This is a genomic window from Dulcicalothrix desertica PCC 7102 (genome assembly GCF_003991905.1).
In the GTDB taxonomy this organism is placed as follows: Bacteria; Cyanobacteriota; Cyanobacteriia; order Cyanobacteriales; family Nostocaceae; genus Dulcicalothrix; species Dulcicalothrix desertica.
The window spans coordinates 57,672-115,342 of the sequence record NZ_RSCL01000014.1 but is presented as its reverse complement, the minus strand read 5'-3'; the positions used below and the strand labels follow the sequence as shown (position 1 = coordinate 115,342).

Sequence of the window (57,671 nt, the reverse complement as noted above, 5' to 3'; positions counted from 1 at the left end):
AACTTAATAAGTAATTATGCAAATGGAGGTAAAAAATGAAACTACTTACCGAAGTTCTGGCAGAGGAACTATTAGAACTACTACCAACTCAAGAAGATATTGCTTTTTACGAAGAACACGGTTGGTATATCTCTAAGAAGGTTATTCCCGATGAAATTATCGACGAAGCAATTCTTGCTAGCGAAAAGTTTTATCAGGGAGAGCGAGATGCAGAACTTCCTATTACCATCGGTTACAGCAACTGGAAAAAAGAAGATGGGTATGATATTATTCGTAATAATGAGTTTGTTTCTTTACAAAGTAACAAACTACGTACTTTGGCTTTACAACCAATTATTGGCGCCATTGCGGCCCGATTAGCTAGAACCAATCGAATTCGTTTATTAGACGACCAACTAGTTTACAAACCACCTCAAGATCAAACTGGTAAAAGTGCTGTTGGTTGGCACGCAGATCGAGCTTACTGGGCAACTTGCAGTTCGCACAAATTACTCACCGCTTGGATTCCTTTCCACGACTGCGACGAAACTCGTGGTCCTTTAGTTGTGCTAGATAAAAGTCATAAGTGGTCAGGTACCCAAGACACTCGCTTTTTTAATAACTATAACTTAGAGGAGATGGAAAAAACATTTCAACAGGGTGGGCGCCAAGTTGTCAAAATACCCATGTCTTTAAAGAAGGGTCAAGTTAGCTTTCATCACTGCTGGACAATTCATGGCAGCTTACCCAACTACAGCAAGTCATTCCGCTTGGCATTAGCTGTACACCTGCAAGACGCTGACAACCATTATCAACCTTTTTGGAATAAAGAAGGGAAAGAGATTCACATTATTGATGAATCCTTATGTCGGAAATTACCCAACGGCAATCCCGATTTTAGCGACCCAGCAGCATTTCCAGTTTTATGGTCTGAATAAAAAGTTTTAGCAATTCAAAATTAAAAATAAAATAATTTACCCCTATCCTTTGAACGGAGCTAAAATTATGAAAGCTGAAATTATTGATATCTCAAATATTTTATGGCAGGATGTATTACAGCAAGTACGTCATGATATTTATCAATTACCTGAATATTTAGCATTAGAAGCAAAAAGAACTAAAACGATACCAGAAGCACTCTTGATAACTGAGGGAGATAAAATATTCTTCGTACCATACTTGTTACGTAATTGTAATGATGTCGAAGAAGAATTTACACTCAGTGATATTTTTGATATTTACTCTCCATATGGTTATCCAGGCATTTTGGTTAATCAAGAAGCAATAACATCAGATTTTTTAAATACTGCCTTCAAAAATTTCCAAGATGTTTTAAAGTCTAGAGGCATTTGCTCTGTTTTTCTCAGAATGCATCCTATCTTGAACGAACAGTTATTAGAGACTTCTTTGTCGAGCAACTTTACTTTGAATGGTGAAACAGTATCAATAAATTTAACACTTTCTGAACCAGAAATTTGGGCGCACACACGAAAAGGACACCAGAGTACAATCAATAAATGTAAAAGACTTGGCTTTACAGCAAGAACTGTTTCTTTTTCCGAATATTATACAGAATTTACCGCAATTTATGAAGAAACAATGAATCGTGTCAAGGCAAATCAATCATATTATTTTGACGATGATTACTTTAATCAATTATTAAGTTTACAAGATAAACTCCACTTATGTATTGTCGAATTTGAGGGAGAAGTTATCTGTACCAGCCTATTTTTTGAATCCTGTGGTGTAGTTCAAGCTCATCTAGGGGGAACAAAAAATGACTTTTTAAGCCAATCTCCTTTTAATTTATTATTACATCATGCTCGATTGTGGGCAAAAGAACGCGGTAACGAATATTTACATATAGGAGGTGGAATTGGAGGGTCTACCACAGATAGTTTACATACTTTCAAATCTGGTTTCTCAAGACAGAGACATCAATTTTCTACATTGAGATTAGTCACAGATGAAGAAAAATTTATTCATCTTGTTGAATTGCGAGCAAAGGCTTTAGAAAATCAACCAGAAACCTTACTTAAATCGGGGTTTTTCCCTGCTTATCGTTATACAGGAAATTAACTCGATAGCAAAAATAGTTTTTCTATCAACTAGTTAAAAATGAATACTCAGATACTTGAAGCTCAAAATTCAACTTGGATAGAAATTCTACAACTCATACGTCACGATATTTATCATTTGCCTGAATATGCCATTTTAGAATCCCAAAGAACTAATAGCATTCCAGAGGCAATTCTGATAATTGAAGGAGAGAAAATATTTTTTCTACCCTACTTACTGCGAAGATGTGATGAATTATTTGATACTCAATTTGAACCAGAAATATTTGATGTGACATCACCTTATGGCTACCCAGGTATATTGTTAAACCAAGCAGCAAGCAATTCATCAGAGTTTATTAACTCTGCAATTGCCAGCATGAAGACTGTGTTTAGGCATAAAAATGTATGTTCTGCTTTTTTCCGTTTGCATCCAATATTAAATCATGATTTTGATAAACTCTTAGTTTCCAATACCTGTAAAGTACATGGGGAAACTGTTTCTGTAAATTTGGAGATAACGAATGCAGAAATATGGCAACAAACACGAGATAACCACCGAAGAAAAATTAACTGGTGCAAGCGTGCAGGGATGGTAGCCAAAATGGTTCCCTTCCAAGCTCATATTGATGAATTCATTGAAATTTATGAAGAAACAATGAACCGTGTTGCTGCAAGTAGTTCATACTACTTTGACTACAATTACTTCTTAAAACTTGCCTCATTAGGAGATAAGCTGCACTTATGTATCGTCGAGTGGGAAGGGCAAATCACCTGCGCGGGTTTATTTATTGAATGCTGCGGTATTGTTCAGTTTCATTTATCAGGAACTAGAAATAAGTTCTTGAAGCAGGCGCCGAGTAAGCTGATGCATGACTATGTTAGATACTGGGCAAAAGAGCGTGGTAATAAAGTATATCATTTAGGAGGTGGTGTTGGAAGTGCCAAAGATAGTCTCTACGAATTCAAAGCAGGTTTTTCTAAAATAACCCATAACTTCATGACTTTCTCACTGATTACAAATGAAGAGAAGTATGATGATTTGGTTAAGTTGAGAGCTAAATTTTTAAATTTAGACCCAAGTCAGCTTTTCAACTCTAATTTTTTTCCAGCGTATCGTAGCAATATTTAGTTCAAATTTCATGATTTTAAGGATCCATTATGTTAATCACCAATAAAGAAGTTTACAGAACTCGCGAGTATGAACCTTGGGCATATGGACAAGGTTTAATATTAGAAGAAAAGTTTTTGTTAGAGCATTATCTTCAGCATCACAAAAAAACACTTGAGGCTGGTACTGGTGGGGGTAGAATTTTGTTAGAAATTAAGAAGATGGGCTTTAATAATTTGTTTGGCTATGACTACTTACCGGAGTTTATTCAAGAGGCTAAAAACAAAGATACTAGTGGTAGTATTTCGTTTGAAGTTCATGATGCAACTGATTTAAATGCTTATGAAGATAATGCTTTTGAACAGATAATATATTTGCAACAAATTCTGAGCATGATGGAAGATGACAATAGTAGATTAAAGGCTTTTAAACAGGCTTACCGAATACTCGATAAAGGTGGAACAGCGCTCTTTTCTTTCCTCTGCTTTGAGGGCAAAATTCAAACTACAAAACTATACGCTATTTATGTAGCTTATTTGCAGATTTTAAGGAAAATCTTAGCCAAAAAAATTTCCATTCAATCGATACCTTGGGTAAAGAATAATGAAAAAATTCAATTTTTAACAGCACTGTTAGATAAAGGCCCGAATGTGTACTGGTATAGAGTGTCAGAGGTCGAGCAGCTGCTAAAGAAAGTTGGGTTTAAAATAATTGCTGTTGGTGGCAACACTCAACTTCAGCAAGGAATAATATACGATGATTTTGAGTCACTACAAAATCAGCCACTTTCTGAGATGCTATATGTCGTTTGTACAAAATAAGAAAAATAATTTATTTGAAAAAAATGAGCAAACCGATTCTTCTATCTACTCCTCACATGGGAGATCGTGAGCAAGAGTTTGTTAAAGAAGCTTTTGATACAAACTGGATTGCTCCTGTTGGTCCCCATGTAGATGCATTTGAGCAAGAATTTTGTCAAGTAACAGGCGCCGCTCATGCTGCTGCTGTCAGTTCTGGTACGGCAGCTTTACATCTAGCATTACAATTAATAGGCGTTGGCTACGGCTCGGAGGTTATTTGCTCGACTCTCACATTTGCTGCTAGCGCCAACCCTATTACTTATCTTGGGGCAAAACCAGTATTCATCGATAGTGATCGCATCTCTTGGAACATGAATCCAGACTTGCTACAGGAAGCATTAGAACAGCGTGATCGTATCGGCAAATTACCTAAAGCAGTAGTACTAGTGCATTTATATGGTCAAAGTGCTGACATTGAACCTATCTTGAAAGTTTGCAATCAATATGGTATTCCTTTAATTGAAGACGCAGCTGAAGCTTTGGGTGCAACTTATAAAGGACGTACACCTGGAACTTTCGGAAACATTGGTATCTATTCATTTAATGGTAATAAAATTATAACTACATCCGGGGGCGGAATGTTAGTTTCTGATGACCGAGACTTGGTAGCAAAAGCCAGATTTTTAGCAACCCAAGCGCGTGACCCGGCGCCTCATTACCAACACTCTGAAATTGGATATAATTATCGTCTCAGTAATGTTTTAGCAGGTATTGGTCGGGGTCAATTGCAGGTGTTAAATGACCGAGTAGCAGCTAGAAGACGTAACTATGAAGTTTACTCGTCTGCTTTAGGCAACCTACCAGGGATAGAATTCATGCCAGAAGCAAGTTTTGGGAACTCCAGTCGCTGGTTAACCTGCCTCACAATAGACCCTGAAACCTTTGGTGCAAATACTGAGCAAATTAGAATTGCATTAGCCAAGCAGCAAATAGAAACTCGTCCTGTGTGGAAACCATTACATCTACAACCTGTATTTGCTGAGTGTGAATGTATTGGTGGTGAAGTTGCTGAAGACTTATTTGCGCGGGGTCTTTGCTTACCTTCCGGTTCTAACCTTACAGATACAGACTTAAAACGAGTTATTGACGCTATATTGAGCGTTTACTCGTTAGTTAGTTGAATTGCTTATATGGAATTCATGAATAATTCACTTTATCAATATAACTTTAGTTTCCAAGAATAATTTACTTAGATTTAAACAGTTTTGTATAAAAGTTGGGTAATAGTGTTATGGAAGAGAAATCATCATCTTTTGACTTGACCAAGTATTGGCTAATACTAAAACGACGTTGGCTTCCTGGTGTCGCTGTATATCCACCAATTTTTATGCTCGTATTCTTAGCCCTTATGTCAAAAAAACCTATTTATGTAGCCGAGGGGTCGCTAAGATTTCAAAAAATTAATACTACTTCCTCTTTAACAGGTCTAGGTAAAGAAATAGGAGATTTAACACCTCTAGCAGAAAAAACAAATCCTTTAAGTACAGAGGCAGAAGTTGTCCGCTCTCACGAGGTTGTAGAAACAGCCATAAATAGACTTCAGCTTAAAAACGATGAAGGCAATCTTTTAAAACCAAAAGAATTTATAGCAAATTTAACTGTTAATGAAATTCAAAAAACTGACATATTAAAAATTTCTTATAAGGATATTAATCCTAAAATTGCCTCACAGGTTGTAAATACACTATTAGCAGTTTATTTAGAAAACAATGTATCTGCTCACAAAGCAGCGGCTTCAGCAGCTAGCAAATTTCTAGAAAAACAATTACCCAAAGCTGAACAGCTAGTTCGCAAATTAGAAGTAGAAATGCGCGAGTTTAAAGAAAAGAATAAAGTAGTTGAACTCAAAGACGAAGCCAGTAAAGCAGTAGAAGTAATTGCTGATTTGCAGAAACAAATTAATGATAAAAAATCTAATTTAGCTAATATCACTGCTCTGTCAAAAGCTATCCGGCAGCGATTAGGTATGTCATCCGAACAAGCGGTATTAATGACATCTCTCGGTCAGTCGGCAGGAGTACAAGATATTATTAAGGAAATTCAGCAGGTAGAGTCTCTACTTGCAGACAGAAGTACTATACTAATGGACACCCATCCAGAAATTATAAAACTTTCGAGTAAGTTACAATCTTTGCAAGCTATATTACAACAGAGAGTCCAAGAGGTTTCTGGGAATATTCAAGTCAAGTTAGATAGCAAATTGCAGATGGGCCAGTTGCAACAAGACCTTTCGACAGAGCTAGTGAGATTAGAGTCACAGCGTTTGGGATTAGCAAGCGAATTATTTACTTTAATAAACTCAGAAAATAGTTATAGAGAAAGAATAAAAAATTTGCCCAAATTAGAGCAACGACAACGTGAATTAGAACGTAAATTACAAGCTGCTCAATCTACTTACTCCCTTCTATTACAAAGACTGCAAGAAAGCAAAATTGCAGAAAATCAAAGTATAGGTAATGTTAGGATTATATCCAAAGCTCAAGAACCTGAAGCACCTGCTGTTTCTAGTAGTAATTCCTATTATGCCGCAGGTTTAGTCGCTCTAATTGCTTCTTTCGCGAGTATGTATCTTTTAGAAGCAAGAGATAAATCAATTAAGACTGTAGATGAAGCTAAAGAATTACTAGGATTAACATTACTAGGAGTTATTCCCTCCTTAAGCAAGCCGAAAATATCTCTTCGCAACAATCAAGAGGCAGAATCATCCATCCCTAAACTTGTTGTTAGAGATAACCCTCGTGCATCGATTAGCGAAGCTTACCGAATGCTGCGTGCTAATCTTAATTTTGTAAGTGCCGATAAAGAATTGAAAGTTATTCTTGTTACTAGTTCTGTTCCTCAAGAAGGTAAATCTACAGTTGCAGCTAATCTCGCTTTAGCAATGGCTCAAATGGAGCGTAAAGTCTTGCTAGTAGATGGAGACTTACACCGTCCAGTTCAACATCAAATTTGGGAGTTACCTAATAAATACGGTCTTAGTAATGTTATAGTTGGACAAACTGAAATTATGGCTGCGGTTGAGAAAGTTATGGATAATTTAGACATTTTGCCTTCTGGAGTTGTTCCCCCTTCTCCAGCTTCACTTCTCGATTCTAAACGCATGGCCAGCCTAATTCAAAGTTTTGCTTCTTACTACGATTTTGTTATTATTGACGCTCCTTCATTAAATGTAGCTGCTGATGCTGCAATTCTCGGTCAAATGGCTGACGGCGTGTTGTTAGTAGTACGTCCTGGGGTCGTTGATTCTGTTAATGCTACTGTTGCTCGCGAACTTTTAGAGAAATCGGGTCAAAATCTCATTGGACAAGTAGTAAATGGAGTTAATCCTAATAATGAACCTTACAGTTACTACTATTTTGAACAGGAATACCAGCCACTAGAAAATTCTTATCAAAATGAAACACTTGCCAAAATAGTCAAATGACCTATAGCAGTCCGCGCATCAGTCGTAAAATCGTGCATTGTAGAGACCGAATTAATTCGGTCTCTATGCGTGTGTAATTTTTTACAAATCATCTATGACTGCTATAGAAATATATAATTTGAGTTTATAGTTTGTATCAGTTTGTTTGTAGTATTTTAAATTTTAGATTACCCGACAGAAAATATTCTCCAAAGTCAAGTGTTTACGATATTGTTTCTTAGGGATGATTTAGGATTGCTATATAGCAATTTTAAATCGTCCGGAAGAAAGAAGACAGGTTCAAACATGTATAACCGCGTCATTTTTATCGATGTATGTCTATATATTTTTTGACGCTTAAATTAAAATTGCTATATAATTATTTATTAAGAGAAAACTTGAAAGTTCAGATTTATGAGTCAACAAAAGTTAAAAATCTCAATTAGCTAAGTCAACTTCTATGTAAATTAAAAAGAAAATAATCCAATCGATGCTTAAAAAACTATTTATGCAAGTTATGATGTTTGTGAGTAAAAAGCACATTTCCTTATTAATTATCCTGTTTTTATGTGGTTTGCTGCTTGTTAGTTTATCTAACAAAAAATTATTTGCTTTTACTGCAAACAATCAAAAACTCATGATTGTAGACTATCAAATGAGTGATGAGTATATACTCAATCCTGAACGTGGCTTTTATACGAGTATTGAAATTGGCAAAGATAAAGATTTGAGTAAGATTCGCGAGCAAGGCTTCACTCTTGCTCGTAGCAACGTTCATTTAGACCAGTTTCGCGACAAGAATATTTCTGAAGAGTTTTTACAGGAATTTAGAGACGCTTTGACAGAAGTACGCAGAGCAGGTATCAAGGTAATTCCAAGAATTTCCTACAACTTCCCAATGCCTGGAGAAACTGAGAAACAACCTGATGCTCCATTACCTATAGTACTAAACCATATTGAACAACTAAAACCTATTTTTCAAGAATACCAAGATGTAATAGCTGCTTTACCTGCCGGCTTTATTGGTGCGTGGGGTGAGTGGCACTCATCTACCAATGGACTTCACAACTTTGAATCCAAACAACAGGTTTTGACGGCTCTTTTGGATGCTTTACCATCAACAAGGATGGTTCAGCTTCGCTACCCATCTGATATTAAATCTGCCTACCCAAACCCACTTAACGATGCTGAAGCTTTTACTGGTATACATCAAGCACGTATCGGTCATGAAAATCTATGCTTCTTAGCTAATGCTGATGATGCGGGTACTTACTCAATTCACGATAATGATAGTAACAACATTTATAGCCCCGATATAAAAAAGGATTTGCAGAGTTATTTGAAAGCAATTTCTCCTTATGTTATTGTAGGTGGAGAAACCTGTCAAGTGACTCCAGAAAGCGCGCGCACAGACAGCGAGACTACTTTAGCAGAAATGCAGCATTTTAACTGGAGTTATATAAATGTAAGTTTTTATGCTCCAACAATTGACCGTTGGAAGAAAGAAGGTATTTATAACACCATTGCCAACAAATTAGGATATCGATTCCGTCTTGTTGAAGCCCAGATTCCTGAGATTGTAAACTCTGGCGGCGAATTCAAAATGAGTTTTACTATCGCCAATGATGGTTTTGCTAGCCCATACAATCCACGTAGTACAGAAATTATCTTACGTAACCAGGAAAACAAACAAGTCTATCGCTTTCCCGTTTATACTGACGCTCGTCGTTGGTTTTCCCAACAACAGCATCAAGTCAATTTTAGCGGAAGTATTTCAGTAGATATGCCTAAAGGCACTTACGAGGTCTTATTAAACTTGCCTGACCCTACTCCACAGTTGTACGAACGTCCTGAGTACTCGATTAGGTTGGCAAACCAGGATGTATGGGAGCCATCTACAGGTTATAACTCCTTCCTCACAAATTTAAGTGTTAATTAATCAAATGTGACTTGTTTATACACTGTCACACCATCAAACACAATTACACAAACAACCTCTCCCAATATGTAGCACAGGCAACCTGCCTGTGCATTCAATATATATTAGCCACCCTTATTAGTCACAATAGTTCGATGACGTGGGTCGCTTTCTAATGTTAACGGCGCCTCAAAACCAACTTCTTGCAATTCTTCTTCAATATTAAATGTATAATATTCATCACTCCAAGGTTCAGTACTTTTCATGAGCGTGAATAAAACTGGTGGCAAATTTTGAATGACTTTAGATTTAGGATTATTATCTACAATCGCAATGACGCCACCAGGTCGAACCAATCTAAAAGCTTCTTTAAAAATTGCTCTAGATGGTTCATGTGGTAGTTCGTGAGTAACAAATTGTAACGTTATCAAGTCAAAAGAATTATCTGGTAATTTTGTATTTTCAGCTAATGCATGTAACCATTGGGATATTTCATTCTTTGTATCTAGTGTTTTAGCAACAGCAAGCATATAAGGTGATAAATCAAGACCAACCGTGCGAACCGGATGGTTTTGTTTTTTCTGGTAGTAACGATGCAATGCCAAAGTTGAAATACCTACCGAACAGCCAATATCTAAAATATCTTTAACTTGTTTTGGCCCATAAATTCCTAAAACATCGTGAAAGCTACCTCTCAAACGGTTGTGAGCAACTTCCCACGATAATGGTTCATTTTTCCAAACGCGCAGTGCCATTGAGTAAGTCGCGCTTGGCGCCTCAAATGCTGCTTGCCAACATAAATTACCCTCACTATAAGCATGAAAAGGTACCTGATAATATTTTGGGTAAGTAATTTGTGGGTTAGTTACTGCCGCTAAATTTTGTTGTATTCGTGATTTTTCTAGCTGCTCGTAATTTTGGCGCCAGGGAACACCATTTTTTTCAGCAGTTTTGATAAGTACTCGCCGAGCCTGGTGTTTCATCACTTTGTAAATAGGCTCAGTTTGGATTAACAAATTAACAAACTGGGATAGCAAATCTTCGCCAGCCCAGTCTGGCTTAAGCTTTTTATTCATCAGTCTACTTTGAAGCGACGCTGCACTATTTATTGTAAGGCATAGCTTTCTGGAGCGAGACAAGCCGCTAAGTCAGCATCTGGTTTGGTAATGGGCTGTAAGTTATATTTCTGTGACAGCAGCTTAAATACGTTTGGTGAGATAAATGCTGGTAGAGTTGGGCCAAGGCGAATATCTTTAATTCCTAAGTAGAGCAAGGTGAGTAAAATCGCAACGGCTTTCTGCTCGTACCAAGATAAAATCATTGATAGCGGTAACTCGTTTACATCCACCTCAAAGGCATTTGCTAGCGCTAATGCAATTTGAATTGCTGAGTAAGCATCGTTACATTGACCAACATCGAGTAAGCGCGGAATTCCACCAATATCACCCAAATCCTTGTCAAAGAAGCGGAATTTACCACAGGCAAGAGTTAAAATGATACAATCATTGGGAACTTTTTCTACTAATTCGGTATAATAATTGCGGTCGGGTTTGGCGCCGTCGCAACCTCCAATCAAGAAGAAATGGCGAATTTGTCCTGCTTTAACGGCTGTTATTATTTGATCTGCAACGCTCAAAATCGCATTTCGTGCAAAGCCTGTTGTTACTTGACGGGGTACATTTGTAACTTCATCTTCTCTAAATTCTGGCAGTTCTAGAGCTTTACGAATTGCAGGAGCAAAATCAATGCTACCATCAACCCCAGCATTCAAATAATTCAATCCTGGATAGCCAACTGGACCAATACTAAATAACTTATCTTCATAGTTAGCATGGGGTGGCATCAAGCAATTGGTAGTAATAATAATCGCACCTGGGAATTTTGCAAATTCCTTAGTCTGGTTCTGCCAAGCTGTACCATAGTGCCCGTAGAGATGGGGATAGGTTTGTTTGAGACGGGGATAACCATGAGCAGGTAACAATTCGCCATGAGTGTAAACTGTAATACTAGTACCAACCGTTTGTTTTAGTATTGCTTCTAGTTGGGGGATATCGTGACCGGAAACTAAAATTGCTTTACCAGCTTTTGCATGAAGGTCAACTAAAGTAGGAACGGGATGACCGTAAGTGCTAGTGTGTCCAGCATCTAGAAGTTCCATTGTTAGCAGGTTAATTTCACCAACTTTCAACGCTAAGTTTACCCAATGATCTAAACTTAAGTCTTGATTATCGAGGTTTGCTAAAGCTTCATAACAGAATTTATAAACTCGTTCGTCTTCTTGTCCCAATTCTTGGGCATGGAATGCGTAAGAAGCTACCCCTTTGAGACCATACAGTACTGTTAGTTTAAGAGAGAAAATGTCAACATTTGTTCCCGATTGACTAATAAATTTAAGAGTAATGTCTTGACCTTGTTCTGCCAAGCTATCATCAAAATTGGGTTGATAACAGGATATATCTGACCATGTTTGTGCTACACCTGTAGCTTGCTGTATTTGGAGTTTTAGCTGTTCGCGATAGGCTATTGCACGCCGAACATAATCGTTAAGGCGTTTTTGGTCGAAGTTCACATTTGTCATTGTGGCAAACATTGCTTCGCAGGTAAACACATCTATATTATGAGTCGAGATGCCTAACTTGTGGGCGCCTAATGCTACAGGTGCAAGACCTCGCAGACAATAAATCAATAAATCGTGAACGCCGTTAACCTCTGGGCTTTTACCACACGCACCCCACTGGTGGCATCCTTGTCCGCTGGCGGTTTGTTCGCATTGTTCGCAAAACATATTGTTCTCTCCTCTTCCTTGTCTGCGTGTATCCTATAAAATCTGGCTCGTAGCTTTCTTTGACTTAAGTCAAAAATTGATAGGTAAATGTAATTCTTTATATTTTCTTTGTATTCCCGTTGTAGAGACGCGATTAATCGCGTCTCTACATGTATAATTTTTGACAATTACTATAATATGTGATAGGCGGCGCCCATTAGAAAACTAATGGTTCGTGTCATTAATTTTGGGGTGTAGGCGCCGATTTTAAATTTCTCCGATTATTTTCTCTGTGTCCTCTGCGTCTCTGTGGTAAAAAATATACCACCCCAAAACTATTGACATGAACCACTAGATAGAAATTCATGATTTCGGCTAAAGTAGTAAGAGTATGTTTTCAAATAATTAAAAAATATTACGATATGAAAAGCTTTATTAACGAACCGTCAGAAATTGTGAATTTTCTAAGTCAAAGTCAGATGTTCCAAGGGTTATCAAAAGAGGAACTCGCTATTATTAAGCAAATTGCAATCGACCAATTTTATGGTAAGGGAGATATTATCTTTCACCAGGGAGATGAAGCAAGGGGTTTCTTCGTTATTAAATCAGGTAGGGTAAAGGTTTTTAAGCAGTCAGCAGAGGGTAAAGAACAAATTCTGCACGTTTTTGGGTTGGGGGATCATTTTGCAGAAGTACCTGCTTTCGATGGTAAATGTTATCCCGCTTCAGCAGCAACGATTGAGAAAGCAGAGTTGTTATTTTTTCCCCGTAATTCCTTTGTGCAATTGTTAGAACAGCAACCAACTTTGACAATTAATATGCTCAAAAGCTTTGCTCGTCATCTACGACGATTTTCTCATTTAGTTGATAATCTCTCATTGCGAGAAGTTCCAGCTCGACTCGCAACTTATTTATTGAGTTTAAGCGAACGGACAGGCAACGCTGAAACTGTAGAACTTGATTTAACGAAAGGACAATTAGCAGCGATGTTGGGCACAATTCCCGAAACCCTATCGCGCGTTTTTTACAAACTGAGTCGCGACGGTTTAATTGAAATAGATGGTTCTAAAATTAGCCTGCTTAATCGTGAGCGTTTGAGCAAATTACTTGATGGTATTTAATCTAACTCACCATCGCCATAATTCATTGTTCAGTGGTTATTTGTTTGAGCTTGTAGTAGAAGAATTGTTATACCACTAATAGCTGCATAGAATGGTGAATAAGCAGCAAAAAAAACTGGAATACCAAACATTCCACCAGCACCCCGTACCCACAAAACCATAATTGCTGATGCAATTAAAAACACCACCATATTCATAACTATCCATAATCCTGCTTTCTGGAATGTAAATCTAAGCGCTAACGATTGGAGAACCCCTATTATCAAAGCAGCTATTAGCACACCAGCTACTGACCTTGCTATTGCTTCTCTATTATCCCAAAGAGTTGTTTCCACAAAACTTCCATCCGGTTGACCAACTGGCCCACCCACATGGGTATAAGCTAAAGCAATTACGGCAACTATAATTCCAATCCAACCGACAGCACTAGTAAGTATCCACCAACGAGCTTGCTCAAACCACTGTTGCAAAACTAACCATTGCAATCCACCAATTACCGCACCAGCAACTGCCGCACCAATAATCCCACAGCCAATAAGTATATAACCAATTGCTCCTTGATTGTTTGCTCCTGGTATGAAAGCTATTAATGAACTCACTACAGGAACACTTACAAATGCAACCGCAGTACCAACAAGCCCACCAATAATAAAGCCTATAACTGTAAAAAGCATCCATTTTCCCCAAACCCCTAATCGAAAAAAACTGCTGCTAATCACTGTCTAACTCCCTCATACTTTAAATTTTTATTCCATTACAACATAACAGAACTTATCAAAGTCATGTATCATTTGTCACATAATTATTGGCTAGGCGTTAAATAGGTTTGAGGCGCCGGACGGGTAGCTTACCGGAATGCACCTTCGAGAGCAAAGTAAGGTGGGCACTGCCCACCCTACGTAAGAATAGGTATTACAAGCTTTTTTCTTCTCAATAAAGTTAAGGTGCAAGATCTGAGGTAGTGCTTAGTGCATAACATTTCTTATAATCTTCATTAAATAATAGTAATTTTGCATTATAAAGTACAATTAAAGTTAGCATCCTCACAATTTCCTCAACTTCTTCATATATATATATAGGAAGATAGATGGGAGGATTAAAGGGCACAATATAAACCTTTGTCAAATATCGATGGTAATCATCAAGTTTGGCTGGTTATGTACCACAAGACTTTAGAGAAGCTCACAGAATAATCGATCCAATGTGGTCATGCGCTCGTGTAGCGTAAGCGTAACCTAAAGCGCAGCTTTTCCCGTAGGATAGCATCTTAAACTAGGACTCATATACTAATTACATTACTGTTTTTCTTAGCTATTTTTCCTGTTCCTGTGTTTTTGACGTATATTTCAACGCAAAGTTACTGCTGATTACAACTTAAAGGCCTGAGTATTTATTTATCTACATTACTATACAAATAAAGCAGAGCAAGCTTACTTAAATTTACTTAGGTAGCTAGTAGTATCCTGTCATTATTAAAGATAAATATTAATTTCAATCCACTTCATCGCTTACAGATGATAAGAATCAGCGTGATTCTATTTATGAATGTGAGGAATATATGAACAACTTATCTAAGCAAACTCCACAAAATATATTACTTGCAACTTTACCTACAGAAGAATACCAATTTATAATTCAACAATTTCAGCTTGTAGATTTACCGCTTCACCAAGTTATTTATCAACCAGGGGAATTTATGAAGTATGCATATTTTCCTAATCAAGGCATGATTTCTTTGGTAGCGATAACGAAAGAGAATGCATCAGTAGAAATTGGTTTAATTGGCAAAGAAGGGATGATTGGTCTTCCTATTATATTAGGTGGCAATTCTAGTATTAGCCTCGCGATGGTTCAAATTGCTGGTAGTGCAATGCGTATAGAAGCAAAACTATTAAAAGCAGAGTTTAATAAAGGAGGGTATTTTCAATTCTTGTTACTTTGTTATATTCAGGCGCGATTGACTCAAGTCTCCCAAACATCTGCTTGTAATCGTTTGCATCATACAGAAGAACGTCTTGCTCGATTGCTGCTAATGGTACGCGATTGTTTGCAAGTTGACGAGTTTTCAATGACACATGAGTACATTGCTCAAATGTTAGGTTCTCGTCGCTCAGGTATTACTGAAGCAGCAGGAATACTACAAAAAGCAGGTATTATTCGCTACCGCCGAGGCATAATCACAATTTTAAGTTTGGAAAAACTAGAAGACACAGCTTGTGAATGTTACAAAATCATTAAACTTGAATCTAATCGTTTACTTAATGCTATCAAATGATTTACCTTATGTCCGCTACCGGACAGACAGTATAGTGAACTTTAATGTATAATAGCGTAGCTAAAGTTCACTAAGGTAATAGTTAAAACTCATAATCAAAGCTTAAAAATTTGATTTTAATTCGGTCAGCTTGAATTTTCAATTGACAAACCTTGGCTTATCGAATAGCATGTAATCGGCATAGAAAAGTACCAAGCCAACACTTAATTTTGGTATGAATTTACAATTGGTACTCAATCGCTAATTAGATGGTTTGATACCTGGAAAATGTAAAGGCAAACATTAATGAATTTTATTAGTCTTTTTTAGTTCAGACTACAAAGAACTGAATTGCAACTTGTCTGCAATTGGTCATCTGTTGTTAAGGCCATTATCCTGTAGCGAGTCTCAAACGAATACCGAAATAAATAATTATAGCTTTGAGGTTTTAATATGACAGTAGTAAATGTAACACAACCCAAACCTCTGTCAATTGAAGAAATTAGTAAGATAAACGCCTACTGGCGCGCTGCAAACTATCTTTCTGTTGGGCAAATATATCTCCTTGATAACCCACTATTAAAAGAACCTCTGAAGTTAGAACACGTTAAACCTAGACTTCTTGGTCACTGGGGCACCACTCCTGGTTTGAACTTTATTTACGTTCACCTCAACAGAGTTATCAAAAAGAATGACTTGAATATGATTTATATTGCAGGTCCTGGTCATGGTGGTCCTGGGCTTGTTGCTAACACTTATCTTGAAGGAACTTATAGCGAATATTACCCTAATGTTTCCCAAGATGCAGAGGGAATGGGCAAACTTTTTAAACAGTTTTCTTTTCCTGGCGGAATTCCCAGCCATGTGGCGCCAGAAACTCCTGGTTCAATTCACGAAGGTGGTGAATTAGGATATGCACTGTCGCACGCTTACGGTGCAGCTTTGGATAACCCTGACTTAATAGTTGCTTGTGTTGTGGGCGATGGTGAAGCAGAAACAGGACCTTTAGCAACTAGCTGGCATTCCAATAAATTTTTAAATCCGGTGAATGATGGTGCCGTTCTTCCGGTTCTGCATCTCAATGGTTATAAAATTGCAAACCCGACTATTTTGGCACGCCTTAGCCATGCAGAATTAAATAGCTTGTTTGTTGGTTATGGCTATCATCCTTATTTTGTTGAAGGTTCCGACCCGGAAATAATACACCAGTTAATGGCTGCAACTCTCGATACTGCAATTCGAGAAATTAAAGAAATTCAAGAAGATGCTCGTCAAAATGGTGTTAAAGAGCGTCCGCGATGGCCAATGATTATTTTGCGGACTCCCAAGGGTTGGACTGGACCAAAGGAAGTTGATGGTAAAAAGACTGAAGATTATTGGCGGTCACACCAAGTACCATTTTCTGAAATGGCGACCAAGCCAGAACATGTAACACTTCTAGAAAATTGGATGAAGAGTTATAAGCCAGAGGAACTCTTCGATGAAAATGGCAAGTTAATTCCAGAATTAGCGGAACTAGCTCCACTAGGTCAACGCCGCATGGGTGATAACCCTCATACCAACGGTGGTATTTTGCTGCGCGACCTAAAAATGCCTGACTTCTTTAATTATGCAGTGGAAGTAACGAAACCAGGAACCGTTGAAGTTGAAGCAACTCGCGTTATGGGTAAATTCCTGCGGGATGTAATGAAACTCAACACACAAGCTGGAAACTTCCGTATTTTTGGTCCCGATGAAACCGCATCTAATCGGTGGGGCGATGTATTTGAAGTGACAAACAGAACTTGGGTCGCCGAAACTTATGATTACGATGACCACCTTTCTACTGATGGTCGCGTCATGGAAATTTTAAGTGAACATACTTGCCAAGGTTGGTTAGAAGGATACTTACTTACAGGGCGCCACGGATTCTTCTCTTGCTACGAGGCATTTATTCACCTGATTGACTCAATGTTTAATCAACACGCCAAGTGGTTAAAAACTACCCGACATATCCCTTGGCGTAGACCTGTAGCATCGCTCAATTATTTATTGACTTCCCATGTTTGGCGCCAAGACCACAATGGTTTTTCGCACCAAGACCCTGGTTTTATCGACCATGTGGTAAACAAGAAATCGGAAATTATTCGCGTTTATCTACCACCCGATGCCAATACCTTATTATCAGTAACTGACCATTGCCTACGAAGTCGTCACTACATAAATGTGGTAATTGCAGGCAAACAACCCGCATTACAATTCCTAAATATGGACGCAGCAATTAAACACTGCACCAAAGGAATTGGGATTTGGGAATGGGCAAGCAATGACAAAGGTGGTGAACCGGATGTAGTCATGGCTTGTGCAGGTGATGTTCCGACCTTAGAAACTTTGGCAGCTGTAGATATTTTGCGGCAGAATTTACCAGAATTAAAAGTGCGAGTGGTCAATGTTGTGGATTTAATGACTTTGCTACCGAAAAGCGAACATCCTCACGGTTTAGAAGATAAGGACTTTGATGCCTTATTTACAACAGATAAACCAATTATTTTTGCCTTCCACGGTTATCCTTGGTTAATTAACCGTCTAACTTACCGTCGTACAAACCATAAAAACCTACATGTACGCGGTTACAAGGAAGAGGGAACCACCACCACACCATTTGATATGGTTGTGCTAAACGATTTAGACCGCTTCCACTTGGTAATAGACGTAATTGACCGTGTGTCTGAATTAGGCGCCTCGGTAGCTTATGTCAAGCAAATGCTGCAAGACAAGTTAATTGAACACAAACAGTACATTCGCGAACATGGTGAAGATATGCCAGAAATTCGCGATTGGAAGTGGATGTATTAGTTAGTTCTTTTTAGGTTAGATGTAGAGACCGAATATACTCGGTCTTTCCTTGCTTGACATTATATTACTATATAGTAGTATCATGATAAAATAGGTAAAAAGGAAAGATAGAACCTAACCAGGAGTTAGCCATGATGTTATTTCGCCAGCTTTTTGACGCAGAAACTAGTACATATACTTATTTGATTGCCGACACAGTTAGCAAAGAGGCTATCTTAGTTGACCCAGTGTTGGAGCGGGTAGAACGTGATTGCCAATTACTCAAGGAACTAGGACTAACTTTGAAATATTGCTTAGAAACCCACATCCATGCTGACCATATTACAGGGACAGCAAAACTACGAAAAATGACGGATTGTCTTGGAATAGTGCCAGAAAATGCTCAAGCAGTCTGTGCGGACAAATTTATTAAAGATGGAGAAGTCTTGGAGCTAGGAAGTTTAAAAATAGAAGCAATTACGACTCCTGGTCATACTGATAGCCACATGGCATATCTAGTTAATGGTACTAACCTGTTAACTGGAGATTCACTGTTAATTCGTGGTTGTGGGCGAACTGACTTCCAAGGTGGGAGTGCCCTTCGTATGTATGAATCGATAACACAAAGGCTGTTGACACTGCCTGATGAAACATTGGTTTATCCTGGTCATGATTATCGAGGAAATACAGTTTCTACTATTGGTGAAGAGAAGCTGTGGAATCCTCGGTTTGTAGGACTCACCCAAAGTGAGTTTATTGAATTGATGGCAAATCTTAACCTACCCGATCCCAAAAAGATTATGGAGGCAGTGCCTGCTAACGAGAAGTGTGGTAATGTCGCTGCTTAAACTTCAGTCCAAAATCGCATAATAGTACACTTTTTCTTGAATAAAAGGATAAATATTTATGACTACTTCTCGCTTGAAAAAATTACAAACCGTTGATACCCATACACTCAAACAATTATTAGAGCAGCAAGCGGTGACACTCATCGACGTTTGCGAACCTGGAGAGTATGCTCAAGAGCATATCGCAGGAGCAATACTAGTTCCTCTTTCCAACTTTGAGGCGCCCAAAGTTCCCCAAGACGGTAGCACGGTGCTTTACTGTCGTTCAGGTAATCGCTCGACAATGGCAGCCCAAAAGCTATTTGATGCAGGATTTGCAAAAGTAACTCATCTTGAGGGAGGTATGGGTGCTTGGAAACAAGCGGGTTATCCTACTGAGATTAACCAGAATGCTCCGATTAGCTTGATGCGGCAAGTGCAGATTGTTGCAGGTTCTTTAGTATTAACTGGCACAGTGCTGGGAGCATTTGTTTCCCCCTGGTTCTTAGTTATTAGCGGCTTCGTAGGCGCCGGATTAATGTTTGCGGGTATTACAGATAGCTGCCTGTTAGGAATGCTACTAGCAAAACTACCTTATAACCAACGGAGCAGTGTATGATTCATTGGATTATCGGGCATCTACTAGCTGCTTGTATTGGGATCAGCTTGGGCTTAATTGGTGGTGGTGGTTCGGTGCTGGCATTGCCGATTCTAGTTTATGTCATGGGTGAATCGCCAAAATCTGCAATCGCCATGACTTTGGTGATTGTCGGTACTGTCAGCATATTGGGCTTAATTCCTCACTGGCGAGCCAAAAATGTCAACTTGAAAACAGCATTTATCTTCGGTTCCGCAACGATGCTAGGGTCATTTGTAGGCGCCAAGATTGCCACGCTGCCAGTAATTACTGAAACTTTGCAAATGATGCTATTTGCAATTGCGATGGTGTTTGCTGCGGTTTTTATGATTAGGCGTAGTTCTAAAGCTGTAGCAGTAAATGAGAAGTTGGCATTCTATCCCAAACCTGTTTGTAAGTATTGTTGGTTGTGGTTAATGAGTGAAGGTTTAGGAGTGGGTATATTGACTGGGTTAGTTGGTGTCGGTGGTGGATTTGCAATCGTTCCAGCTTTGGTACTGCTAGGAAATGTACCAATGAAACAAGCGATTGGGACATCGCTGCTTATCATTGTGCTTAATTCAGTGGCAGGCTTTTTGGGATATGTGGGACATGTGTCTCTCAATTGGAGCTTGATATTGTCTTTTATTGTGGCTGCAAGTGCGGGCACGATTCCTGGTGCATACCTTACTCAGTTTATTCCCGCTCAAAAACTTCAGAAAACCTTTGGTTATTTTTTACTAGGAGTTGCAGCTGTTGTTTTAGTACAGAATCGCAATGCTCCTCAATCTTCAAAGGTAGAGAAACATAACTATGTAACGATGATAAATAATACTACTATATTGTAATATAACACATATACCAAATTAGATTACTTATGTTAGAAACTTTACCTGCGGCTCTAGGACAAATTGCTGATTATTTTAAAGTGCTTTCTGAAATTAGCCGACTCCAGGTTCTTTGTTGCTTGAAGTCAGGTAGTAAGAATGTCTCGGAAATAATTGAAAAAACTGGATTGGGACAAGCAAACGTATCCAAGCATTTAAAGATATTGACACAAGCAGGAATTGTAAAGCGTCAACCGCATGGAGTGAGCGTTTTTTATGAAATTGTTGACCCATTAATTTTTGAGATATGCGAACTGGTGTGCGACCGTCTTGCAATTCGTCTCCAAGAACAAACTCAGCAGTTAGAACACCTGCAAATACTTCGCGATTCACCGCATCGGGATTAATGTAGATTGCTAGAACGCTTGTTTGCACTAAATACGATATATGATTCCGCTTAAGTAGTAAAACTATACTGTCAAATAATTACAAGTGGAAAAAATGTTAATCTTGTTCTCATAATTTTTTTAAGCTTATTCAGATATAATGAAAGTGTGGAGACTAGTTACAAGTTAAACACCCCACAAAACATCCCACAAAACATCCACCCCAAGAAAATAAGCAAGATATAGTCACGACCCAAAACCCAAATAACCAGAGATAAACAACTGGGGGAATCAAATATGCTGGAACAATGGCATAGCTTCAAAAGTGGTAAATGGATGAAAGAAATCAACGTCCGCGACTTCATCCAGAAAAATTACACTCCTTACACAGGCAACGAATCTTTTTTAACAGGTGCAACCCAAAGGACTCAAGCACTCTGGCATCAAGTCCAAGATTTAATGTCAATTGAACGCGAAAAAGGTATTTTAGATACAGATACTGAAGTTGTTTCTACGATTACTTCTCATCGCCCAGGTTATATTAACCGCGAACTCGAACAAATAGTCGGATTGCAAACAGAAAAACCCCTGAAACGCGCGATAATGCCCTTTGGTGGTATTCGCGTTGTTAAAGATTCATTACAAGCTTACGGTTACGAAATAAATCCTAAAACAGCAGAGACATTCACCAAATACCGCAAAACCCATAACGATGGGGTATTTGATGCTTATACTCGCGAAATGCGGTTATGTCGGCATTATGGCATTATTACAGGATTGCCAGATGCTTACGGACGCGGCAGAATTATCGGAGATTATCGTCGAGTCGCGTTGTATGGTGTAGATGCTCTGATTGAAGATAAAAAAGCGCAACTTGAATCTTTAGAATTAGATGTAATTGACGAAGACACAATTCGTCTGCGTGAAGAAATTTCTGAACAAGTCAAAGCACTGTTTGAACTCAAAGAAATGGCTGTAAGCTATGGTTTTGATATTAGCAAACCAGCAGCAAATGCCAAAGAAGCCGTGCAGTGGCTATATTTTGGGTATCTTGCAGCAGTTAAAGAACAAAACGGCGCTGCAATGTCCTTGGGACGAGTTTCTACGTTCCTCGATATTTACTTTGAACGTGACTTGCAACAAGGTAAAATAACTGAATCTGAACTGCAAGAACTCATCGACCATTTTGTCATGAAGTTGCGGATGGTAAGATTCTTGCGGACACCTGACTATAATGAGCTATTCTCTGGTGATCCCACTTGGGTTACTGAATGTGTTGGTGGTATGGGTGAAGATGGCAGACCCTTGGTGACAAAAAATAGTTTCCGCATCATGCATACTTTGTATAACCTAGGACCTGCACCAGAACCCAATTTAACTGTATTATGGTCAGAACGTTTGCCAGATAACTTTAAGCATTTCTGTACCAAAGTGTCAATTAAGACAAGCTCAATTCAGTATGAAAACGACGATTTGATGCGTCTTTATTGGGGAGATGATTACGCAATTGCATGTTGTGTTTCAGCAATGCGAATTGGTAAACAAATGCAATTCTTCGGCGCCAGAGTAAACCTTGCTAAGTGCTTGCTGTATGCTATTAACGGCGGTAAGGATGAAAAATCAGGCGAACAAGTTGCATCAGAAATTGCGCCTATTACATCAGAATATCTAGATTACCAAGAGGTTTGGAGTAAATTTGAAAAAATGATGGCATGGTTGGCGAAAGCTTATATTAATACGCTCAACGTCATCCATTACATGCACGATAAATACTGCTACGAACGCATCGAGATGGCATTACACGACCGTGATATTCTGCGAACAATGGCTTGCGGTATTGCTGGGTTGTCAGTCGTTGCAGATGCTTTGTCTGCCATTAAATACGCGAAAGTAAAAGTATTACGCAATCAAACAGGATTAGCTGTTGATTATCAAATTGAAGGAGATTTTCCTAAATACGGAAATAATGACGACCGAGTTGATGAAATTGCGGTGCATTTAGTCACCAGATTCATGAACGAACTTCGCAAGCACAAGACGTATCGAAATGCAATACCTACACAGTCAGTGCTAACAATTACCTCAAACGTGGTGTATGGCAAGAAAACAGGAAATACACCCGATGGCAGAAAAGCTGGAGAACCCTTTGCACCTGGCGCCAACCCGATGCACGGACGCGATACTAAAGGTGCAGTAGCATCGCTGGCATCGGTCGCAAAACTCCCTTATGAATATGCACAAGATGGTATTTCCAATACTTTCTCAGTAGTACCATCGGCATTAGGTAAATTAGAAGTTGACCAAATTACAAATCTGGTTGGAATGCTTGATGGTTACTTCCACGATTCTGGACATCATATTAATATCAACGTCTTGAACCGGGACACATTAATGGATGCGATGGAACATCCAGAATTATACCCGCAGTTGACTATTCGGGTTTCGGGTTATGCAGTGAACTTTATAAAATTGACGCGCGAACAGCAGCTTGATGTAATTAAGCGAACGTTCCACGAAAGATTCTAAGAATATGCAGGGTGAGAATTGTTGCTCACCCTTCTTTATATACTATAAGCAAAGGTTATGCCAAATCCAGAATTTACAACAACTAAAGTCGAAAATAATAAAGTAGTTCCAGCAATTACTTATGGTTATATACACTCAGTAGAAAGTTGTGGGACTGTTGATGGTCCGGGTATTCGTTTTTTAATCTTCACATCTGGCTGTCCGCTTCGTTGTCTTTATTGCAGCAATCCTGATTGTCGGAAACTGGAAAATGGTAAACAAATCAGTGTTGATGAAATTGTCACCGAAATTCAGAAGTATACATCTTATATGAAATCTTCTGGTGGTGGTGTTACAATAAGTGGTGGAGAACCTTTATTTCAACCTAGCTTTGTTCGAGAAATCTTCAAACGCTGTAGGTCATTAGGTATTCACACAGCATTGGATACTTCTGGTTTTTGTGATTTAGAATCGGCAAAATATGTACTCGAATTTGTTGATTTAGTGTTACTAGATATTAAATCATTTGACCCAATAACCTATACATATGTAACAGGTGTTAGAATTGAACCAACGTTGGCTTTAGCTAAATACTTGAATGAAATAAATAAGCCAACTTGGATCCGATATGTATTGGTTCCTGGTCTTACCGATGACCCAGAAAATATTGCAGGTTTAGCCAATTTTATCGCAACACTTAACAATGTTGAAAGAGTTGAAGTTTTACCATTTCATAAAATGGGTGAATACAAATGGGAACAATTGGGTTTTGAATACTTGTTGAAAGAAACTCCCACACCATCTCCAGAACAAGTACAAGTAGCAATAGATATTTTTCGGAGTAAGGGAATATTTGCGATTTGATTCGTATGGTGGGCAGTACCCACTTCTCTGTTGTAAATTCTGCAAAAGGATAAAGTTATGCAAGTAATGAATTGCAAAGTCACTAATGTCGAAGAATTAGAAGCTCTCGTCCAACGAGTAAAAGCTGCACAAGAACAATTCTCAACTTTCTCTCAAGATAAAATCGATTTAATTTTCCAAAAAGCCGCATTGGCAGCTAATGCAGAACGAATATCTCTGGCAAAGATGGCTGTTTTAGAAACAGGCATGGGTATTATCGAAGATAAAGTGATTAAAAACCACTTTGCTTCAGAATTTATTTACAATAAATATAAACATGAGAAAACCTGCGGTGTAATTGAAGTAGATAAATCTTTTGGTATTCAAAAAATTGCCGAACCTGTAGGTATTATCGCCGGAATTGTACCAGTCACTAATCCAACTGCAACAACAATTTTTAAGGCTTTAATTGCCCTAAAAACTCGTAATGCCATTATTTTCTCACCGCACCCTAAAGCTAAAAAATGCACTATTAAAGCAGCACAAATTATTTTAAACGCTGCTATTGCCGCAGGCGCCCCTTCTGATATCATTGGTTGGATTGATGAACCAACGGTAGAATTGTCGTCATCATTGATGCAGCATTCTGAAGTTAAATTAATTTTAGCAACGGGTGGTCCAGGAATGGTTCGTGCTGCATATTCTTCTGGACATCCATCGTTAGGTGTTGGCGCCGGAAATACACCAGCAGTTATTGATAGTAGCGCGGATATTCAAACTGCTGTTAGTTCAATTTTACTAAGCAAAACCTTTGATAACGGCATGATTTGCGCTTCCGAACAATCGGTTGTTGTTGTTGACGAAGTTTACGAGCAAGTCAAACAAGAATTTATTTGTCGTGGCGCCTATTTTCTCGACGATGAGCAAAAACGTCAACTTGGTAATTTGATTTTGAAACAAGGGCGATTAAATCCAGCAATAGTTGGTCAGTCGGTGCAAAACCTTGCTAAACTCGCACAAATCGAACTAAAAGGTGAAATACATGGCTGTGGAACGGATACATATTGTCCTTTACCCAGTAGCTATAAAGTATTAATCGCCGAAGTAGAAAATATCGGCACCACTGAACCTTTTGCTTATGAGAAACTGTCGCCAATTTTAGCAATGTATCGTGCTTCTAATTTCCACGATGCGGTAGCTAAAGCAGAAAAATTAATCGAATTTGGTGGTCTTGGGCACACTTCAGTACTATATACCAATCCAGCGAATCTTGATGATATCGCCTATTTCGAGAATTTCGTCAAAACATCACGGGTTCTGATTAACACACCTTCATCACAAGGCGCCATTGGTGATTTGTATAACTTTAAACTAGACCCTTCACTAACATTAGGTTGTGGAACTTGGGGTGGTAATACAATTTCCGATAACGTCACACCACACCACCTATTAAATATTAAAACAGTGTCGGAACGGCGAGAAAATATGCTGTGGTTCCGCGTTCCACCAAAAATTTACTTCAAATACGGTTCATTACCAGTGGCTTTACGTGAACTAGCAGGAAAACAGCGCGCGTTTATTGTCACAGACAAACCATTATTTGATTTAGGAATAGTAGATAAAGTCACAGCAGTTTTGGAGGAAATTGGGGTTAAATATGATATATTCCACGATGTCGAACCTGACCCGACACTTTCAAATGTGAATAAAGGATTAGCTCTACTGCGAAGCTATCAACCCGATGTCATAATTGCAATTGGTGGAGGTTCACCAATGGATGCCGCTAAAGTCATGTGGTTGATGTACGAACATCCGGACGTAGAATTTGAAGGTTTAGCGATGCGGTTTATGGATATCCGCAAACGGGTATATGAATTAGCTCCTTTGGGTCAAAAAGCGATGATGGTCGCGATCCCCACAACTTCAGGAACTGGTTCAGAGGTTACACCTTTTGCCGTGGTGACAGATGACCGAGTAGGAGTAAAATACCCCTTGGCAGATTATGCTTTGACACCAAATATTGCTATCGCAGACCCAGAGCTAGTGCAAAACATGCCGAAGAAGTTAACAGCATACGGTGGTATTGATGCATTAACTCATGCGCTTGAATCCTACGTATCAGTAATGGCAAGCGATTTTACAGATGGTTTAGCGTTACAGGCGATTGATTTATTGTTTAAATATTTACCCAACGCCTACAAAAAAGGAGCAAATGATCCCGAAGCACGAGAAAAAGTACACTATGCAGCTACAATTGCTGGAATGGCATTTGCCAACGCTTTTCTAGGTATATGTCACTCAATGGCACACAAACTTGGCGCCACATTCCACGTGCCTCATGGACTCGCAAACGCGCTGATAATATCGCATGTGATTCGTTACAATGCTACCGACATTCCCTTCAAACAAGCGATTTTCCCTCAGTATAAGTACCCTCACGCAAAGGAACGTTACGCACAAATTGCTGATTACTTACATTTAGGTGGTAGTACACCTGATGAAAAAGTTGAACGACTAGTGTCAGCGATAGAACACCTCAAACATCAACTTGATATTCCCAGCACTATTAAAGAAGCATTAGGTAACGAAGATAAAGAATTCTATGCCCAGCTTGAAGATATGGCAGAACAAGCTTTTGACGACCAATGTACAGGTGCAAATCCTCGTTATCCGCTGATGAGCGACTTGAAAGAATTGTATGTCTTGGCTTATCAAGGTTGCCGTATCGACGCTGCACTTTATCACGTCGAACCTGAATTTTTTAATAGTGATGCGCTCGCAATTCTCACAAACCTTGTCTAGATAGGAAATTGGGAATTCTTTAATTCCCAATGCCCAATCCAATTTAATACTATATAACTATGCAAAGTAGCAGTCAACTCACTTCAGTCCGTACTCACAATATTTTTCATTCTGAACACCAACCGCTAGATGCAATATTTTCTCCAAAAACTATCGCTGTTATCGGCGCCAGTGAAAGAGAAGATAGTGTGGGACGCACCTTGCTATGGAACTTAATTAGCAATCCATTTGGGGGAACGGTATTTCCTGTTAACCCGAAACGAAACAGCATCCTTGGAATAAAAGCTTATCCAAATATTGCCGCAGTTCCTGAAAGTATAGATTTAGCAGTTATTGCCACTCCTGCTGCAACTGTCAGCAGTGTGATTAACGAATGTGTAAATGCAGGAGTCAAGGGTGCAATAGTTCTTTCAGCTGGGTTTAAAGAAATAGGTTCTTCTGGTGTAGAACTAGAACGACAAATACTGGAACAAGTAAATCAAAGCCAAATGCGGCTAATTGGTCCCAATTGCTTGGGTGTAATGAATCCCTACACAGGATTAAATGCTACATTCGCAAGCAGCATGGCACGACCTGGTAAAGTTGGGTTTATTAGTCAAAGTGGAGCTTTATGTACGGCAATTTTAGACTGGAGTTTTCAAGAAAATGTTGGATTTAGCTCGTTTATTTCCATCGGTTCGATGCTGGATGTCGGTTGGGGTGATTTGATTTATTACCTTGGTGATGACCCCAATACAGAAAGTATTGTTATTTACATGGAATCTATTGGGGACGCACGTTCATTCTTGTCGGCAGCACGTGAGGTTGCTCTGAGCAAACCAATAATTGTCATTAAAGCTGGACGCACAGAAGCAGCAGCACAAGCAGCAGCATCGCATACGGGTGCGCTTGCTGGAAGTGACGCCGTTTTTGATGCAGCATTGCGACGTTGCGGTGTATTACGAGTAAACCGTATCTCTGAACTATTTGATATGGCGGAGGTTTTAGCAAAACAACCGCGTCCTAAAGGCAAACGACTCACCATTATTACCAACGCTGGAGGACCAGGAGTATTAGCGACGGACGCGCTCATTAGCGATGGAGGTGAATTAGCCCAATTATCTCCCCAAACCCATGATGCACTCAATCAACTGTTACCTCCTAGTGGCAATCACAGTAATCCTATCGACTTGTTAGGCGATGCTGACTCAACTCGTTATGTAAAAACTTTAGAAATTACTGCCAAAGACCCAAATACTGATGGTTTGTTAGTCATTTTAACGCCACAGGCAATGACCAACCCCACCCAAACCGCAAACTTGTTGAGTTCTTATGCCAAAACTGGCAAACCCGTCTTAGCTAGTTGGATGGGAGAGCAAAATGTCAAAGCGGGAGCAGAAATTCTTAATCAAGCCTCAATCCCCACATTCTCATACCCCGATACTGCCGCGCGTGTTTTTAATTATATGTGGCGTTACAGCTATAATTTGCGCGGTTTGTATGAAACTCCTGTACTTGCCAACCAAGGAGCTGAAGTTTGCGAGCGCATTTTAGTTGAAACCATAATTCAAAAAGCACGGCAAGCAGGAAGAACTTTATTAACAGAGGTAGAGTCAAAACAAATACTTGCAGCTTACGGTATTCCAACAGTAGAAACGCGGTTAGCAACAACTGTAGAAGAGGCAATTCAACAAGCTTCGGAAATTGGTTATCCCGTTGTTCTCAAATTATACTCCTATACAATCACCCATAAAACAGATGTTGGTGGGGTACATTTAAATTTATGCTGTGGTGATGCAGTACGCGAAGCATACAATACCGTTCAAACTTCAGTTACATCTAAAGTTGGCGCCAGTCACTTTGGTGGAGTAACTATTCAACCAATGGTTGATTTAAAAAACAGCTACGAACTGATTCTTGGTAGCAGCATTGACTCACAATTTGGTCCGGTATTGCTTTTTGGTACAGGTGGGCAGTTGGTAGAAGTATTTGAAGATAGAGCATTAGCACTACCTCCACTCAATACTACCCTGGCACGGCGAATGATGGAGCAAACACGGATTTATAAAGCATTGCAGGGAGTTAGAGGCAGAACATCTGTAGACTTAGAAGCTTTGGAACAGCTTTTAGTACGCTTCAGCCAATTAGTGGTCGAGCAACCTTGGATTAAGGAAATTGATATTAATCCTTTGCTAGCAAAACCAGGTAATAAAAATTCGCTAATTGCCCTTGATGGAAGAATTGTACTTCACAATTTAGACATCAAACAAGAGCAATTACCTTTACCAGCAATTCGTCCTTATCCCGTACAATATATTTCAGCATGGACAATGCGAAATGGTAAGGAAGTAACCATACGTCCCATTCGTCCCGAAGACGAACCATTGATGATTCAATTTCATCAAACATTGTCTGAAGAAAGCGTCTATTTTCGTTATTTTCATCTCATTAAACTTAGTCAACGCATTGCCCACGAAAGACTGACGCGCTTGTGTTTCATTGATTATGACCGAGAAATAGCTTTAGTTGCTGACTACAAAAATCCAGAAACAGAACAACATGAAATATTAGGAGTAGGTCGATTAAGTAAATTACACGGTAAAAAAGAAGCCGAGTTTGGAATTTTAGTTAGCGATTATTGCCAATGTCAGGGACTAGGAACTGAATTATTGAAGCAATTGTTGCAAGTTAGTAAAAATGAAAATTTAACTGGAATTCATGCGGACATTCTCGCCGATAATGTCGGAATGCAACGAGTTTGTCAAAAATTAGGTTTTCGTATCACTCCCAGTAGTGAGACTTCTGTTATAAAAGCCGAAATTCTCCTGACTTCAGAAAGAGATTAACACAATTGAAAGCATAATTCAACTCAAGATAAAGTTTGAGAAGGAGAGTTTACATATGAAACTTGTCATCCACGGTAAAAATATTGAAATCACCGATTCTATTCGTGAATATGTGCATCAAAAGATTGAAAAGGCAGTAAACCACTTTCAGAATATCACCAACGAAGTAGATGTGCATTTAAGTGTAGCAAAAAATCCTCGAATTAATCTTAGACAAGCTGCTGAGGTGACAATTTATGCCAATAAAAACGTTATCCGTGCCGAGGAAAGTAGCGAAAACCTATATACAAGCATTGATTTAGTCACGGATAAAATTGCTAATCAATTAAGAAAATATAAAGAAAGGATTCAAAATAAGAAAACTTCCAATCCAATTGAAGAAAGAATCGTTGATACTGCAACAGTGGTTAACGATTTGATTGGTACTCGTACTCCCGAACTACCCGAAGAGGTTGTGCGTTTCCTGTGATGCTTAACACCGACCATCCTAAGTTTTTCTCACGTTTACACCAATGCGTTTATTACAATTTGAAAATGGTCGAGATTGAACGCAGTTCTCAACCCAAAGTTGTGAAACTTGTTCGCAAATTGTCTTTAATTGGCGCCATTATTTGGAATTTGCTCCTGCTTTACCTAATTAAACCCATTGATACCGAATCATTGCGGGGAACAGTTCGATAAATTGTAGAAACCTGCTTTCCGAAGAAAGCGGGTTTCTGTGCTATTTAAACAGGCAGTTTGTAACTTCAGCATTTATTTTAGAATTTGTTGGTTGTGTAAGCTCTTTCATTAATTCAGCTACAGACATAATACGCTCAATCGGTTGTCTGTTGGCTCCAGAAAAAATTAAACCATGTTCTATATCCCCACGTGCAGCTTTGGCAAGTGCTTGCAGAAGGCAATAAGTTTTTCTACTGTCTCGACACAAACACTCTTCTAAACAGTTGCCAATACATCGCCGTTCTTGGATGGTTGATGAATTATTAATTACCTGTTCTGTAAAAGAATTACTTATAGCACGACAAGGTTTTCCTATAGGACTTGGTATGGTTATAACATCTTCGGGAAGGGTTTTAAGATGATAATCTTTATAACGCTGGTCGGCATCACATTCGATTGTGGCGATAAAACGGCTACCAATTTGTACACCCGAAGCGCCAATCGCTAACATACGCTCAATATCGCTGCGCTCGCAAATTCCACCTGTCACAATCAATGGAATCATCACACCCATTTTCTGTTTCAAATAGTCTCGAATTTGCAAAATTACAGATTCAATCGAGTATTCTATAGAGTTTATTTGTTCGTACTCGGTAAAATGTCCTCCCACATCAAGGCAATTTTCCACAATGAAAGCATCTGGTAGACGATTATACCGACTTTGCCAGGTTTGACAAATTAACTCAACTGCCTGCAAATTAGATACAGTCGGCACCAGCGCCACATCGGGGTAGTCTGCGGTATATTCTGGTAAGGTTAAAGGCAATCCCGCACTGGTAATAATTAAATTGGCGCCAGATGCAGCTGCTGTCTGAGCTAACACAGAATAATCTTTGGTCGCAACAAGAATATTAACTCCAATTACCCCATCTGGACTAATGCTGCGAGCTTCTGCCAATTCATCAATTAAAGCAAGTCGATTGGCAGTAAAAAAGCTACCTCGTTTACGACGGTCAAAATACGGAGAATCTAAACCCAAGCCCAAAGAGGCAATTACACCTATTCCTCCAGACAAAGCAACCGCAGAAGCTAGCTTTGCACCAGATACACCCACCGCCATTGCAGCTTGAATAATGGGATAGCGAGAAATGTGTTTGCCAATCTTGAGAGCATTAAGAACTTGGGTCATTACGGAATATTTGATTTATTAACTAAACAGTTGTCAAGCAATTTTACCATCTGAGTGTTTTAAAATAACTTTTGTTAAAAAACTGCTGTTTTGCTCCGTAGAGCTTTGAGTTTTTGAGCTTGCTGTTGTACTCTTTCGCTAATGCGCTCACACGCTAACTCACAAAGCTCAAAAATAATTGGGTCGGCAATCTCGTAAAAAGCGCTAGTACCTTGAGACTGACGGGATAAAACTCCTGCCTGAGTCAATACTTTCAAGTGCTTAGATAGATTCGCTTGCCCCAAACCCGTTGCTGAGGCAATTTCCATTACATTCATCCGACCTGATTTGAGACAAGTCAAAATCTCTAGTCGGCTTACTTCTGACAGTACCTTGAAATAGTCAGCAACCGCTTCGATAACAATTGGATTAGCCTTAAATGGCTTCGTTTTTGGCATAAGCAAATTGGGTCTTCTACACAAACCATAATTTAATAACTAATTAGTATAATAACGAAATATGAATTAATTGTAAAAATCAAAATAATTTTTTCTCGCTTATTACATTGAAATTTTTGAAGTTGGGGAAATGCTAAAAATATAGATGAACTACATTCAGTTAATTTAAAGTGACCCAAACAACATTGGCTGATATAAATACTGATATCGTTGTTATTGGTAGCGGGATAGGTGGTTTAAGCTGCGCTGCTCTTTTAGCATCATACGGCTTCAATGTTATTGTTTGCGAAAGCCATTCTATACCAGGAGGCGCCGCTCACGGTTTCGAGCGCAACGGCTTTAAGTTTGATTCAGGACCTTCGCTTTACTCAGGATTTTCATATAGTCCTTCTCCCAATCCGCTAGCGCAGGTACTTGCTGCAATTGGTGAAGAATTACCTTGTGTAACTTATGATACTTGGGGCTGTTGTTTACCAGAAGGTGATTTTGATACATCTGTAGGCGCCGAACAATTTTGTGAAGTGTTACAAAAACTTCGTGGTGAGCAAGCTGTTACTGAGTGGCGCCAACTTCAACGAGTTATGGAACCATATGCACAAGCAGCTGTGGCACTTCCTACTGCTGCTCTACGTTTAGATTTTGGCGCCGTTCGGACTTTAAGACGGTATGCTCCAACTATGTTGCGTCATGCTGTTAGTATTAATAAACTAACAGGGCCATTTTCGCAAATTATGAATGGAACTGTTAATGACCCATTTATTCGCAACTGGCTAAATTTATTGTGTTTTCTTTTGTCTGGATTACCTGCTAATGCTACAAATGCAGCAGAAGTTGCTTTTATGTTTGCTGACTGGTATAGACCGAATGTAAAGCTTGATTATCCTGTTGGTGGTAGTCAAGCGTTAGTTAATGCGTTAGTAAGAGGGTTAACAAAGCATAATGGTACGTTAATGCTTAATGCCCATGTCGAAAGTATACTAACAGAAAACAAACGTGCATCTGGTGTGAAACTGCGTAATGGTAAAATTATCAAGGCACGTAAAGCTGTAATATCTAATGCCTCTGTGTGGGATACGCTCAAACTAATTCCCGAAGGCGCCATACCATTAAAATATCGCTCATCGAAACAAGCTACACCCGAATGTGATAGTTTTATGCATTTGCATCTTGGTATCGATGCTGACAATATTCGCACTGATTTGGCTTGTCATTATATATATGTCAAAGATTGGGAATTAGGCATCACCGAAGAACAAAACGTTGTACTTGTTTCTATTCCATCATTGTTAGACCCTTCACTGGCGCCACCAGGTAAACATGTAATTCACGTTTACACTCCAGGCAATGAGCCATATAAATTATGGCAGGGTATGGATAGGCAAAGCGAAGAATATAAACAGCAAAAACAAGCGCGTGCCCAAATTATGTGGCAAGCGCTTGAACGTATTATTCCAGATATTAAACAACGCTGTAAAGTCACATTAGTAGGTACACCGCTTACCCACGAACGTTACTTGCGACGACATAACGGTTCTTATGGCCCAGCTATCAAAGCAAGCGAAGGATTATTCCCTAGTGCCGGTACTCCTTTAACTGGGTTATTTTGCTGTGGAGATTCTACTTTTCCTGGTATTGGTTTACCAGCGGTTGCAGCTAGCGCTATGATTGCTGCAAATACTTTGGCGCCTGTACACAAGCATTTGGCTATGCTTGAAAATATTGGTCTTTAATTTTAGAAACTCGGTTTCTTACGCTTGGCGCCTACTATTATACCGGAAGCTACAACCAAAGCAGCAACTGTACTAGGTTCAGGTACACTTGTTGCCCCACTAGCAACTTTGATTTGGTAAGCTAAATTAGACCTTTGAGGTGCTGCACCTGTCCAAGAAAATATAGATTGACCTGTCAGCTTAAAGGGTGAAGTAATATTGCTAATTTGAAGATAATCAACATCGCTACTAATACCAGTACCTGCTGAACTTAAACTTTTACCAACTCCTTTACCATTTAAAACAAGGTTAGTCAGTGTTGATGTGATATTTGATGTGCTGCCGTTATTCTTTTGTGCAAAGGTTCGTAAGAAAATATCGGTTGCGGCGCCTGTAAATGCTGTGGTGGTAAGTAACTTTCCGTCAACAGTATAATCTACTACACTACCATTGTATTCAAGCATGAAATCTACAGGTGTTCCACTTGTCCAAGTGCGGTCTCCTCTAGCAACTGGGTCTCCACCTACAAGTTTTCCATTCGCATTCGGAAGCCAAGGACTATTAATTCCTAATTCCCGTTCACCATTGCCCCCAGAGCCGTTATTACCCATTCGACTTTCTGCAACAAAAGTTTCTGTATATTCTTTTGTTAGGAGCAAATCGTTAAACTGCGTATCAGTCAAACTATCTCTGTTAACGAGGGTAAAAGCGCTTGCTTGACTAGGCGCCGCTATTATTCCAATTGCTGACAAACTTAAAAGTAATAATTTATGCTGATTTAAAATCTTATTCAAACGAATCATTGTTTTCCTTAACCATCAAATGATAGAAACCTGGTTTCTTATTTCTACAGCTTAAGGAAAACACGAATTTTTGTCGATAAAAAATTATCTAGTTTACTCAATATTTGCTTTGATATGAAACTATTAATTCTTTATTGTATAAATACTTACTTTATAAAATATTTTTATACTAATATTTAAAATGTTAGAAAAATTTTTTCTGTAATATTACGTAGACAAAACTCGAGTTTATAGAATAATTTCAGTTGATTGCGTGTTTATTCCATACATGTAGAGGCGCTCATATGTTTCGTCTCTTATTGATTTCGACTATTACGTGTGTACCTCTGAAACGTGAAATATGGTGTAAAATACTTTGGCTTTTGGCGCCTTGCCTTACATGCAAAAAATAATGGGTAATTAACAGTTTTAATTACCCACTACGTTTATTCAATTAAGCAACTGTTAAATTACACCTTGAACGGGTTATGACTTTACTTTTGAACAAAGTTAAATCTTGAGATGTTACCCTACCCTTTGGGATATCCTACCCTGCGGGAAAACTCCGTTTACGGATAACGGGAAAACTACCCTGCGGGAAAGCTTCGCTTACGTTAACGTGCCTCAGCATGACATTGTTTAGATGCTTCGTGCCTCAGCATGACATATTACTTGTTGTTAGTATATGTAGAAAGGACTAGGCAGTCGCTAGTTCTTTTTCTGTTACTGTTACTGATGCTGTTGCTGTTGCTGTTGCTGGTACTGGTATTGGTACTGGTACTGGTACTGGTACTGGTTGCTCGGTTAGTTTGATATACAGTTCGCTTAGTTGCTCTGCTACACCATCCCAACTGAATTTTTTACGAACACGAATTTTTGCTGCTTCACCTAGTTTTGCACGCCATTCAGGATTTTCTAAAATTCTGTCTATACATGAAGCAAATGCTGGTACATCTTGAGGTGGCGCCAATAAACCTGTTTGTTCGGGAACAACTGTAAACTGAAGTCCACCGACATCACTCGCAATTACTGGTGTACCACTAGCCATTGCTTCTATAGCAACTAATCCAAATGGTTCATAATGACTAGGTACGACACATATATCTGCTGCTGCATAATACGTTGGTAATACCTCTTGACTCAAACGACCTGCAAATGTTGTTATTGAGCGCAATCCTAATTCGTCTACTATTGCTTCAATACGGTCGCGTTCAATTCCATCGCTTTGTCCAGGTACGCTACCACCACCAATTATTACTCGTAGTTTCTCATCGCTATAAAACTTTGACTCTCGTAACGCGCGTACTAAAGTCTCGATACCTTTACGCGGGTCAAATCGCCCTACATATAATACTAGTTTTGCATCACTGTCTATTTTTAATGCTGCTCTCGCTTCGTCTCTACCTACTGACCCAAAACGTTGAATATCTGTACCACAAGGAATAATATCTATATTTCCTTTTGTGGAAACCAACTGACGCATGTGCGCTTTTTCTTGCGGACTTGTCGCTACTACTCGCTCTGCTGTTTCCAATAGCTGACATTCTACGTCTAATCGGTTCGCTGCGATTGGTGGAATGTCTTTTTGATCTATTGTTGCGTACTTAACGGCGCCGAGCGAATGGTAAGTGTGAACTTGTTTACAGCCTATCTTCTTCTTCAATTGCATTCCTACCCAACTTGAAAGCCAGTAGTTTGTATGCACTAATTCGTAAGTCAGACCGTTTTCTTGCTGGAATTTTAAAAACTTCTCAACAAATTCTGGCAAGTAACCAAACAACTCATCTCGCGGAACAAATTCCAATGGACCAGCACTAAAACGAATGGTTCGGCAGTTTGGCATGTGTTGAACAATTTCGTCTTGCGCTGCGCTAACTCTGCGCGTATACATATCAACTTGCCATCCTAGTCGAGCGAGAGCTTCACCTACGTTACGCACGTAAACATTTTGCCCTCCAGCTTCTTCTTTACCAAATTCAATCGCTGGGTCTCCGTGGACTGAAATTAAAGCGATGCGCCGTTCTGTTTTAAAGTTCATAGTTTGTTGGTTTTTTATGCTACAGAGGTATATGAGTAACTCACGCTTGGGAGTTTATTCCTAATACCTCAATCTGTGGAAAGTTTCGTAATTAACATTGTAATTTACATCAGGTATTTTTTTTATACATCTCCATAAGGAAATAGGATTTTTTCGTATCTATTTAGATTTGATTATTTTATGCATATCTTATATTTTACTTATGATTCGTAGAGGTATATCTAAATATGTATATTAGCTCTAACTCTTACTATACAATACTTCCGTTTCTAAAAAATGACAACAGCTACAGCTTAGTTGCTAATAAAATTAACATTAAAGCTGTAACTTAAAAACTTTTTGACTATTCCATTTTATGTACATCCAAGCTGTCAAGAATTCAACAACATAGATATTCTTTCCGCAATAAATAAATTCTTGAAGTTTGCATTCTTGCTATTTTGTATAACACTAGCATTTTGTTGCTAATTTGTTAGGGATTATACTAACTTTCAAATCAGTGCAGTTTTGTAACAATCAATACAGTTCGTTAAAAAAGTTGACAATTTCAATAACGAATAACTATTTAATATTACGCTTTGTAAAAGAAAATTCAATCTGACGTTGGGAATAAATGTGTTAGCCCATCTTGTCATTTTTACGGCTTGGTGTTTATATAGCAATCAATTGATAGTATATATAGGAAATTAGTATAAAAAATAACGTAATCACGGAGTGTGAATACGTTAGATTTTAATATTGTTCAGTTAGTACATGTTGTTTTTGCTTTTATGGAACGGGCAAGGATGCCCATTCCACAAGACTGTTCCATAAGACTGTTCCACAAGACTATTCCACAATAAAAAAGAGTCACTTAGCTAAGTTGAATGTAGCGAGCAACTAAGCTATACGACTATATATATAGATATTTAGATGTTTTTGAAGACTATTATTCATGGTTGGACGCCCGATGACGAGCGCTTTCCCAAGAACATACTCAAGACTTTGTTCTGGTGCAATAAAACTGTTTTGCCGTTAGAGAAGATAAAAATTAAAAATCAATAAACTTGGTTTTTAATTTTTAATCTTGCTCCGAAACGAGTTAGTTTGTGGTTTGTGCTGCAAGACGTTGTTTGAGTGTTTCCAACTGAGCAGCCCAACGTGGGTCTGGACGAATTGCATCGGAGTCTCCACCACTTGATGTTGATACGGTTTCTTTTTGACCGCCACCACCACGACGTGATTTTTTCGAGCTTTTTCTGCTAGAAGATTCTCGATTGCTACCACCACCACTGCTTACTGGCGCCGCTGGGCTACCACTACTTTCTTTTCTTTCTTTGACCGGCGCCGCTTGTTGTGGCTGTTCGTCACCCTCTTCACCCTTAGTTCTAGGCAAAGCCTTTTCTAATTTGATGGGAGAATCTTTGAACATCTGACCATTATATTTCTCAATAATCGCGTCAGCTTGGTCATCATTGTTAACCGTTAAAAAACCGAAACCACGGCATTTACCCGTTTTTCGGTCTTTTATCAACTTCGTTGTTACAGCATCGCCTTCAGCAGCAAATACAGCTTGTAAGTCCTGACGGTCAATTTCTTCTTTTGGCAAATTGCCTATGTATAGGCGAACAGACATGAACAATACCTCCAATCAGAGAATTAATAAAACGTGTGAAGAAACCTTTATCTTGGCGAGCGGTTATTGATAGATGCTATGAACCATCACGACAGCAACCAATTTTGTACCCAAAAATGTCATCCTATACAATACAGTCTTTCCTTCGAGTGAAGCTTATATAATACAAGAGTGTACAAAGCGCCAAAAATTTCTTAATTGTAAGAGCCTTTTATTTTACAACTTTCTTAGTGCCACTATAATTCCATTTAATGCTTTTGCTTTTCAATTCAAACACCATTTTTTAGATTATCATGCCTTGTTGTGCAAAGCTTGCTCAATGCCTACATTTTCATTACTTTGTATAAATATCGTAACATAAATTACATTTTTCCTACCATTGAAGAGCGTGAAACAAAAACCAGCCGACTATGGCTGGTCAATTTTATGCTGTGTTGGGGGAATAATGTAGGTGGCTTGGGCATACTAATTGACACTTCTTTAGACTTTTTACTAACCAAGTTTATGCACCCAGTTATACTAACCGCATTCGTCATCTTTGAAAAACTCTTTATGAAATTTAACATTATTTACCTAAAAGCGCAACAAAAATTTACAAATAAATAAACTGATAATCATCCCTTAAGCAAGATGTAGGCGCCCCATGCTTGGAAAGCAACGGCAACAACAGTAGCCCAAATTGGGTGTGTACTATTGATTGTTTTACCAGTTTGTGTTCTAACCGATTGAATGTCAAGCCAAGGTGTAGCATCTCGTCGTAACCAACCTGTAACAGTGACTTGTCTGCCAATAAAATCTTGGGGGTTAACAGGTTGTCCAAACGAAACGTGATGCATTTTAATTAAGGCACTTGTTGTTTGAAGTATCAAGTCTTGTCCCAAGCTATTACTTACACCTCGACGACCTAGAATTTTGCCATGTAGCTTTACTCCATGACTATCAATGCCAATTGCAGCAGGGTTTGTTAGCAAGGCAGGTAAATGCTCGTTAGTTTGTATCGAAGTTGATTTTAGTTCGGGGAAGTAGGCATTGATTCGGATTAAAGTACCAATACTAAAACCAATGGCAATACAACCAGCAGCGAAGCCCCAATCATCATATATCCATTTTAGATTAAGAATTTTCAAAGCGTATAGCGTTTGCCAAACCACCCCAATTAACAACGCAAACGCTAAACCTGTTGGAATTCCCAGAAAAGGGGCTATTTGTAAGCCAAATATTTGCTTTCTCACTTTTATCGCGTTTGTGTTGTCAATGTCTAGTTCCCTATCTAGGCGCCATTTCCCCACAATAGCCAATAAACGTTGAATACGGTCGCCAAGCATTGGATGAGTATTATTTACAGTTAACCAGTAACGATAGGGGTTAAGATAATCCCACATTAAAAGAGATTCAAACGTTACATGCGGTGCCAGACTCCCTAATGTAATACTTTGCTTGAACCCTACTGGCAAACTTATATTCAAACTTTCTAGGCGCCAGTTTGTTTGTTCTTGCTTTTGAATGTCGTTGGCAATACCATTTGAAATTTTGAGCAAAGCACGGGTTATACCATTTGGGTTGCCAGTAAAGTTAGTAGCAAACAGGTCTGCATAATAAAGTCTGACCTGAGATAGTGCAATCACGCATCCAGTACATAAACACCAAACACCGTAAATCAAACTTGATATGGCTATATATATATAGCTAACAAAAGTTATATTTACCCTGTCCCCCCAAGTCGAAACCAACTGATATAACTTATAAATTGGAATTGTCACTAACAAAACTAGCGACATTACGCTAGCATCCCAATGAGCAACATGTCCTAATTGCAGCGCTAACATTGCCGCTATTTCATCATCTGTTAGTTGCTGTAACAGTCCCTGACTCATTACAATACGAGACATTGAAGGTAAATGCCCGTATGTAAATGCTATTGGCGCCGCAATTGGTAAAAGTTTAATTTTTATATTACCGCGACGTTGCGTATTAAATCTTTTTAAAATCCTCAATGCTTCTTGACTGTGCATTTCCAGCACTGTAGTTTCTAGCGATTGTATGCCGTACAACGAAGATAATAATTTATCTAGTAACCACGGTGACGTTGCTATTAGTAAAAAAAATAGTACTAGTAAAAACGTTGTTGGGTCTTGGTATAAAAGCTGTATTGGTTCCAGAAATGGCAACCAGACTAAAGTGTTATTTATAGTTGACGTTATAAAAACGATTATTATTCGTACTACCCAAAACAAAGCTACAAAACTTCCAGCCGTTAATAATCGTAATGGGATTAAATCGAGTTTTTTCTCTTGCCAAGTTTTTGCACGTCCACTGCGGCGCCAGTGAATTGTTGGTAGCTTATTGATTTTAACTGGTACTATACTACTACTATGTTCATGATTATCATGATTTGGTGTATTATCTGGTGTAATAATCGTTTCGTTGATATTTGGTTTGGAATCATTAAAATCTTCAAATGGGACAAAACCTGTGCCGTCTTCTTCGATACGCGCATTAATATCGGTACGATTACGTTTGAGTAACTCTTCTAATGAACGGTTAGCCCATTCTTGAATTTCAGGGTTATTACTTTGGGCAAGAATCTCAGAAAGAGTCATGGCGCCTGCAATATCACCTGTTTTTGCGTATACTACAACTAAACCAATTTGGGCTTGGACTGCGCGTTGCGGGTTATCGTCCATTGCAACAGTTTCCAAGATGGTTTTAGCTGTTTTCCAATCTTCACTTTTAACAGCTGCTAACCCTGCTTCTAAAGAAGTCTTTGAATCTCTTGACATAACGAGTTTAATATCGCTTGTAGTTGAAGGATATGGGGAGAATATTCCCCACATCCATCACCCTTGAACTAATGGTTGTATTGAAGTTACTGGTGCAATTGCACTCAATATTAACTCTGGATGGTCGCCTATAAGTTGCTGGCAGTTCCACTCGTTACGGAATAATAGAACTGGGCGCCCCATACTATCTTTTACAGTAGTGGTATTAAACAAGCGTCCAACTTTTTCCAGTGCTTCCCAACCGTTACTAACCCAACGAGCCACACTGTAAGGTAGTACATCAAGAGTAGTTTCTACACCATACTCGTTTTGTAAGCGGAACTGTACGACCTCAAATTGCAACTGACCAACAGCAGCTAAAATGGGGTCACGTTTGGCTTCATCGGTGGAATACATAATTTGCACCGCTCCTTCTTCGCGCAATTCAGAAACACCTTTTTGAAATTGCTTAAACTTAGAAGGGTTAGGGTTTCGTAGATTTGCAAATAACTCAGGTGAAAAATAGGGTATACCTTCGTATTCTATTTTTTGTCCAGTATAAATTGTATCGCCAATGGCAAAAACTCCAGGATTATTTAAACCAATTACATCACCTGCATACGCTTCGTCTATAGACTCACGTTCTTGAGCAAACAACTTTTGTGGACGTGACAACCGCACAGCTTTTCCTGTACGAGCATGGTTTACCGTCATATCTTTTTCAAACCTACCCGTACAAACTCGGACGAACGCGATACGGTCACGATGTTTCGGATCCATATTCGCTTGTAATTTAAATACAAATCCTGAGAATTCTGGATAAGTTGGTTCAACAGAGCCAATATTGCTATCGTGCGAACCTGGTTTTAAAGCATACTGTAGAAAATTTTCTAGAAATAGCTCAACACCAAAGTTGGTCATTGCACTACCGAAAAACACAGGTGTCATTTTACCCGCGTGTACTAAATCTAAATCTAACTCAGGTCCTACCCCATCGAGTAGTTCTAAGTCGCTTTTTAATTGGTAGTACAAATCTTGTTCGAGTAACTCTTCAATGCGGTTGTCACCAAGGTCAATAACTGTATCTTGGGCTTCGCGACTACCGTGAGCGGTACGTTCAAACAAATGTATTTGCTGTTTAAAACGGTCGTATACTCCTTTAAACCTATCCCCCATACCAATAGGCCAGTTTACAGCATAAGTTTGTAGACCTAGCTCTTGTTCAATTTCATCGAGTAAATCTATAGGTTCGCGTCCTGGACGGTCGAGTTTATTTACAAATGTAAAAATTGGAATTCCCCGCAGTTTACAAACCTCGAATAACTTCCGCGTTTGTGGCTCTAGACCTTTGGCGACATCTATTAACATTACTGCGTTATCAGCAGCCGCTAAGGTTCTATAAGTATCTTCGCTGAAATCTTGGTGTCCTGGTGTATCCAATAAATTGATTTGACAATTGCTGTACTCGAACTGTAACACCGTTGAGGTAATCGAAATACCTCGTTGTTGTTCCATTGCCATCCAGTCTGATGTTGCTTTGCGTTGCGAACGTCGAGCTTTAACGGCGCCTGCTTCGTGAATAGCACCCCCGTACAGCAAGAGTTTTTCGGTCAGCGTTGTTTTTCCCGCATCAGGGTGAGAAATAATCGCAAAATTTCGGCGCCGTTCAACTGCTTGGCTAATTTCTGTCTGAAGTTCAGTTGACATAAATGTATTTGCTTGACTTTACCTAATTTAATTTAACTTTTTTGATTTAAGGCTGAACTTTTAATCTTAAAGCAACAACGCTCATGATAGGGTCTTAATAGCGCAATTCAATCGATTATTGACGAACATCGATTAAAAGAGCGTTGCTATATGGGCCTTTATAAGGAGATGTGAGGGAGTTTCGGATGTACGACACTGATAAACGAAAGGTACTATCAGCACTGTGTCACGGCGCCATTTTCTTTAGCATGACATTAGTTTCTGTTGCCGTGCCTATTTTTATCACTTTTGTCACCAATGACCCAGTTGTTAGAGAAAATGCCAAAGAATCTATCAACTTTCATATCAATGTCTGGGTCTATGGATTTATTCTGGGAATATTGATATCTATGACTTGGGGTGTACTAGTCCCTGTAGCGGGTATCGGTTTTATAGTACATTGGGGTTTAACAATCTTGGCTTTATTCTATGTTTTGAGCGACACACGCAAACCTTTCCGTTATCCTCTAATATTCCGTTTAGTCTAAAATTCACGTTTTGCTATGTCTCAATTGTAACATCCGTCTAGCAATAATTATTGCTCCTTGCCAAAAGAAACCTGGTTTCTACGCCAAATCGTCATATTTATTACATGCTATCGACAAAGAAACCAGGTTTCTAGCTTTGAGGACAGGGGCGTGTTTTGAGAACTTTTAATAACTTTTGCTTGCTTTAATTAGATGAATCGAGTAAGCAATGTAAAATACAAAATTGCCCCACACTACCGGAGCAGCAATAGGGCAGAAGACAGTTAAGCGCTACATGCTAGTTTGCTTTACTGACGTACAATTCAGCCCTCAGTTTGTGACGCTTTGTTGATTGTCCATTATTCGCGCTTTGAGCATTAATAAAAATTTATGTTTCCCATCCATCGCCCTCGTCGTTTGCGTACTCATTCTCAATTACGCCGAATGGTACGTGAAACAGTTTTAACGACAAACGATTTAATTTACCCATTATTTGCTGTACCGGGTGAAGGAATAGCGAAAGAAGTTAAATCGATGCCAGGAGTCTATCAGCTATCGGTTGATAAAATCGTAGAGGAAGCTAAAGAAGTTTATGATTTAGGAATTCCAGCAATTATATTGTTTGGTATTCCAGCAGATAAAGATGTTGATGCTACAGGGGCATGGCATGATTGTGGCATGATACAAAAAGCTGCAACAGCCGTCAAATCAGCAGTTCCCGATTTGATAGTCATTGCTGATACTTGTTTGTGCGAGTATACAAATCATGGTCACTGTGGTTACTTGCAAGTTGGTGACTTAAGCGGAAGAGTGCTTAATGACCCTACATTAGAGTTATTAAAGAAAACAGCCGTATCTCAAGCCAAAGCTGGCGCCGACATTATAGCTCCTTCGGGAATGATGGATGGATTTGTGCAAGCTATACGTAGTGGTTTAGACGAAGCTGGTTTCCAAGACATACCAATTTTGTCCTACGCAGCAAAATACGCATCAGCATATTATGGGCCATTCCGTGATGCTGCTGAGTCGGCGCCACAATTTGGCGACCGTAGAACATATCAAATGGACCCAGGTAACGCACGTGAAGCGATAAAAGAAATTGAACTCGACGTTGCCGAAGGCGCCGATATGCTAATGGTAAAACCAGCATTAGCATATATGGATATTATTTGGCGTGTAAAAGAAGCCAGTAATTTACCAGTTGCAGCATACAACGTCTCAGGTGAGTACGCGATGGTAAAAGCTGCTGCCTTAAACGGTTGGATTGACGAACAGCGCGTAGTCATGGAAACGCTAACCAGCTTCAAACGAGCAGGTGCAGACTTAATATTGACTTATCACGCCAAAGATGCAGCACGCTGGTTAAGTTAAAAGTGCTGAGTGTAGAGACGCAATTAATTGCGTCTCTGCTGTTACGCTTGTGTAGGGATGTAGTTAATTCCTTAATTACATCTTCACACAAGTGCATTACTTTTTATATATTCCATGAGTAAGAAATTACTTACACTGTTTGCAGATGACAGTGTAATCGGATATGAAATAATATAGATAGATACAATATTTCAATTTGCGATATTGCTAGGTAGTTGTCTTTTATAGAGCATCTACTGGTACATATCGACATATATAGTTTGAAATTTAAGCTAGGTAATATCCGAAGCTTAAAAATAAACTATGTAACTATCCTAATTGGATAGATACTTAAAATGGCTAGAAGCAAATAGCCTTGAATTGAAAGTGGAATCAGGTAAATCTATATTAGTAAAAGGGAGCATTGAGATATGGATATGCAAGTTCTGAGAGAACGGGCAGGGTTAAGTCGCGCGGAAGTAGCCTTCAGACTTGCAATTAGCGAAACCAGTGTTCGTAACTGGGAAGCTGGACGTACTGAACCGACCATGACACCAAAGAAATATTTAGACGCGCTGCGACTATTTAAATGCACCCCCGAAGAATTAGCACAAGCAAGCGAAAAATCTATTAATCAACGACATAAGCGCAAACCTGGAAGACCAAGGCGTTTTCCTGATACTCAAATCAGCCAGGTACCACAAACTATGGCTTTAACTGATACCCCTGTTTTATATTAATACTCCATTGTTATTAACTTGATGAAATGTGGCACAGGCATCCTGCCTGTGCAATAAGTGTATTTATATTTACCATAAATACACGTAGAGACGCGATTCCGGAGCGTCTCCATAGAGTAGAGAGAAGAGACAAACACGCTCTTAAATTTTAATATCAGGAGGTTACGGTAACTTTGTTGCAGTAGGTAAAAAATTATTGTTACCCCTCCTGATTGGCTTAAACTCCTTCAACCTGGTCAAATATATGACCAAGTAGGGTTTTGCGCTAACAAAAAAGGTGCAAATTATATCCCTACTAATCTATCAGCTAAAAGCTTGTAATTAATTATTCTTGTGGGATGGGCATCCTTGCCCGTCCCTAAAACCAACCTACATATTTTTTAAATAACAATGGCAATGAGGCTTCTCAATTAATGATTCAATTAGCGCATTTAATGCTACTGCTGCGAGTAATCCACCACCATTTATACCTACAGTTGTAATATACTCAACACCAGAACGTATCAGGCGCCGTTTTGCAGCAGGTGCATGACTAAAACCAATTGGCATTCCAATAATTAAAGCTGGTTGAAGTTGCTTTTTCTCGACTAAATTACAAATAGATATTAAAACCGAAGGTGCATAACCTACTACTAATATGCATCCTGGAGTTACCTGCTCTAATTTTTCTTGCCATTTTATTGAAGAACAGTATTCTTGTTCAACTTCTGTAAAACTGGTAATATGAGGGTCATCGATAAGAGTGGTAATTTTGGCGCCTAGATGTGCAGCACGAGCTTGGTCAATACCAGCACAAACCGCTGGAACATCGACAATAATGTCACATTTATTTTGAATAGCACTGCGACTTGATGCAATTGCGTTTTGACTCCAGCGCACAAAATCTACTAAACTAACATCACCAGAAGCTATTACTAACTTTGATAATAAATCTACTTCTATTTGTGAACGTTTAGGTAATGTTAATAACTGCTGTAATGATTCATTAAAGTCTTCAGGATGAGCATCGGTTGCTGCATCCAAACCATCCCAAAGTTGTTCAAGTTGTTCCAAAGAAGCGCTGGTTTCGACTTCTAACTGTTGTAATTGTAACAACGCTTCAGCTTGCACGTTTAAACACGAATGGTCTCTTCCCAATAAACCTTCGAGTGCGCTTGCTGTTTGCCGCAGTCTAGTTAATTGAGAAGTCACCGACCGATATTGTTGCTGTAAACTATCAAGTAAATCGTTACTCAACGGCGCCTTTGAGCCAGGTTGTAGTAATTTACGGATATGGTCAAGTTGGAAACCTTGCGATTTGAGAGCTACAATTCGTCGCAAGTGCTGAATGTCTTTGTCTGTATATAAGCGGTAGTTGCTTTGAGACCTTGATGCTTCTGGTAGTAGTCCTAGTTTATGATAGTGTCTCACCATCCTTGGAGTTAAACCACCACCTACTTGTTCTGTTAATTCTTTGATTGTTAGGTTTTGCGCGCGCATTGAAGATATTTACCATTGTGCGACAGAAGACTTTCTTTTAGGTTACTCAATGCGGTGACAAAATGGCACCATTAAGTTATAATAATATAACATTAAGTTTAATTAGATATGCTTAACAGTCACGAAAATACAGTTCGGGTGACAGCTAGAATTCCTGCAAGCGTTCAAGAAACATTACAAGAAGCAGCAGAATTATCTGGCGCAACATTAAATCAGTTTATTGTTCAGGCAGCATTGAAAGAAGCAAAAAAAATCATTGAAGATGAACGAGTTATAGTTTTATCTGAGAGTGATGCTGATAAAGTGTTTAGTTTAATTGAGAATCCCCCACCACCTAATGCCTATCTAAAAGCTGCGATGAAAAAACATCAGGAATTGTTAGGTGAGACTATTTGAACTGCTAGATAAACATCATGACCGCGATGGTTTTGATTGCGGTAGTGAAGCTCTCAATAGATTCCTTAAGCAGACTGCAAGGCAGCATATTCAAAAAGGAATTTCTCGTACTTTTGTCTTTGTTGATACAAACCAGCCTGAAAAAATAATTGGTTTCTTCACTTTAACCTTATGTGAAATTCGTGTAGAAAAGCTTCCATTGCGGTTTAACAAAAAATTTCCTCGAATCATACCTGGTGTAAAACTTGCAAGACTGGCTGTTAATACAACTAATCAGCGACAAGGAATTGGGCAAGCTCTTTTGTTTGAAGCGATGAAGCGTGCTTTGGTTGTAGCGGAAAATGCTGGAGGTATTGGATTGTTTGTTGATGCTAAAGATGAATTTGCCAGAACTTACTACGAACGTTATGGCTTTATTAATTTACAAAATACTCCATTAGAACTATTTTTGCCTTTGTCAACAATTATGGAAATGCTTAACCAACAATAGTCCAGGTTTTACCTCTTTCCGTACAGGAAAAAAAATATTTTTAGTCTTATAGCTTGACATTGACATTAATGTCAAGGTTTAGGGTGAGTAGAGGAAATATATTGCTCTACCACTATGACTAGCTATTCTTTTACAAAACTTGATATTAGGCGCCTTACTACCGAACACCCAGATGCTATAGCTGCGGGTTGTTGTGCTTTATTTTTACTCTTCGGTTGGCTTGGGCTTTACTTTGGTTGGGTTGGGTTAGCTTTGTTACTGTTGCCTGTTGCTTATGTGGTGGGTGGATATGCGAGTGCGAAGGAAGGTTTGACGACGCTTGTTGAAGAGAAAGAGTTTGATGTCGATTTATTAATGATTGTTGCTGCACTCGGCGCCGCTGCTTTAGGTTTATGGAAGCGTGAGTATCATTTAATTGTTGATGGTGCTGTGCTAATTTTAATTTTTGCTATTAGTGGCGCCTTGGAAGGTTACGCAATACAGCGAACTAACCGCGCTATCACTAGTTTGATGCGTTTGACCCCTGATACCGCAAGAGTTATTTCGCGTGGTCAAGAAAAACAGATTGCTATAAATCAGTTACAAATTGGCGATAAGTTATTAGTTAAACCAGGTGAATTAATTCCTACTGACAGTGTAATAACTGAGGGTGCTAGTAATTTAAATGAGGCTTCAATTACGGGTGAATCTTTGCCAGTAGAAAAAACTATTGGAGATTATGTTTATGCTGGCACAATTAATGGGACTGGTGCATTAGTCGTTGAAGTACACCAACCACCTGAAAGTAGTTTAATTCAAAGAGTAATTCGTTTGGTTGAACAGGCACAAAATGAGGCGCCTGCTTCACAGTTATTTATCGAACGGTTCGAGCGCGCTTATGCGAAAGTAATTATTCTATGTGGAATAGTATTGATGACTGTACCGTCAATATTTTTAAATCAAGATTGGGAAACTACTATTTATCGCGCGCTGATTTTTTTAGTGGTTGCTTCTCCGTGTGCTTTGATGGCAGCGATTATGCCTGCTTTATTATCTGGTATTGCCACAGGCGCCCGCAACGGTATCTTGTTTAAAAGTGGCGCCGATTTAGAAATGGTTGGCAAGGTCAGAGCAGTAGCTTTCGATAAAACAGGTACTCTTACTACCGGGCAACCATGTGTTGAGCAAATTATACCCTCAGATGGATGTGATGTAAATAGTTTATTGATATCAACTGCTGCGGTTGAAAGTTTTTCAGAACATCCAATTGGACAAGCGATTGTTGCCTATGGGAATGATAATCAATTAGATATTCCATCTGCAACAAATGTGGTGGCACATACAGGTTTTGGAATTAGTGGTGAAGTTAACTCGAAACAGGTTTTAGTAGGAACAGTAAGTTTTATACAAGCACAAACGAACATACTTATAAACCAAGACTTGATAAAGCATAGTACACGTCTTGAAACAGAAGGTAAAACAACTGTTTGGGTAGCAGAGAATAATAAAATACTAGGAATTATTGCAGTTGCTGATACTGTTCGTACAGAAGCAGCAATGATGGTAAAACGTTTGAGAAAATTAGGCGCCGAAATTATTATGTTAACAGGCGATAATCAACGTACTGCTTTATATGTAGCCCAACAACTAGGTATAAAAGAAGTATATGCCTCACTGTTACCAGAAGATAAAGTAACCGTGATTAAACGTTTACAACGAGAATATAAAACAGTCGCAATGGTGGGTGATGGAATTAATGATGCTCCTGCACTTGCTACCGCATCAGTTGGTATTGCAATGGGTGTGGCAGGTAGTGATGTTGCTCTAGAAACTGCTGATATTGTTTTAATGGCTGATAAGTTAGAAAAATTGGTTGTAGCTATTGAGTTGGGTAAACGCGCAATACGGGTAGTTAAACAAAATATTGCGTTTGCACTTACGTCTGTTTTAATACTGTTAGTGATTAATTTTACTGTTGGTATTACTTTACCTTTGGGTGTGGTTGGACATGAAGGTTCTACGGTGCTTGTAACTTTGAGCGGTTTAAGATTACTAAAGAATAGGTATTAATGTTTATAGCGTACAATTGCTTGTTGTTGTAGGAATGAATTGAGACAATTACCGTCAAGAGCTAGCATTTGGCAAAGTTCTCGAACCTCAGAAACACCAATAATAACGCGAACTCTTAAACCGTATTCAGTTCGATACACTTCGTATGAAAAAGGTTTATCAGCGTCAGCAGTTAAGGCGCCTGCAAATATAGGTGTTGTACAAATTATTGCTTTGGAAGAGGGTGGTACGTAGTAATCAACAAAAAAATCTGAGTCTTTTGAGTCTTGTGTCCAACCGCTTACAACTGGTTCAGAATCCCATGTTAAACAGTTTGCATCTAGTCCTTTGTCATTATTGAAACCTTGTTGGATTACAACTTTTTGTGTTGAACTCTGCTGCAATGCTTTTAATGGGTCGTTTTGAAACTGGGATTCAAATTGTTGGACTAAATTTTCTACTTTAATTATGCGCGCTCGTACTATACTGGTGAAAAGACATATGTATACAATAAGTACAAATCCTCCACCTAACATTGCTGCCAGAATTAGTAACTTTTTTGGGGAAATGTATTTTATCTTAATTTTCATTTGTTGCAAAACTTACGATATTGTTACAATTACAGGCGCCTGAAATCAAATCAGCTTTCAAGCGCGATTTTGAATAAATAAATAAAATTACATAAGGAGAAATTTTGGCTCGTAAGTGTTTTATTATTGAAATGGGAATGGGAATTGACCAGCATGGTCAGGAACCAACGGTTGCAGCAGCTAGAGCAGTACGGAACGCAATAGCTAATAATGCTTTACTTGGTGTTTGGGATGTGGCTGGTTTAACTGACCCAAATCAAATGATAGTCGAAGTACAAGTTGCTGTCCCTTATCCTGAACAAGTTCGTGAAGAGGAAGTTCTAGCTGTGCTGCCATTTGGTCAGAAATCACTTCGTGTTGAAAATGGTGGTATGGTTGTTCAGGGTCGCGCGATTCCTGTGCTGAACGATAAAAATGATGAGATGTTAATTGCTGTAGCTGCTGTTACAGTTTATATAGATAATTAGCAACTTCTTAATAAAAAATATTCAAATTCCTCTTGTGGAATGGGCATCCTTGCCCGTTCTAAATATAATAGGCGGGCAGGGATGCCCGCTCCACAAGATGCCAATTCTACAAGATGGTTAATTAAGTTTAAAATTTTTATTTTCTTTTTGTATAAGTATCTAATTATCGTTTCCTCTTTATAAAGCAGATGGTCTAATCATATCTTGTTCCATCTTCTTGATACGGGGGTTCGGTGAGAGTTTATTTTATTGCGCTGGGAATTTGTTTATTAACTTTTGCAAAAGTTAGTACGTTGACTTGTGAGCGTGCATTCGTTAAAGATGATAAATGTCAGATTGTTAAGCACGGGTTTTTGTGGTCTGAAGAAAAGAATATTCCTGTTGACGAGTTAAAAGGCGCCCGCATGATAGTTGGTGGACGTGATATTGATTCGTATACTTACCAAGTTGTTTTGGTAACAAATAGTGGAGATATTCCTTTTTCTCCGAATAGTAATTTTAGCGACAAAAAAGAACAGCAGGAAGCAGCATCCCGAATTGATAATTTTGCACGTTCTAGAAATAAAACGTCTTTAGATGTAAGTCTTGATGATAGATGGTGGGTTGCTGTGGGGCTAATAAGTCTAACTATTGGTTTGTATCCTTATTTGTTCAAAAAAAACTTGCTTAATTCTAAGTAATTAGATTCCCAATTTAATTGTAAGTTGGGAATCTTATGTTACTTATTTATAAAGAATTATCCGTATTTTTTCAAAACTCCTGGCTCTTGCTGCATCGGTAAAACATCTAAAATATCTGTTTGAGAACAGTATTTTAAATCTTCATGACAATCAAGACGCAGTAAACGCTGTCCATGACTAGCATGATGCAACAACCCTAATAGGTTTTTCTCCCACTGCGAATACAACGAAATTGCACTAATCATTTCATCGTTACCAGCTAGTTTTTCAATAGGTAAGTTCGTGTGCTGACAAACACTGTGGGCAATGGCGCCTGCACAGACCGTATCTTCAAGAGAGTAACTACCTTCCCAACCTGAACCAACTATCCAAACATTAAGAGGTTCCTTGTCCACAACATACTTTACTACAGCAGCACGATTAATTAGTGCTGCTGCAATGACTGCACCTGCATCCTGAATTCTTTGTAAAGTTCGAGTGCCATTAGTAGTGCTAATAAATAAACGCCTTCCTTGTACTAGCTCTGGAGTACAATCGAGAGGAGAATTACCTAGCTCAAAACCAGGAACTTTGCCGCCACCCCTTTCTCCAGCACGTAGCCGTTTTTCGGGCTGCCAGTTTTCGCTTTCCTGCATTAATTTATCTAAGTCACTAAAGACTTGCACGGCTTCGCCTCCAGCGGCTAAAACTGTGGCTATAGTGCTTGTAGCCCTCAATACGTCAACCGCGATAGCACATTCGGGTACTTCGCTGTTAGGAGCCTGCTCTGGAGTGTGATAAACAAATAGCTTCACGCTCTATATACACCTGAATTTTATATTTACTACCGAAATTACATTCTAAGCTAGTTAATGTAACCAACTAGAAGCGCAATACCCAAACAATTTTGTGATGTAGGATATTACTCATGTATCTACCTTATCTTTGGTTGTGCTTTGTGCAACTACTTTTGAGCGTCTTGACATGTAACCTAAAAAAAGCAGAAATATACAACGTATACGTTTGAAGTGAATTTGCCTGTGATAATAGTAATTTCAAATAGTATGTATAGTAGGGGCGGGTTCACAAATATCCTAGAAGTAAACTTACAATTTCCGAAACCCGCCCGTACAAGCATCGGGTTTAAAATTACAATTTCCGAAACCCGCCCGTACAAGCATCGGGTTTAAACTTACAATTTCTAAAACCCGCCCGTACAAGCATCGGGTTTACAATTACAATTTTCCTGAACCTGCCCGTATAATAATTCATTTATCTCCCAAAGGGAAAATCTAAAATATGGCGCCTTTACCTGATTACCGTCCGAAACAACTTTCAGTAGGTCCACTGGAAGCAGAAATATTAAATATCGTGTGGGAACTCGGTAGCGTTACAGTTAAAGATGTACACGACCGTATCTTAGCTGATCCCAACCGCGAATTAGCGTATACTTCTGTTACTACAGTGCTACGTCGTCTGACTGATAAAGGTTGGTTAAAGTGTGATAAGTGTGGACGTGCATTTTTTTGGCGCCCATTACTAACAAAACAACAAGCTGAAGTCATTAAAGCCCACGAACAGCTACAGCGATTTCTTGCGATTGGAAATCCTGACATAATTGCCGCTTTTGCTGATAGTCTTGATGAAGCGGCTAGCACACAAATTCAAGCAATCGCAAAACGTATACAAGATGCACGTCAAGCAAGAGAGGAACAGTAATAATGCATCTAATTATCATTTTCGCATCCATAACCACCGCCTGGTTTATACGGCGTAATGCTTCTATAAGTGCCGAATGTTACCAGAACTTCTCTTCGCGCTGGCGCCAAGCTTTATTTTTCTTTCTATTTCCACCTTTGCTGATTTTTACTACCGCCATCGCACTATTGTGTATGGGTACCCAAGGTAAAATGGGTATGTGGCAAACTGGTTGTTTAAGCTATGGTTTTGCTATTGGTAGCCTTGTACTGTTTGTCGTGTTATTAGTAAGATTAACGTATCAAGGGTGGCAATCATTACGCTCTGTCAAAGTATGTACTGAGACTAAATTAGGTAATCAAAAAGTCCGATTACTAGATACAGCAGCACTTTTTGCAGGGCAAATAGGTTTTTGGAAGTCGGAGCTTGTCATTAGTAAAGGTTTATTGCAAAGCCTTTCTCCTGCTCATTTAGAAACAGTTCTTGCTCACGAACAAGGTCATTACTATTATCGCGATACATTTTGGTTTTTTTGGCTTGGTTGGATACGTGAATGCAGTAGTTGGTTGCCTAACACTGACGCTTTATGGCAAGAGCTTTTAATTTTGCGTGAACTCCGTGCAGATGCTTATGCTGCGAGTAGAGTTGATAATTTACTTTTAGCGGAGTCACTGTTACTTGTTGTTTCTTTCCAAACACAGTCAGAAAATAACTTTTCATCTTGTGCTGAAATCTTTTGTGCTGCTTTAGGTTCGTCAAGTGAAGGTACACGCTTGGAGCAGCGTATCGAAGCTTTACTTAACCATCAACAGCAATTTACTAATGCACAACCGTGTTCACAATACTGGCATAACTTCTTGCTAGCATTGCTACCCTTGATAACTGTATTATTTCATCAATAATTGCTTTAATGATTTATTTTGGAAGCGTCCATTTTCCAGACACGTTCCAAAAATTCAACCTCTCTCACTCTCTTGGACTTTTTCCCCAACCCTGTTTGAGATATCATGCGTGTAATTGCTAAAAATATCAACATCACTGCCAACCCACCTAAATAATCACATACTGTTAGCGATGCTATGGTATCACTTATTTTTGCCAATGGCGCCTGTTCAGTACGCTGTTGATTTCCTGAAGTGGCTATCTCAGATTGTGAGTTCAAATTAGAATTTATGTTCGATGAATCCATATTTATCACCTTTTTTTGCAGTATAAATTGCTGGGGTCAAATTACTCCCAAATCGAGCAACCATCCCTTATTTACTTCTATAGGGGATGATTGTCGGTTTTATGCAGTTGTTTAAGAAACTTTAAATTTAGAAACCGGGTTTCTATGCAAAATCGTTATTTTTATTACAAGATTTCGATAAAGAAACCCGGTTTCTATATACCAAAACGTCGGAGAAAACCGCGTTTTTGCTTTTTTGGCTGTTTAGTTCTATTTTGCCCTAATCTAAATCTACTCAAAAACCCTTGACGCTTTTGTTTTTGCTGCACTTTTGACTTACGCTCAGAACGGTTCCGCTTGAACCCAAACCTCTGTAAAAACCCTTTACGCTGTTTAGTTTGTTTTTTTGCCAGGTCAATTATAATTTGTTGCTGTCGGACATATTCCTGTATTCCTGACTCAATATTAGATTTTCTAATGCTATGCATTGAGTTATCTTTATTCATTACTGCCAATACAGGGGAACAAACTAAAGAAAATATTAAGATTAAGATTACTGAGATTTTTCTCGGAAGCTTCATTTTTATGCTTTTACTTAGATTCCATTGAAGTAGTTTAGCAATTATGCCCGTGTAAGTGTATGAAAATACTGGTATTAAATGCAGGTTCTAGCAGTCAGAAAAGTTGTTTATACGAAATTCAGGACAATATTCCTGAAAATCCACCAAAACCTATTTGGTCTGCACAAGTTGAATGGCGCCCAGAAGTTGCTAAAATTAAAATTAAAACAGCGACAGCGGAGTTACAGCAAGATATATCAGCATCCCATTCTGAAACTATTGCCTACTTAATAGACAGTCTTCATCAAGGCACCACTAAGGTCATAAACGATTTATCAGAAATAGATGTAGTTGGACATCGAGTTGTGCATGGTGGTAAAGAATACCAGAGTAGTGTAGTTATTACGCAAGCAGTCATTGATACTATTCAACAGCTGGCTACTCTGGCGCCTGCTCATAATCCAGTAAACTTAAAAGGTATTGAAGCGATTCAAGAACATCTAGGTGATATCAAACAAGTTGCAGTATTTGATACAGCCTTTCATAGCCATATACCTGATGAGAAAGCAATATTTTCAGGTGCTTACGAATGGGTCTCTCAAGGTATACGTCGTTATGGCTTTCATGGTATTAGCCATCAATACTGTACACAACGTGCAGCTAAAATTCTTGGTCAAAATTTAGACTCACTACGGTTAATTAACTGTCACCTTGGTAACGGTTGCTCGCTGGCAGCAGTTAAAAATGGCCGCAGTATAGATACTACAATGGGTTTTACGCCTTTGGATGGTTTAATGATGGGTAGTCGTTCTGGCGCCATCGACCCAGGTCTTTTAATTCATTTATTACGTCAAGAAAATTATACACCTGAAACACTCGATAATCTTCTGAATAAATCATCTGGTTTACTTGGCATTTCTGGTATTTCTGGGGATATGCGGCAAATACTCGGCGCTATATCTCAAGGTAACGAGCGCGCAAAGCTAGCCTACGATATATATATACACCGTCTGAGATACTACATTGGCGCCATGCTTGCCAGTTTACAGGGTTTAGACGTTTTAATATTTACTGCTGGAGTGGGCGAAAACTCTCCAGATGTACGCTTTTCTGTGTGTGAAGCTTTCGGTTTTTTAGGATTGCTACTAGATAACCAAAAAAACCACAATCACCCTGTTGATATAAATATTGCGGCGCCCGAAAGCAAAGTCAAGGTTTTAGTGATACATACACAAGAAGATTGGCAGATTGCTTGTGAGTGTTTCAAGCTCCATTAAATAAACATTAAGTATTACTAAGGATTATGAACAAATGTAAATATAATGTAGGCACGATATAGATGTAATATGAGGAATTATAAAGACAAAATTAAAATATTAAAATTATAATTCATCCTTAAGATGTAAATCATGCGGGTAAGTTTTATTACATCGGTAGATGGACACATTCGCAGAAAAGTTCTACAATTTGAAAAAATTCTGGTAACTGTACTTATTGCTTAATAATTATAACCATAGTAAAGATTAGTAAAGATTTAAGGGTTAATAATCTTTACCCCAGGTTACATTTTAACAAAACTCAAAACCACTTATTAAAAAAGGAAACAAATCAAATGACCGTAAAGCTAATTTTAGTCGGATTAACAGTAGTGTTTACATTCGCTTGTCTGTTCTTCGGTACCAAGAATGGATTTTACGACACAGACAACTACCACGGTAATGGTTCTGCACACTAAATTTTAGTTTTAAAACGCGACATGTAGAAAACATTACATGTCGCGGTCGAAGCGTATCAGCAATTAGAGCGATAATTAGAGAGATTTATTATAGGGAGGGTTCATAATGAGTGAGCGCATCTCGGTATCCTCTCGGTTTGATACTGGGGAACCGATATGTGAATTGGAGTGCTTGCCGTATGGTGTTCATCATAACGGTGAAGGCGTTTGTTTGTTGGTACGTCTTGGACAATATCGCATTTTACTAGATTGTGGTTTGGATGATGTTTCTCCTTTAGTCAAGGGGTTAAAAAAGTCTGCACGTCAAGGTAGTTCACCCTTACCAGCCGATTTCGCTTTAGTTAGTCATGCTCACTCTGACCATGCCAAAGGTTTGTTACAGCTACATGAAACATTTCCACTTTTACCTATTTACGCTAGCGAGGTAACTAGTAAATTACTTCCGCTTAATTGGTTAGAACGCGAAGATAAAGACAATTTGCTTTTTTGTCAAGCTTTGCCGCTGCGTACTCCTATTGAACTTAAAGATGGTTTGGTTGTAGAGTTATTTCCAGCAGGTCATTTACCTGGCGCCGTTGCCACATTACTAACTTACACTACACCACAACGTATTTATAAGCTTTTATATACGGGTGATTTTTTCTTATCGAATTCGCGTTTGGTAGAAGGTTTACGGTTAGAAGAGTTGCGGGGATTAGAGCTAGATGTTCTAATTATTGAAGGTTCATATGGTACCGCGCGTCATTCGCATCGTCGTAACCAAGAAAATCAGCTAGCAGAACGAGTTAATCGAGCAATTGCAGAAGGTTACTCGGTTTTAATGTTAACTGCTGCATTAGGTTTAGGGCAAGAAATGCTAATGCTGCTTCGTAGTCATCACCATTTTACTGGACGTGATATAGATATTTGGGTTGATGATACTGTTGCTGTTGGCTGTGATGCTTACTTAGAACTTTTGCCACATTTACCAGCATCCGTGCAAAACTTTGCTCGACAT

47 protein-coding genes and 2 pseudogenes (1 of these 49 only partly in view) are annotated in these 57,671 nt (G+C 38.8%); 34 read left to right on the top strand and 15 right to left on the bottom strand.

The annotated features are described in order from the left end of the window. Nucleotides 1–35 precede the first annotated feature (35 nt). The 7 genes from DSM106972_RS27610 to DSM106972_RS27580 all read left to right on the top strand — a co-directional run bounded on the left by DSM106972_RS27610 (nt 36) and on the right by DSM106972_RS27580 (nt 9,349). The gene (locus DSM106972_RS27610; protein WP_127083697.1) at nt 36–917 is read left to right on the top strand and encodes a phytanoyl-CoA dioxygenase family protein; all 882 of its coding nucleotides are present in this window, start codon (nt 36–38) and stop codon (nt 915–917) included. A 67-nt stretch (nt 918–984) separates the two neighbouring features. Beyond that, entirely contained in the window at nt 985–2,058 is a 1,074-nt protein-coding gene (locus tag DSM106972_RS27605) for a GNAT family N-acetyltransferase (RefSeq protein ID WP_127083696.1), read from the top strand. Between the two features lie 39 nt (nt 2,059–2,097). After that, on the top strand, nt 2,098–3,168 hold the full coding sequence (locus DSM106972_RS27600; RefSeq protein WP_127083695.1) for a peptidoglycan bridge formation glycyltransferase FemA/FemB family protein: 1,071 nt from the start codon (nt 2,098–2,100) through the stop codon (nt 3,166–3,168). A 29-nt stretch (nt 3,169–3,197) separates the two neighbouring features. Further along, complete coding sequence (locus DSM106972_RS27595; protein WP_127083694.1) at nt 3,198–3,968, top strand: class I SAM-dependent methyltransferase; 771 nt, start codon at nt 3,198–3,200, stop codon at nt 3,966–3,968. Nucleotides 3,969–3,991: 23 nt separating this feature from the next. Then, entirely contained in the window at nt 3,992–5,128 is a 1,137-nt protein-coding gene (locus tag DSM106972_RS27590) for a DegT/DnrJ/EryC1/StrS family aminotransferase (protein WP_127083693.1), read from the top strand. Nucleotides 5,129–5,238: 110 nt separating this feature from the next. Next, a complete protein-coding gene (locus tag DSM106972_RS27585) occupies nt 5,239–7,431 on the top strand; it encodes a GumC family protein (RefSeq protein ID WP_127083692.1) in 2,193 nt (730 codons plus the stop codon). A 469-nt stretch (nt 7,432–7,900) separates the two neighbouring features. Then, a complete protein-coding gene (locus DSM106972_RS27580; RefSeq protein WP_127083691.1) occupies nt 7,901–9,349 on the top strand; it encodes a DUF4832 domain-containing protein in 1,449 nt (482 codons plus the stop codon). 104 nt (nt 9,350–9,453) lie between these two features. Here DSM106972_RS27580 and DSM106972_RS27575 read toward each other — a convergent pair whose 3' ends face one another. Continuing rightward, nucleotides 9,454–10,404: a class I SAM-dependent methyltransferase gene (locus DSM106972_RS27575; protein WP_127083690.1), complete on the bottom strand. Its 951-nt coding sequence runs from the start codon at nt 10,402–10,404 to the stop codon at nt 9,454–9,456. A 29-nt stretch (nt 10,405–10,433) separates the two neighbouring features. Continuing rightward, nucleotides 10,434–12,113 (bottom strand): hydroxylamine reductase, encoded by a 1,680-nt coding sequence (hcp, locus tag DSM106972_RS27570; RefSeq protein WP_127083689.1) that lies wholly within the window; start codon nt 12,111–12,113, stop codon nt 10,434–10,436. Between the two features lie 401 nt (nt 12,114–12,514). Here hcp and DSM106972_RS27565 point away from each other — a divergent pair, with 401 nt between their 5' ends. Beyond that, on the top strand, nt 12,515–13,213 hold the full coding sequence (locus tag DSM106972_RS27565; protein WP_127083688.1) for a Crp/Fnr family transcriptional regulator: 699 nt from the start codon (nt 12,515–12,517) through the stop codon (nt 13,211–13,213). A gap of 29 nt (nt 13,214–13,242) precedes the next feature. Here DSM106972_RS27565 and DSM106972_RS27560 read toward each other — a convergent pair whose 3' ends face one another. Then, on the bottom strand, nt 13,243–13,932 hold the full coding sequence (locus DSM106972_RS27560; RefSeq protein WP_127083687.1) for a hypothetical protein: 690 nt from the start codon (nt 13,930–13,932) through the stop codon (nt 13,243–13,245). An 839-nt stretch (nt 13,933–14,771) separates the two neighbouring features. On the opposite strand from DSM106972_RS27560, the gene DSM106972_RS27555 reads away from it, so the two are divergent. From DSM106972_RS27555 to DSM106972_RS27500, 12 genes and pseudogenes are all read left to right on the top strand, one after another. After that, a complete protein-coding gene (locus DSM106972_RS27555) occupies nt 14,772–15,488 on the top strand; it encodes a Crp/Fnr family transcriptional regulator (RefSeq protein ID WP_127083686.1) in 717 nt (238 codons plus the stop codon). A gap of 432 nt (nt 15,489–15,920) precedes the next feature. After that, nucleotides 15,921–18,302 carry a phosphoketolase family protein gene (locus DSM106972_RS27550; RefSeq protein ID WP_127083685.1) on the top strand — a complete coding sequence of 794 codons (2,382 nt, stop codon included), beginning with the start codon at nt 15,921–15,923 and terminating at the stop codon, nt 18,300–18,302. Nucleotides 18,303–18,436: 134 nt separating this feature from the next. Beyond that, nucleotides 18,437–19,129, top strand: a complete 693-nt coding sequence (locus DSM106972_RS27545) for an MBL fold metallo-hydrolase (RefSeq protein ID WP_127083859.1) — start codon at nt 18,437–18,439, stop codon at nt 19,127–19,129. 58 nt (nt 19,130–19,187) lie between these two features. Further along, the gene (locus DSM106972_RS27540; RefSeq protein WP_127083684.1) at nt 19,188–19,727 is read left to right on the top strand and encodes a rhodanese-like domain-containing protein; all 540 of its coding nucleotides are present in this window, start codon (nt 19,188–19,190) and stop codon (nt 19,725–19,727) included. Next, on the top strand, nt 19,727–20,572 hold the full coding sequence (locus DSM106972_RS27535; RefSeq protein ID WP_127083858.1) for a sulfite exporter TauE/SafE family protein: 846 nt from the start codon (nt 19,727–19,729) through the stop codon (nt 20,570–20,572). The genes DSM106972_RS27540 and DSM106972_RS27535 overlap by 1 nt, the downstream gene beginning before the upstream one ends. A 29-nt stretch (nt 20,573–20,601) precedes the next feature. Next, the gene (locus DSM106972_RS27530) at nt 20,602–20,958 is read left to right on the top strand and encodes an ArsR/SmtB family transcription factor (RefSeq protein ID WP_127083683.1); all 357 of its coding nucleotides are present in this window, start codon (nt 20,602–20,604) and stop codon (nt 20,956–20,958) included. A gap of 276 nt (nt 20,959–21,234) precedes the next feature. Next, nucleotides 21,235–23,463 carry a formate C-acetyltransferase gene (pflB, locus tag DSM106972_RS27525; protein WP_127083682.1) on the top strand — a complete coding sequence of 743 codons (2,229 nt, stop codon included), beginning with the start codon at nt 21,235–21,237 and terminating at the stop codon, nt 23,461–23,463. A 57-nt stretch (nt 23,464–23,520) separates the two neighbouring features. Continuing rightward, a complete protein-coding gene (pflA, locus tag DSM106972_RS27520; protein ID WP_186538382.1) occupies nt 23,521–24,306 on the top strand; it encodes a pyruvate formate-lyase-activating protein in 786 nt (261 codons plus the stop codon). Between the two features lie 57 nt (nt 24,307–24,363). After that, a complete protein-coding gene (adhE, locus tag DSM106972_RS27515; protein WP_233787024.1) occupies nt 24,364–27,087 on the top strand; it encodes a bifunctional acetaldehyde-CoA/alcohol dehydrogenase in 2,724 nt (907 codons plus the stop codon). Between the two features lie 59 nt (nt 27,088–27,146). Further along, a complete protein-coding gene (locus DSM106972_RS27510) occupies nt 27,147–29,912 on the top strand; it encodes a bifunctional acetate--CoA ligase family protein/GNAT family N-acetyltransferase (protein ID WP_127083681.1) in 2,766 nt (921 codons plus the stop codon). A 55-nt stretch (nt 29,913–29,967) separates the two neighbouring features. Then, nucleotides 29,968–30,372, top strand: a pseudogene (gene hpf / locus DSM106972_RS27505) (ribosome hibernation-promoting factor, HPF/YfiA family); the annotation flags it as partial. After that, nucleotides 30,363–30,593: pseudogene (locus DSM106972_RS27500) on the top strand (magnesium-protoporphyrin IX monomethyl ester (oxidative) cyclase); the annotation flags it as partial. The pseudogenes hpf and DSM106972_RS27500, both read left to right, overlap by 10 nt. Nucleotides 30,594–30,633: 40 nt before the next feature. Here DSM106972_RS27500 and DSM106972_RS27495 read toward each other — a convergent pair. Then, the gene (locus DSM106972_RS27495) at nt 30,634–31,761 is read right to left on the bottom strand and encodes an NAD(P)H-dependent flavin oxidoreductase (RefSeq protein WP_127083680.1); all 1,128 of its coding nucleotides are present in this window, start codon (nt 31,759–31,761) and stop codon (nt 30,634–30,636) included. A 74-nt stretch (nt 31,762–31,835) separates the two neighbouring features. Continuing rightward, nucleotides 31,836–32,198, bottom strand: coding sequence for an ArsR/SmtB family transcription factor (locus DSM106972_RS27490; protein WP_127083679.1), 363 nt, complete (start codon nt 32,196–32,198; stop codon nt 31,836–31,838). A gap of 170 nt (nt 32,199–32,368) precedes the next feature. Here DSM106972_RS27490 and DSM106972_RS27485 point away from each other — a divergent pair, with 170 nt between their 5' ends. Further along, nucleotides 32,369–33,928: a phytoene desaturase family protein gene (locus DSM106972_RS27485; RefSeq protein WP_186538380.1), complete on the top strand. Its 1,560-nt coding sequence runs from the start codon at nt 32,369–32,371 to the stop codon at nt 33,926–33,928. Nucleotides 33,929–33,930: 2 nt separating this feature from the next. On the opposite strand, the gene DSM106972_RS27480 is transcribed toward DSM106972_RS27485, so the two are convergent. From DSM106972_RS27480 to prfC, 5 genes are all read right to left on the bottom strand, one after another. After that, nucleotides 33,931–34,710 (bottom strand): choice-of-anchor W domain-containing protein, encoded by a 780-nt coding sequence (locus DSM106972_RS27480; protein WP_127083678.1) that lies wholly within the window; start codon nt 34,708–34,710, stop codon nt 33,931–33,933. 676 nt (nt 34,711–35,386) lie between these two features. Beyond that, complete coding sequence (locus DSM106972_RS27475; protein WP_233787023.1) at nt 35,387–36,727, bottom strand: glycosyltransferase family 4 protein; 1,341 nt, start codon at nt 36,725–36,727, stop codon at nt 35,387–35,389. A 1,081-nt stretch (nt 36,728–37,808) separates the two neighbouring features. Then, on the bottom strand, nt 37,809–38,342 hold the full coding sequence (locus DSM106972_RS27470) for an RNA recognition motif domain-containing protein (RefSeq protein WP_127083677.1): 534 nt from the start codon (nt 38,340–38,342) through the stop codon (nt 37,809–37,811). Between the two features lie 614 nt (nt 38,343–38,956). Beyond that, nucleotides 38,957–41,122, bottom strand: a complete 2,166-nt coding sequence (locus tag DSM106972_RS27465) for a M48 family metallopeptidase (RefSeq protein WP_127083676.1) — start codon at nt 41,120–41,122, stop codon at nt 38,957–38,959. Between the two features lie 57 nt (nt 41,123–41,179). After that, nucleotides 41,180–42,808 (bottom strand): peptide chain release factor 3, encoded by a 1,629-nt coding sequence (prfC, locus tag DSM106972_RS27460; protein WP_127083675.1) that lies wholly within the window; start codon nt 42,806–42,808, stop codon nt 41,180–41,182. 185 nt (nt 42,809–42,993) lie between these two features. Between prfC and DSM106972_RS27455 the strand changes: the two genes are divergently transcribed. The 3 genes from DSM106972_RS27455 to DSM106972_RS27445 all read left to right on the top strand — a co-directional run bounded on the left by DSM106972_RS27455 (nt 42,994) and on the right by DSM106972_RS27445 (nt 45,404). After that, complete coding sequence (locus DSM106972_RS27455) at nt 42,994–43,335, top strand: DUF4870 domain-containing protein (protein WP_127083674.1); 342 nt, start codon at nt 42,994–42,996, stop codon at nt 43,333–43,335. 369 nt (nt 43,336–43,704) lie between these two features. Further along, nucleotides 43,705–44,685 carry a porphobilinogen synthase gene (gene hemB, locus DSM106972_RS27450; protein WP_127083673.1) on the top strand — a complete coding sequence of 327 codons (981 nt, stop codon included), beginning with the start codon at nt 43,705–43,707 and terminating at the stop codon, nt 44,683–44,685. A gap of 410 nt (nt 44,686–45,095) precedes the next feature. Then, on the top strand, nt 45,096–45,404 hold the full coding sequence (locus DSM106972_RS27445; protein WP_127083672.1) for a helix-turn-helix domain-containing protein: 309 nt from the start codon (nt 45,096–45,098) through the stop codon (nt 45,402–45,404). 369 nt (nt 45,405–45,773) lie between these two features. On the opposite strand, the gene DSM106972_RS27440 is transcribed toward DSM106972_RS27445, so the two are convergent. Next, a complete protein-coding gene (locus DSM106972_RS27440) occupies nt 45,774–46,883 on the bottom strand; it encodes a precorrin-8X methylmutase (protein ID WP_127083671.1) in 1,110 nt (369 codons plus the stop codon). Between the two features lie 108 nt (nt 46,884–46,991). Between DSM106972_RS27440 and DSM106972_RS27435 the strand changes: the two genes are divergently transcribed. The 3 genes from DSM106972_RS27435 (at nt 46,992) to DSM106972_RS27425 (ending at nt 49,818) form a co-directional block, all read left to right on the top strand. After that, nucleotides 46,992–47,279 (top strand): type II toxin-antitoxin system TacA family antitoxin, encoded by a 288-nt coding sequence (locus DSM106972_RS27435; protein WP_127083670.1) that lies wholly within the window; start codon nt 46,992–46,994, stop codon nt 47,277–47,279. Further along, nucleotides 47,266–47,769, top strand: a complete 504-nt coding sequence (locus DSM106972_RS27430; protein WP_127083669.1) for a GNAT family N-acetyltransferase — start codon at nt 47,266–47,268, stop codon at nt 47,767–47,769. Before DSM106972_RS27435 ends, DSM106972_RS27430 begins: the two co-directional genes overlap by 14 nt. A 114-nt stretch (nt 47,770–47,883) precedes the next feature. Beyond that, complete coding sequence (locus DSM106972_RS27425) at nt 47,884–49,818, top strand: heavy metal translocating P-type ATPase (protein ID WP_127083668.1); 1,935 nt, start codon at nt 47,884–47,886, stop codon at nt 49,816–49,818. On the opposite strand, the gene DSM106972_RS27420 is transcribed toward DSM106972_RS27425, so the two are convergent. Beyond that, entirely contained in the window at nt 49,815–50,387 is a 573-nt protein-coding gene (locus tag DSM106972_RS27420) for a hypothetical protein (RefSeq protein ID WP_233787022.1), read from the bottom strand. The genes DSM106972_RS27425 and DSM106972_RS27420 overlap by 4 nt on opposite strands. Nucleotides 50,388–50,491: 104 nt before the next feature. Here DSM106972_RS27420 and DSM106972_RS27415 point away from each other — a divergent pair, with 104 nt between their 5' ends. Both DSM106972_RS27415 and DSM106972_RS27410 read left to right on the top strand, forming a co-directional pair. Beyond that, nucleotides 50,492–50,854, top strand: coding sequence for a Lin0512 family protein (locus DSM106972_RS27415; protein ID WP_127083667.1), 363 nt, complete (start codon nt 50,492–50,494; stop codon nt 50,852–50,854). A gap of 233 nt (nt 50,855–51,087) precedes the next feature. Further along, a complete protein-coding gene (locus tag DSM106972_RS27410) occupies nt 51,088–51,534 on the top strand; it encodes a hypothetical protein (RefSeq protein ID WP_127083666.1) in 447 nt (148 codons plus the stop codon). 56 nt (nt 51,535–51,590) lie between these two features. On the opposite strand, the gene DSM106972_RS27405 is transcribed toward DSM106972_RS27410, so the two are convergent. Next, nucleotides 51,591–52,328 carry a 2-phosphosulfolactate phosphatase family protein gene (locus DSM106972_RS27405; protein WP_127083665.1) on the bottom strand — a complete coding sequence of 246 codons (738 nt, stop codon included), beginning with the start codon at nt 52,326–52,328 and terminating at the stop codon, nt 51,591–51,593. Nucleotides 52,329–52,812: 484 nt separating this feature from the next. Between DSM106972_RS27405 and DSM106972_RS27400 the strand changes: the two genes are divergently transcribed. Together DSM106972_RS27400 and DSM106972_RS27395 are read left to right on the top strand one after the other, a co-directional pair. Beyond that, entirely contained in the window at nt 52,813–53,232 is a 420-nt protein-coding gene (locus tag DSM106972_RS27400; RefSeq protein ID WP_019492305.1) for a BlaI/MecI/CopY family transcriptional regulator, read from the top strand. Nucleotides 53,233–53,234: 2 nt separating this feature from the next. Then, nucleotides 53,235–54,113, top strand: coding sequence for a M56 family metallopeptidase (locus tag DSM106972_RS27395; protein WP_127083664.1), 879 nt, complete (start codon nt 53,235–53,237; stop codon nt 54,111–54,113). 5 nt (nt 54,114–54,118) lie between these two features. On the opposite strand, the gene DSM106972_RS27390 is transcribed toward DSM106972_RS27395, so the two are convergent. Together DSM106972_RS27390 and DSM106972_RS27385 are read right to left on the bottom strand one after the other, a co-directional pair. Beyond that, the gene (locus tag DSM106972_RS27390; protein WP_127083663.1) at nt 54,119–54,400 is read right to left on the bottom strand and encodes a hypothetical protein; all 282 of its coding nucleotides are present in this window, start codon (nt 54,398–54,400) and stop codon (nt 54,119–54,121) included. A 194-nt stretch (nt 54,401–54,594) separates the two neighbouring features. Then, nucleotides 54,595–54,960 (bottom strand): hypothetical protein, encoded by a 366-nt coding sequence (locus DSM106972_RS27385; protein ID WP_127083662.1) that lies wholly within the window; start codon nt 54,958–54,960, stop codon nt 54,595–54,597. Between the two features lie 59 nt (nt 54,961–55,019). On the opposite strand from DSM106972_RS27385, the gene DSM106972_RS27380 reads away from it, so the two are divergent. From DSM106972_RS27380 to DSM106972_RS27375, 3 genes are all read left to right on the top strand, one after another. Next, nucleotides 55,020–56,216, top strand: a complete 1,197-nt coding sequence (locus tag DSM106972_RS27380; RefSeq protein WP_127083661.1) for an acetate kinase — start codon at nt 55,020–55,022, stop codon at nt 56,214–56,216. A gap of 335 nt (nt 56,217–56,551) precedes the next feature. Next, nucleotides 56,552–56,674 carry a DUF8629 family protein gene (locus DSM106972_RS55000; protein WP_085955681.1) on the top strand — a complete coding sequence of 41 codons (123 nt, stop codon included), beginning with the start codon at nt 56,552–56,554 and terminating at the stop codon, nt 56,672–56,674. Between the two features lie 106 nt (nt 56,675–56,780). Further along, a protein-coding gene (locus DSM106972_RS27375) for an MBL fold metallo-hydrolase (RefSeq protein WP_127083660.1) crosses the window boundary here: on the top strand, nt 56,781–57,671 show its 5' portion. It continues 786 nt past the right edge of the window; only the first 891 of its 1,677 coding nucleotides appear in the window; its start codon is at nt 56,781–56,783; its stop codon lies off the right edge, out of view.

Excerpts from the sequence above, each read along its gene's own strand:
- DSM106972_RS27610 (WP_127083697.1), top strand. The coding sequence starts at position 36 with ATGAAACTACTTACCGAAGTTCTGGCAGAGGAACTATTAGAACTACTA.
- DSM106972_RS27605 (WP_127083696.1), top strand. The coding sequence starts at position 985 with ATGAAAGCTGAAATTATTGATATCTCAAATATTTTATGGCAGGATGTA.
- DSM106972_RS27600 (WP_127083695.1), top strand. The coding sequence starts at position 2,098 with ATGAATACTCAGATACTTGAAGCTCAAAATTCAACTTGGATAGAAATT.
- DSM106972_RS27595 (WP_127083694.1), top strand. The coding sequence starts at position 3,198 with ATGTTAATCACCAATAAAGAAGTTTACAGAACTCGCGAGTATGAACCT.
- DSM106972_RS27590 (WP_127083693.1), top strand. The coding sequence starts at position 3,992 with ATGAGCAAACCGATTCTTCTATCTACTCCTCACATGGGAGATCGTGAG.
- DSM106972_RS27585 (WP_127083692.1), top strand. The coding sequence starts at position 5,239 with ATGGAAGAGAAATCATCATCTTTTGACTTGACCAAGTATTGGCTAATA.
- DSM106972_RS27580 (WP_127083691.1), top strand. The coding sequence starts at position 7,901 with ATGCTTAAAAAACTATTTATGCAAGTTATGATGTTTGTGAGTAAAAAG.
- DSM106972_RS27575 (WP_127083690.1), bottom strand. The coding sequence starts at position 10,404 with ATGAATAAAAAGCTTAAGCCAGACTGGGCTGGCGAAGATTTGCTATCC.
- hcp (WP_127083689.1), bottom strand. The coding sequence starts at position 12,113 with ATGTTTTGCGAACAATGCGAACAAACCGCCAGCGGACAAGGATGCCAC.
- DSM106972_RS27565 (WP_127083688.1), top strand. The coding sequence starts at position 12,515 with ATGAAAAGCTTTATTAACGAACCGTCAGAAATTGTGAATTTTCTAAGT.
- DSM106972_RS27555 (WP_127083686.1), top strand. The coding sequence starts at position 14,772 with ATGAACAACTTATCTAAGCAAACTCCACAAAATATATTACTTGCAACT.
- DSM106972_RS27550 (WP_127083685.1), top strand. The coding sequence starts at position 15,921 with ATGACAGTAGTAAATGTAACACAACCCAAACCTCTGTCAATTGAAGAA.
- DSM106972_RS27545 (WP_127083859.1), top strand. The coding sequence starts at position 18,437 with ATGTTATTTCGCCAGCTTTTTGACGCAGAAACTAGTACATATACTTAT.
- DSM106972_RS27540 (WP_127083684.1), top strand. The coding sequence starts at position 19,188 with ATGACTACTTCTCGCTTGAAAAAATTACAAACCGTTGATACCCATACA.
- DSM106972_RS27530 (WP_127083683.1), top strand. The coding sequence starts at position 20,602 with ATGTTAGAAACTTTACCTGCGGCTCTAGGACAAATTGCTGATTATTTT.
- pflB (WP_127083682.1), top strand. The coding sequence starts at position 21,235 with ATGCTGGAACAATGGCATAGCTTCAAAAGTGGTAAATGGATGAAAGAA.
- pflA (WP_186538382.1), top strand. The coding sequence starts at position 23,521 with ATGCCAAATCCAGAATTTACAACAACTAAAGTCGAAAATAATAAAGTA.
- adhE (WP_233787024.1), top strand. The coding sequence starts at position 24,364 with ATGCAAGTAATGAATTGCAAAGTCACTAATGTCGAAGAATTAGAAGCT.
- DSM106972_RS27510 (WP_127083681.1), top strand. The coding sequence starts at position 27,147 with ATGCAAAGTAGCAGTCAACTCACTTCAGTCCGTACTCACAATATTTTT.
- DSM106972_RS27495 (WP_127083680.1), bottom strand. The coding sequence starts at position 31,761 with ATGACCCAAGTTCTTAATGCTCTCAAGATTGGCAAACACATTTCTCGC.
- DSM106972_RS27490 (WP_127083679.1), bottom strand. The coding sequence starts at position 32,198 with ATGCCAAAAACGAAGCCATTTAAGGCTAATCCAATTGTTATCGAAGCG.
- DSM106972_RS27480 (WP_127083678.1), bottom strand. The coding sequence starts at position 34,710 with ATGATTCGTTTGAATAAGATTTTAAATCAGCATAAATTATTACTTTTA.
- DSM106972_RS27475 (WP_233787023.1), bottom strand. The coding sequence starts at position 36,727 with ATGAACTTTAAAACAGAACGGCGCATCGCTTTAATTTCAGTCCACGGA.
- DSM106972_RS27470 (WP_127083677.1), bottom strand. The coding sequence starts at position 38,342 with ATGTCTGTTCGCCTATACATAGGCAATTTGCCAAAAGAAGAAATTGAC.
- DSM106972_RS27465 (WP_127083676.1), bottom strand. The coding sequence starts at position 41,122 with ATGTCAAGAGATTCAAAGACTTCTTTAGAAGCAGGGTTAGCAGCTGTT.
- prfC (WP_127083675.1), bottom strand. The coding sequence starts at position 42,808 with ATGTCAACTGAACTTCAGACAGAAATTAGCCAAGCAGTTGAACGGCGC.
- DSM106972_RS27455 (WP_127083674.1), top strand. The coding sequence starts at position 42,994 with ATGTACGACACTGATAAACGAAAGGTACTATCAGCACTGTGTCACGGC.
- hemB (WP_127083673.1), top strand. The coding sequence starts at position 43,705 with ATGTTTCCCATCCATCGCCCTCGTCGTTTGCGTACTCATTCTCAATTA.
- DSM106972_RS27445 (WP_127083672.1), top strand. The coding sequence starts at position 45,096 with ATGGATATGCAAGTTCTGAGAGAACGGGCAGGGTTAAGTCGCGCGGAA.
- DSM106972_RS27440 (WP_127083671.1), bottom strand. The coding sequence starts at position 46,883 with ATGCGCGCGCAAAACCTAACAATCAAAGAATTAACAGAACAAGTAGGT.
- DSM106972_RS27435 (WP_127083670.1), top strand. The coding sequence starts at position 46,992 with ATGCTTAACAGTCACGAAAATACAGTTCGGGTGACAGCTAGAATTCCT.
- DSM106972_RS27425 (WP_127083668.1), top strand. The coding sequence starts at position 47,884 with ATGACTAGCTATTCTTTTACAAAACTTGATATTAGGCGCCTTACTACC.
- DSM106972_RS27420 (WP_233787022.1), bottom strand. The coding sequence starts at position 50,387 with ATGAAAATTAAGATAAAATACATTTCCCCAAAAAAGTTACTAATTCTG.
- DSM106972_RS27400 (WP_019492305.1), top strand. The coding sequence starts at position 52,813 with ATGGCGCCTTTACCTGATTACCGTCCGAAACAACTTTCAGTAGGTCCA.
- DSM106972_RS27395 (WP_127083664.1), top strand. The coding sequence starts at position 53,235 with ATGCATCTAATTATCATTTTCGCATCCATAACCACCGCCTGGTTTATA.
- DSM106972_RS27390 (WP_127083663.1), bottom strand. The coding sequence starts at position 54,400 with ATGGATTCATCGAACATAAATTCTAATTTGAACTCACAATCTGAGATA.
- DSM106972_RS27385 (WP_127083662.1), bottom strand. The coding sequence starts at position 54,960 with ATGAAGCTTCCGAGAAAAATCTCAGTAATCTTAATCTTAATATTTTCT.
- DSM106972_RS27380 (WP_127083661.1), top strand. The coding sequence starts at position 55,020 with ATGAAAATACTGGTATTAAATGCAGGTTCTAGCAGTCAGAAAAGTTGT.
- DSM106972_RS55000 (WP_085955681.1), top strand. The coding sequence starts at position 56,552 with ATGACCGTAAAGCTAATTTTAGTCGGATTAACAGTAGTGTTTACATTC.